Source organism: Sphingomonas azotifigens NBRC 15497, from assembly GCF_002091475.1.
In the GTDB taxonomy this organism is placed as follows: domain Bacteria; phylum Pseudomonadota; class Alphaproteobacteria; order Sphingomonadales; family Sphingomonadaceae; genus Sphingomonas; species Sphingomonas azotifigens.
In genome coordinates this window covers 112219-157630 of sequence record NZ_BCTR01000027.1, presented here as the reverse complement: position 1 = coordinate 157630, position 45412 = coordinate 112219, and the positions used below count along the sequence as shown (strand labels likewise).

Annotated in this window: 38 protein-coding genes (1 of these 38 cut by a window edge); 26 read left to right on the top strand and 12 right to left on the bottom strand. The window is 65.3% G+C overall.

Annotation, left to right across the window (positions count from 1 at the left end):
* Positions 1–23 precede the first annotated feature (23 nt).
* Both bktB and SAZ01S_RS11310 read right to left on the bottom strand, forming a co-directional pair.
* Complete coding sequence (gene bktB, locus SAZ01S_RS11315; protein ID WP_084582372.1) at positions 24–1214, bottom strand: beta-ketothiolase BktB; 1191 nt, start codon at positions 1212–1214, stop codon at positions 24–26.
* A gap of 97 nt (positions 1215–1311) precedes the next feature.
* Complete coding sequence (locus SAZ01S_RS11310; RefSeq protein WP_084582371.1) at positions 1312–3414, bottom strand: malate synthase G; 2103 nt, start codon at positions 3412–3414, stop codon at positions 1312–1314.
* 97 nt (positions 3415–3511) lie between these two features.
* On the opposite strand from SAZ01S_RS11310, the gene SAZ01S_RS11305 reads away from it, so the two are divergent.
* Together SAZ01S_RS11305 and SAZ01S_RS11300 are read left to right on the top strand one after the other, a co-directional pair.
* Positions 3512–4381, top strand: a complete 870-nt coding sequence (locus SAZ01S_RS11305; RefSeq protein WP_084582370.1) for a LysR family transcriptional regulator — start codon at positions 3512–3514, stop codon at positions 4379–4381.
* A gap of 219 nt (positions 4382–4600) precedes the next feature.
* A complete protein-coding gene (locus SAZ01S_RS11300; protein WP_084582369.1) occupies positions 4601–5368 on the top strand; it encodes an SDR family oxidoreductase in 768 nt (255 codons plus the stop codon).
* A gap of 21 nt (positions 5369–5389) precedes the next feature.
* Here SAZ01S_RS11300 and SAZ01S_RS11295 read toward each other — a convergent pair whose 3' ends face one another.
* Genes SAZ01S_RS11295 through SAZ01S_RS11280 form a run of 4 tightly spaced genes read right to left on the bottom strand, consistent with a single transcriptional unit; the run spans position 5390 to position 9771 of the window.
* The gene (locus SAZ01S_RS11295; RefSeq protein WP_084582368.1) at positions 5390–5818 is read right to left on the bottom strand and encodes a GlcG/HbpS family heme-binding protein; all 429 of its coding nucleotides are present in this window, start codon (positions 5816–5818) and stop codon (positions 5390–5392) included.
* Entirely contained in the window at positions 5815–7128 is a 1314-nt protein-coding gene (gene glcF, locus SAZ01S_RS11290) for a glycolate oxidase subunit GlcF (protein ID WP_084582367.1), read from the bottom strand. Before glcF ends, SAZ01S_RS11295 begins: the two co-directional genes overlap by 4 nt.
* Positions 7118–8278 carry an FAD-binding protein gene (locus tag SAZ01S_RS11285; protein ID WP_084582366.1) on the bottom strand — a complete coding sequence of 387 codons (1161 nt, stop codon included), beginning with the start codon at positions 8276–8278 and terminating at the stop codon, positions 7118–7120. Before SAZ01S_RS11285 ends, glcF begins: the two co-directional genes overlap by 11 nt.
* Positions 8278–9771 (bottom strand): FAD-linked oxidase C-terminal domain-containing protein, encoded by a 1494-nt coding sequence (locus SAZ01S_RS11280; RefSeq protein WP_084582365.1) that lies wholly within the window; start codon positions 9769–9771, stop codon positions 8278–8280. Before SAZ01S_RS11280 ends, SAZ01S_RS11285 begins: the two co-directional genes overlap by 1 nt.
* Before the next feature lie 176 nt (positions 9772–9947).
* Here SAZ01S_RS11280 and SAZ01S_RS11275 point away from each other — a divergent pair, with 176 nt between their 5' ends.
* The 11 genes from SAZ01S_RS11275 (at position 9948) to SAZ01S_RS11225 (ending at position 22475) form a co-directional block, all read left to right on the top strand.
* Entirely contained in the window at positions 9948–12209 is a 2262-nt protein-coding gene (locus SAZ01S_RS11275) for a 3-hydroxyacyl-CoA dehydrogenase NAD-binding domain-containing protein (protein WP_245824774.1), read from the top strand.
* A 1-nt stretch (position 12210) separates the two neighbouring features.
* Positions 12211–14358: an acetate--CoA ligase family protein gene (locus SAZ01S_RS11270; RefSeq protein ID WP_167693148.1), complete on the top strand. Its 2148-nt coding sequence runs from the start codon at positions 12211–12213 to the stop codon at positions 14356–14358.
* Positions 14355–15137 carry an enoyl-CoA hydratase/isomerase family protein gene (locus SAZ01S_RS11265; RefSeq protein WP_084582362.1) on the top strand — a complete coding sequence of 261 codons (783 nt, stop codon included), beginning with the start codon at positions 14355–14357 and terminating at the stop codon, positions 15135–15137. The genes SAZ01S_RS11270 and SAZ01S_RS11265 overlap by 4 nt, the downstream gene beginning before the upstream one ends.
* Positions 15079–16338, top strand: coding sequence for a glycerol dehydrogenase (locus tag SAZ01S_RS11260; RefSeq protein WP_084582361.1), 1260 nt, complete (start codon positions 15079–15081; stop codon positions 16336–16338). Before SAZ01S_RS11265 ends, SAZ01S_RS11260 begins: the two co-directional genes overlap by 59 nt.
* Positions 16335–17198: a MaoC/PaaZ C-terminal domain-containing protein gene (locus SAZ01S_RS11255; protein ID WP_218018064.1), complete on the top strand. Its 864-nt coding sequence runs from the start codon at positions 16335–16337 to the stop codon at positions 17196–17198. Before SAZ01S_RS11260 ends, SAZ01S_RS11255 begins: the two co-directional genes overlap by 4 nt.
* A 31-nt stretch (positions 17199–17229) precedes the next feature.
* Complete coding sequence (locus SAZ01S_RS11250) at positions 17230–17607, top strand: Zn-ribbon domain-containing OB-fold protein (RefSeq protein WP_064310752.1); 378 nt, start codon at positions 17230–17232, stop codon at positions 17605–17607.
* Positions 17604–18761 (top strand): thiolase family protein, encoded by a 1158-nt coding sequence (locus SAZ01S_RS11245; RefSeq protein ID WP_084582360.1) that lies wholly within the window; start codon positions 17604–17606, stop codon positions 18759–18761. The genes SAZ01S_RS11250 and SAZ01S_RS11245 overlap by 4 nt, the downstream gene beginning before the upstream one ends.
* Before the next feature lie 11 nt (positions 18762–18772).
* Positions 18773–19543 carry an enoyl-CoA hydratase/isomerase family protein gene (locus SAZ01S_RS11240; protein ID WP_084582359.1) on the top strand — a complete coding sequence of 257 codons (771 nt, stop codon included), beginning with the start codon at positions 18773–18775 and terminating at the stop codon, positions 19541–19543.
* A 56-nt stretch (positions 19544–19599) separates the two neighbouring features.
* Positions 19600–20397 carry an enoyl-CoA hydratase/isomerase family protein gene (locus SAZ01S_RS11235; protein WP_064310755.1) on the top strand — a complete coding sequence of 266 codons (798 nt, stop codon included), beginning with the start codon at positions 19600–19602 and terminating at the stop codon, positions 20395–20397.
* Between the two features lie 12 nt (positions 20398–20409).
* Positions 20410–21165, top strand: coding sequence for an SDR family NAD(P)-dependent oxidoreductase (locus tag SAZ01S_RS11230; protein ID WP_084582358.1), 756 nt, complete (start codon positions 20410–20412; stop codon positions 21163–21165).
* Positions 21166–21236: 71 nt separating this feature from the next.
* Positions 21237–22475: a cytochrome P450 gene (locus SAZ01S_RS11225; RefSeq protein WP_084582357.1), complete on the top strand. Its 1239-nt coding sequence runs from the start codon at positions 21237–21239 to the stop codon at positions 22473–22475.
* A 140-nt stretch (positions 22476–22615) separates the two neighbouring features.
* Here the strand turns inward: SAZ01S_RS11225 and SAZ01S_RS11220 are convergent, their stop codons facing one another.
* Positions 22616–23518, bottom strand: a complete 903-nt coding sequence (locus SAZ01S_RS11220) for an acyl-CoA thioesterase (protein WP_084582356.1) — start codon at positions 23516–23518, stop codon at positions 22616–22618.
* Between the two features lie 107 nt (positions 23519–23625).
* Between SAZ01S_RS11220 and SAZ01S_RS11215 the strand changes: the two genes are divergently transcribed.
* Positions 23626–24432 (top strand): crotonase/enoyl-CoA hydratase family protein, encoded by an 807-nt coding sequence (locus SAZ01S_RS11215; protein ID WP_064310888.1) that lies wholly within the window; start codon positions 23626–23628, stop codon positions 24430–24432.
* 102 nt (positions 24433–24534) lie between these two features.
* Here the strand turns inward: SAZ01S_RS11215 and ribB are convergent, their stop codons facing one another.
* The gene (gene ribB / locus SAZ01S_RS11210) at positions 24535–25641 is read right to left on the bottom strand and encodes a 3,4-dihydroxy-2-butanone-4-phosphate synthase (protein WP_139810042.1); all 1107 of its coding nucleotides are present in this window, start codon (positions 25639–25641) and stop codon (positions 24535–24537) included.
* A 102-nt stretch (positions 25642–25743) separates the two neighbouring features.
* Here ribB and SAZ01S_RS11205 point away from each other — a divergent pair, with 102 nt between their 5' ends.
* The 3 genes from SAZ01S_RS11205 to SAZ01S_RS11195 all read left to right on the top strand — a co-directional run bounded on the left by SAZ01S_RS11205 (position 25744) and on the right by SAZ01S_RS11195 (position 28788).
* The gene (locus SAZ01S_RS11205) at positions 25744–26550 is read left to right on the top strand and encodes an IclR family transcriptional regulator (protein WP_084445133.1); all 807 of its coding nucleotides are present in this window, start codon (positions 25744–25746) and stop codon (positions 26548–26550) included.
* Positions 26551–26683: 133 nt separating this feature from the next.
* Positions 26684–27823, top strand: a complete 1140-nt coding sequence (locus SAZ01S_RS11200) for an acyl-CoA dehydrogenase family protein (RefSeq protein ID WP_084582354.1) — start codon at positions 26684–26686, stop codon at positions 27821–27823.
* Entirely contained in the window at positions 27820–28788 is a 969-nt protein-coding gene (locus SAZ01S_RS11195; RefSeq protein ID WP_084582353.1) for an acyl-CoA dehydrogenase family protein, read from the top strand. Before SAZ01S_RS11200 ends, SAZ01S_RS11195 begins: the two co-directional genes overlap by 4 nt.
* 95 nt (positions 28789–28883) lie before the next feature.
* Here SAZ01S_RS11195 and SAZ01S_RS11190 read toward each other — a convergent pair whose 3' ends face one another.
* On the bottom strand, positions 28884–30443 hold the full coding sequence (locus tag SAZ01S_RS11190) for a class I adenylate-forming enzyme family protein (protein WP_084582352.1): 1560 nt from the start codon (positions 30441–30443) through the stop codon (positions 28884–28886).
* A gap of 424 nt (positions 30444–30867) precedes the next feature.
* Here SAZ01S_RS11190 and SAZ01S_RS11185 point away from each other — a divergent pair, with 424 nt between their 5' ends.
* From SAZ01S_RS11185 to SAZ01S_RS11165, 5 genes are all read left to right on the top strand, one after another.
* Positions 30868–31953 (top strand): amidohydrolase family protein, encoded by a 1086-nt coding sequence (locus SAZ01S_RS11185; protein WP_084582351.1) that lies wholly within the window; start codon positions 30868–30870, stop codon positions 31951–31953.
* Positions 31954–32041: 88 nt separating this feature from the next.
* Positions 32042–32710, top strand: a complete 669-nt coding sequence (locus tag SAZ01S_RS11180; protein ID WP_139810041.1) for a phenylacetate--CoA ligase family protein — start codon at positions 32042–32044, stop codon at positions 32708–32710.
* Between the two features lie 146 nt (positions 32711–32856).
* On the top strand, positions 32857–34404 hold the full coding sequence (locus tag SAZ01S_RS11175) for an AMP-binding protein (RefSeq protein ID WP_084582349.1): 1548 nt from the start codon (positions 32857–32859) through the stop codon (positions 34402–34404).
* A 40-nt stretch (positions 34405–34444) separates the two neighbouring features.
* On the top strand, positions 34445–35752 hold the full coding sequence (locus SAZ01S_RS11170) for a phenylacetate--CoA ligase family protein (RefSeq protein ID WP_084582348.1): 1308 nt from the start codon (positions 34445–34447) through the stop codon (positions 35750–35752).
* Positions 35753–35866: 114 nt separating this feature from the next.
* Positions 35867–36682 (top strand): enoyl-CoA hydratase-related protein, encoded by an 816-nt coding sequence (locus SAZ01S_RS11165; protein WP_084582347.1) that lies wholly within the window; start codon positions 35867–35869, stop codon positions 36680–36682.
* A 37-nt stretch (positions 36683–36719) separates the two neighbouring features.
* Here the strand turns inward: SAZ01S_RS11165 and SAZ01S_RS11160 are convergent, their stop codons facing one another.
* Positions 36720–37769, bottom strand: a complete 1050-nt coding sequence (locus SAZ01S_RS11160) for an NAD(P)H-dependent amine dehydrogenase family protein (RefSeq protein WP_064310769.1) — start codon at positions 37767–37769, stop codon at positions 36720–36722.
* Positions 37770–37843: 74 nt separating this feature from the next.
* The gene (locus tag SAZ01S_RS11155; RefSeq protein ID WP_084582345.1) at positions 37844–39463 is read right to left on the bottom strand and encodes a GMC family oxidoreductase; all 1620 of its coding nucleotides are present in this window, start codon (positions 39461–39463) and stop codon (positions 37844–37846) included.
* A 168-nt stretch (positions 39464–39631) separates the two neighbouring features.
* Here SAZ01S_RS11155 and SAZ01S_RS11150 point away from each other — a divergent pair, with 168 nt between their 5' ends.
* The gene (locus tag SAZ01S_RS11150; protein ID WP_084582344.1) at positions 39632–40396 is read left to right on the top strand and encodes an SDR family NAD(P)-dependent oxidoreductase; all 765 of its coding nucleotides are present in this window, start codon (positions 39632–39634) and stop codon (positions 40394–40396) included.
* Positions 40332–41240 carry an SDR family NAD(P)-dependent oxidoreductase gene (locus SAZ01S_RS11145; RefSeq protein ID WP_245824772.1) on the top strand — a complete coding sequence of 303 codons (909 nt, stop codon included), beginning with the start codon at positions 40332–40334 and terminating at the stop codon, positions 41238–41240. Before SAZ01S_RS11150 ends, SAZ01S_RS11145 begins: the two co-directional genes overlap by 65 nt.
* Before the next feature lie 13 nt (positions 41241–41253).
* On the opposite strand, the gene SAZ01S_RS11140 is transcribed toward SAZ01S_RS11145, so the two are convergent.
* Positions 41254–42354, bottom strand: coding sequence for an NAD(P)H-dependent amine dehydrogenase family protein (locus tag SAZ01S_RS11140; RefSeq protein WP_064310773.1), 1101 nt, complete (start codon positions 42352–42354; stop codon positions 41254–41256).
* Positions 42355–42557: 203 nt separating this feature from the next.
* Here SAZ01S_RS11140 and SAZ01S_RS11135 point away from each other — a divergent pair, with 203 nt between their 5' ends.
* Positions 42558–43571 (top strand): zinc-dependent alcohol dehydrogenase, encoded by a 1014-nt coding sequence (locus SAZ01S_RS11135; RefSeq protein WP_167693146.1) that lies wholly within the window; start codon positions 42558–42560, stop codon positions 43569–43571.
* Positions 43572–43976: 405 nt separating this feature from the next.
* Positions 43977–45412, top strand: the 5' portion of a protein-coding gene (locus SAZ01S_RS11130; protein ID WP_084582341.1) for an aldehyde dehydrogenase family protein. The gene runs 34 nt beyond the window's last position; the window shows 1436 of its 1470 coding nt (coding positions 1–1436); it begins with the start codon at positions 43977–43979; its stop codon lies off the right edge, out of view.

The following is a 45412-nucleotide window of genomic DNA, read 5'->3' as shown; positions in this document are numbered from 1 at the left end:
GCGCTTGACCGGTACCAGGACCTTCATGCGTGCGCCTCCATGCGTTCGATGACCATGGCGATGCCCTGGCCGCCACCGATGCACATCGTGACGAGGCCATAGCGCCCGCCGGTCCGCTGCAGCTCGTACAGTGCCTTCACCAAGATGATCGCGCCGGTAGCGCCGATCGGGTGGCCGAGCGCGATGCCGCTGCCGTTGGGATTGACCTTGGCCGGATCGAAGCCCAGTTGCGCCGCGACGGCACAGGCTTGGGCAGCAAAGGCTTCGTTGGCCTCGATCACGTCGATCTGATCAAGCGTCACGCCCGCGCGGCGCAGCGCGATCGGCACCGCTTCGACGGGGCCGATCCCCATGATCTGCGGGTCGACGCCGGCATGACCCCAACCGAGGATCCGGGCCATCGGCTGCAATCCGCGCGCCTCGGCCGCGCGCGCAGAAGCCAGTACCAGCGCCGCGGCACCGTCGTTTAGGCCCGAGGCATTGCCCGCCGTCACCGATCCGTCGCGTCGAAAGGCCGGACGCAGCGCCGCAAGGCTTTCCGCCGTCGTCTCGGCGCGGACATGCTCGTCGGTGGCAAAGGCGGTGATACCCTTGCGGGTCTTTACCTCGACCGGGACGATCTGCGCCGCGAACCGGCCCTCGGCGATGGCGCGGGCCGCGCGGGCATGACTTTCGGCGGCGAGCGCGTCCTGGGCTTCACGTGAGACGTCGAAGCGCTCGGCGACGTTCTCCGCCGTGACGCCCATATGAACGGCGTCGAACGGGTCGGACAGCGCCCCCACCATCATGTCGAGCAGGGCAGTATCGCCCATCTTGGTGCCCCAGCGGACACCCGTGGCAAGATAGGGTGCGCGACTCATGCTCTCCGCGCCGCCGGCCACGGCCACGCCGATTTCGCCAAGCGCGATCATCTGCGCCGCCGAAATCACCGCCTGCAGGCCCGAACCGCAGAGCCGGTTGAGAGTCAGCGCCGGGGCCCCGTGCGGAATGCCGGCACGCACCGCTGCCACGCGCGCCATATACGCGTCGGAAGGTAGCGTCGGGATCACCTGCCCCATGACGACATGCTCGATATCGGCAGGCGTCAGTGCGGCACGGCGGATCGCCTCGCCGATGACCGTCGCGCCCAGATCGGCGGGGGCCACGTCCTTCAGACCGCCGCCAAAGTCGCCAATCGCGGTCCGGGTGCCCGCCAAAATGAAGATCTCTTCCATCCTCTACCCTCCTCACGCGCAGACCTGCCGCGTATTGCTTCACCGGTGGATCGGGCGCCTTCCGCTCCGATGGCAGGCCTCGCCCCTTCGGGACCTGTCAGCCCCCTGCCTTTGCCTTCGATCGGAAAGCGTGGAGCAGCGGCTCGGTATAGCCATTGGGCTGTTTCTCCCCCTCGAACACCAGCGCCCGTGCCGCCTGGAAGGCGAGGCTCGCCGCCGGATCGCTCGCCATCGGCCGGTAGAGCGGGTCGCCGGCGTTCTGCGCATCGACCTTCGCCGCCATGCGCAGCAGCGCCTCGTCCACCTGCCCCGGCGTGATCACACCATGGCGCAGCCAGTTGGCGAGATGCTGGCTGGAGATACGCAGCGTCGCGCGGTCCTCCATCAGGCCGACATCATGGATGTCCGGCACCTTCGAGCAGCCGACACCCTGGTCGATCCAGCGCACGACATAGCCGAGAATGCCCTGGGCATTGTTGTCGATCTCGTCGCGGATCGCCTCTTCCGACCAATTCTCTCCCTGGGCGCGCGGGATCGTCAGCAGCGCGTCGAGCGGCGCGATCGGCTCGGCCGCACGCTCGGCCTGGCGCGCGAACACGTCGATCTGGTGATAGTGCGTGGCGTGGAGCGTCGCCGCGGTGGGCGAAGGCACCCAGGCCGTGGTCGCCCCCGATTGCGGATGGCCGATCTTCTGCGCGAGCATGTCGGCCATGCGATCGGGCATCGCCCACATCCCCTTGCCGATCTGCGCCTTGCCGGAGAGCCCGCAGGCCAGGCCGATCTGGACGTTGCGATTCTCATAGGCCTGGATCCAGGCGCTCGTCTTCATGTCCCCTTTCCGCAGCATCGCGCCGGCCTGCATCGACGTGTGGATCTCGTCGCCGGTGCGATCGAGGAAGCCGGTGTTGATGAAGACGATCCGTTCTTTCACCGCCTGGATGCACGCCGCCAGATTGGCGCTGGTGCGGCGCTCCTCATCCATCACGCCGATCTTGAGCGTGTGGCGGGCGAGCCCGAGCAGATCCTCGATCGCGTCGAACAGATCATTGGCGAAGGCGACTTCCTCCGGACCATGCATCTTCGGCTTGACGATATAGATCGATCCGGCACGGCTGTTGCGCAGCGGGCCGCTACCCTGCAGGTCGTGCAGCGCGATCGCGGCGGAGACGATGCCGTCGAGAATGCCTTCCGGCGCCTCGCCGCCATCGGGCAGCAGCACCGCCGGCGTCGTCATCAGATGGCCGACATTGCGGATCAGCAGCAGCGAACGCCCGGGCAGGGTAAAGGCGGTGCCGTCGGGCGCGACATAGGCGCGATCGGGGGCAAGGCGACGCGTGACGGTCTTGCCGCCCTTGTCGAAGGTTTCCTCCAGATCGCCGCGCATCAGCCCCAGCCAATTGGCATAGGCAAGCACCTTGTCCTCGGCATCGACCGCCGCGACCGAATCCTCGAAATCACAGATCGTGGAGGTCGCCGATTCCAGGATCACGTCGGCAATGCCGGCCGGGTCGCTCTTCCCGATGGGATGGGCGGGATCGATCACCACTTCGATGTGCAGGCCGTGATGAACAAACAGAATATTGTTCCCTGCTCGGCCAACCAGTTGCGCCGGATCGGCCAGCGACAGTGCAGTGCCGTCCCATTCCGCCCAACGCCCCCATGCAAGCGGCACCGCGCGATCCAGAAACGCCTTGGCCCAGCCGATCACCTGCGCACCGCGGGCCGGATCATAGCCCGGACCGGATGCGCTGCCGGGAAGCGCGTCGGTACCGTAGAGCGCATCGTAGAGACTGCCCCAGCGGGCATTGGCGGCGTTGAGCAGGAAGCGCGCATTGAGCACCGGCACGACCAGTTGCGGCCCGGCAATTATTGCCAGTTCGGGATCGACATTGCGGGGATCGACGCGGAACGGCGCCGGCGTGGGCAGCAGATAGCCGATGTCGCGAAGGAAGGCGGCATAGGCGGCCGGGTCATGCGACTGGCCCGCATGGCTGCGATGCCAGGTGTCAATGGCGGTCTGAAGCGCATCGCGGCGGGCAAGCAGCGCCCGGTTGGCCGGCACGAAGCGATCGAACAACGCGGCAGCGCCCTGCCAGAACTGATCGGCGGAAATGCCCGTGCCGGCCAGCACCCGCCCATCGACAAAGTCCGCCAGCGCGGCGGCAACCTTCAAACCCGCCTTGTCCCGATACGCGACCATGCCGACACCTCCCATCCGTGTTGGAGCGATTCTAGCGCACCGACGATACCCGCGGTAGAATGATATAATTCACATCACCCTTTCCTGTGGGTTTCAAATGTTCGATCCCGATTACGATCTGTTCCTCGATATTCTGGATGCCGGATCGATCTCGGCGGCGGCGCGGCGGCGCGGCCTTTCCACCCCCGCCCTTTCGAAACGGCTTGCCCGACTGGAGCAGCGGCTCGGCGCCCGGTTGCTCAACCGGACCACCCGACGGCTGGTGCTTACCGCAGCGGGGAAGGATCTGCTCGACACGCTTTCGCCGATACGCGCCGCGCTCACCGTTGCCGAAAACCGGATTGCGGGCCGCCACAGCTTGGTGCGCGGGCCGTTGCGGGTCACCGCGCCCACATCCTTCGGCCGAATGCACGTCGTGCCGACGCTGCCCAGCTTCCTTGCCACCCATTCCCAGGTCACGCTGTCGATCGACCTCTCCGACGACTTCGTCGATTTGCTGGATGGCCGTCACGACCTCGCGATCCGGATCGCTCGCGAGGTTGGCCCCGGCCTGGTGGGGCATCGCCTCGGTACCAGCCAACGGGTATTATGTGCCTCCCCCGCCTATCTCGAACTGGCTGGGGAGCCGCACACGCTGGCAGAACTGACCCGGCATCGGCTGCTCGCCACCGACAGCCAGTTGCCATGGCGACTGCAAGGCCCGGAGGGGCCCGTTACCCTGGCGGGTCAGAGCTTCGTTGACACCAACTCGAGCGAAGTGGTCCGCGAACTTGCGATCGGCGGCTGCGGGGTCGCGCTTCGGTCGCTATGGGACGTCCGCCACGCACTCAGCGACGGATCGCTGCGACGGCTGCTGCCCAGCTATGCCGGATCGGAAGACGTCGGCGTTTTCGCGGCCCATGCGCCCGATCCTCCTGCTCGGGTCAGCGCGCTGGTAGAACACCTCCAGCAAATGCTGGCGCTGTAGCGCGCCGGCGCATACCAAGACGCTGGGGGCGGTGCCGCCCGATACTGCGACGCGCGCAGAGGCGATTCTCCAAACAGGCCCCTGAAATCAATCAATCGATAGATTGTATTGCACAGCTCGGCTCTTATGCTCTACCGTCCCTATAGGGGACGGGCGATCTCCGAAATCGCGCCGCCAGCCGACGCACGATGCTCTTCATAGCTGCAGGATATTTCCGTGATGAACAGGACAGCGGTGGTAACCGGCGCGAATAGCGGTTTGGGAGAAGCAACCTGCGCGGCACTGGAAGCGGATGGAGACCGCGTTCTGCGCGTCGATCTATCCGGATGTGATGTCAATGCGGATCTGGCGCAGGAGGAAGGGCGAAAGGAAGTCATCCGCAGGCTGTTCGAACTTGCTCCGAGCGGGATAGATGCGGTGGTGACATGGGCCGGAGGCGGCGGTCCGACCCTGGACCTTCTCCGGGTCAATTATTTCGGGACAGTCGTCATCGTGGAAGGGCTGCACCCGCTGCTCGCGATGTCGAAAGCACCCCGCGTGGTGGTAACCACGTCCCGCATGTCGCTCGAGCCAAGCGATGCCGCGCTGGTGGAGTTGCTTTTGTCAGGCGACGAGACCGAACTCGTCGCCCGCTATGGTGACGAAACCACACTGCAACAATATTATATTGCCGCCAAGACCGCAGTAGCGCGGTGGATGCGCCGCGCCGCCATCCATCCCCGGTGGAACGACGCGGGGATCCGGATCAATGCGATCGCCCCCGGCCTGATCGAAACCCCGCGCACCCAAAAGGGCCTGGCAGCGCCCGCGATAGCAACATGGTTGCAGGCCATGCATCCGCAAGCGGAGCAGACACTCTCCAAGGCGACGGAAATCGGCGTTCTGGCGCGCTTCCTCGCTTCCGAAGAAAACAGCCTGCTGATCGGACAATGCATCTTCGCCGACCGGGGAACCGAAGCGATCCTGCGCGGCGACGCGATCTGGTAGCGCGCAGGATCGTCGGCCGCGTCAGCCTTGCGCGCGCAAGGCGGCCGCTTCGATGCCGGCGAGCGCGCAGGCCTCGTCCCTGTCGGACAAGTCCCCCGAAATGCCCACGGCGCCGATCGTGTGTCCCGCCCCGTCGACCAGGAGAACGCCGCCCGCGGCAGGAACGACGCCGCTGGGGGCGATCGGCCCCAGCGAGGCGAGGAACGTCGGCCGCTCCCCCGCCATGTCGCCGATCTTCCGCGACGACATGCCGAGGAACAACGCCCCCGCCGCCTTGCCGAGCGCCAACTGAAAGCGCCCCGTCGAGGCGCCATCCTGCCGCTGATAGGCGATCACATGGCCACCGGCGTCCAGGACAACGACGCCCAGGGGTTTCAGCGCAAGTTCGCGCGCCTTGGCGAAGGCGCCCGCAATGATCGTGGTCGCCTGATCAAGGGATATATGGCTCATCGGTCTTTCCCGTTCTGGTTCATCGCATCGAGCGCGGGCGGCACCGGACCGCCTGTCGCCCAGTCGAGCAGTTCGATTGTATGGACGACCGGGGTTTTGGTCCGGGTTCCGATCTGCATCGCGCAGCCGATGTTCCCGGCGGCGATGACCGGCGCGCCGAGCCGTTCGAGTTGGGCGACCTTCCGCGCGCCCAACTGGCCGGCGATCTCGGCCTGCAGGATATTGTAGGTGCCGGCCGAGCCGCAGCACAGATGCGCTTCGGTCGGTGTCACGACGGTGAAGCCGGCTTGCGTCAGCAGCGCCTTGGGGGCGTCCGTGACTTTCTGGCCGTGCTGCAGCGAGCAGGCGGCGTGATAGGCAACCGCCATGTCGCGTGGCTGTGCCGGCGGCAGGCCGATCTCGGCCAAGAACTCCGTGACGTCGCGCGCCAGTGCGGAGACCCGCTCGGCCTTCGCCGCATAGGCTGCGTCGTTGCGCAGCATGAAGCCATAATCCTTGATCGTCGTGCCGCAGCCCGAGGTGGTCACGATGATCGCGCGCAGCCCGCCTGCCTCGATCTCGCGCGTCCAGGCGTCGACATTCCTGCGTGCCGCGTCGAGGGCTGCCGCCTCCCGTCCCATGTGATGGACAAGCGCGCCGCAGCAGACCTCGCCCGATGCGAAGGTCACGTCATAGCCGCACCGGTTGAGAAGCCGTACCGTTGCCGCGCGAATCTCGGGGCGGAGCGAGGGTTCGGCACAGCCCTGGAGCAGGGCGACACGCCCCCGCGCGCGCGGCACCGGCGAGGACCGCGCCAACGAGGCGGGCGGTGTCGTTCGCGGGGCCAGATCGAGCATCGCTACCATGGGTGCGAAGGCGTTGAAGCGCGCAAGAACGGAGCGAAGCGGCCTTGCCAAGACCGCGAGCCGCAACGCAGCGCGGAAGCGGCGCGGACTGGGCAGAACGAGTGCCAGCAGGCTTCGATAGAGCCGCTGCGACAAGGGGCGTCGATAGCGCGCCTCGATATAGGCCCGCGCATGATCCACCAGGTGCATATAGTGCACCCCCGAGGGGCAGGTCGTCATGCACGACAGGCAGGACAGGCAGCGATCGATGTGCTTGACGACCTTTTCGGTGGGCTCCCGCTCGTTTTCGAGCATATCCTTCATCAGGTAGATGCGCCCGCGCGGCGAATCCAGCTCATCGCCCAGCAGCGTGTAGGTCGGGCAGGTCGCGGTGCAGAAGCCGCAATGCACGCATTTGCGGACGATCGATTCGGATACGCGCATCGCTGGATCGGCGAGGCTCGTCGGCGAGAAGTTAGTCTGCATGCGCCGGCTCCTCGTCCAGGAAACGCCCGGTCTCGAACACGCCGTCGGGATCGAACGCCCGGCGAACCCGCGCTTCCAGCGCCGCGACGCCCGGCGCGCGCGGATGCTGCGCGGGGATCGTCGCCCGCACGGCATCGGGCGCTCGAAGCAACAGCGCCTCTCCGCCCGCCGCGCGTGCGATCGAGCGGACCGGCACGACAGGATCGTCCAAGCTCGCCCAGATCCGCCCCCCGCCCCAGTCCAGCGCGACGCGCCGCGCATGGGAGGCAAGTCTCGCCGCAACCTCCGGTGCACGCCGCGGACCGACATGGATGCACCAAAGCATCGCGCCATCGAGATCGGATCCCGTCCCGGCCTGCCGCCACAACGCATTCGCCATGTCTTCTTCCAATCGCTGCAGGGGACCGAATTCACGCAGCATTTGCGAAAGCAGGGCGCAGCGCGCGACGACCGAAGGCTCGAAGCCGGCGACGCGGAAAAGCGTCGGGCCATCGGGGTGGCGGGCGGCAGCCGAGACTTCCGCATGGCTGCCCAGCGCGCGCATCATCGCCGTGCACGAAGCCGCAGGGCCGAGCCCATCCAATCGCAAGGTCGCCGACACCCTTGGGCGGGGCAGGACCTTGAGCGTCAGTTCGGTCAGCGCGACGAGGCGCCCCCAGCTTCCCGTGACGAGCTTGGAAAGATCGAAGCCGGTGACGTTCTTCACCACCTTGCCGCCCGCGACGAAGACCTCTGATCGTCCGGATACCGCCGTGAACCCCAGAAGATGATCGCGCGCGCTACCGGCAGTCACCCGCCCCGATCCCGCCACCCCGGCAGCGATCACGCCACCGATGGTCGCGGCACCGGCAGGCGCGCCGAACAACGGCCCGTGGTCGAACGGTTCGAACGCCAGCATCTGCCGCTCCGCAGCGACCAGTGCCTCCACCTCGGCCAACGGGGTTCCAGCCCGAACCGTGAGCACCAGTTCGGCGGGATCATAAGCGACCACCCCCGACAATCCGGTGGTGCGAACGATGCGCGCCTCGCGCGGCGCACCGATCCGCGCCTTGCTGCCGCCGCCACGGATCTCGACGCGCACGCCGTCGCGCTTCGCGTCGGCGATCGCGTCGCACAGTTGCTCGGCGCTGTCGGGCTGAACCTGATTCATCAGAACCGCGGAATGTCGGGAAAGGCGTGCCGGCCGCCATGAACATGAACGCGGCCGAGTTCGGCGCAGCGATGGAGGCGCGGAAAGACCTTGCCGGGGTTGAGCAGAAGCTGCGGATCGAAGGCACACTTCAGCCGCTGTTGCTGCTGGAGGTCGATCTCGCTGAACATCGCGGGCATCAGATCGCGCTTTTCCACGCCCACCCCATGTTCGCCCGTCAGGACCCCGCCCATTTCGACGCAGAGGCGCAGAATGTCGTTTCCGAAGGCCTCGGCCTTGGCCAGTTCGCCGGGTCGATTGGCATCGTACAAGATCAGCGGGTGTAGATTGCCGTCGCCAGCATGGAACACGTTGGCGACACCCAGGCCATAATGCGCGGAGAGTTCCTCCATGCGACGCAGGACGTCGGGCAAGCGGCGGCGCGGAATCGTGCCGTCCATGCAGTAATAATCCGGCGCCAGTCGCCCCACCGCCGGAAAGGCCGCCTTGCGCCCCGCCCAGAATGCGAGCCGCTCCACCTCGCTGTTGGAGATCCGACGGGTGACAGCGCCGTTCTCGTCGGCAATGCGGTCGATCTCGACGATCAGATGGTCGCATTCCGCTGCGGGACCGTCCACTTCGACGATCAGCAAGGCGCCGACGTCGAGCGGATAGCCGACGTTGACGAACGCTTCCGCCGCATGAATCGCCGGCTTGTCCATCATTTCCATGCCCGCGGGGATGATGCCCTCGGCGATAACCTGCGCCACGCACGCGCCGGCCTGTTCGGCATCGGGAAACCCCAGCAGGATCGCCCGCGCCCGTTCCGGCTTGGGCAGAATGCGGACGGTGACTTCGGTGACGACGCCCAACAGCCCTTCCGATCCGACGACAACCCCCAGAAGATCCAGGCCTGCGGGGTCGAGATGGCGCCCGCCCAGGCGTACGATCTCGCCGTCCATCAGCACCAGCTCGACGCCCAGCACGTTGTTGGTCGTGAGGCCATATTTCAGGCAGTGCACACCTCCCGAATTCTCGGCGACATTACCGCCGATCGAGCAGGCGATCTGACTGGACGGATCGGGTGCGTAATAGAATCCGGCGCCCTCCACCGCTTGTGTTATCGCAAGGTTGGTCACCCCCGGCTGGACGACTGCGATGCGCTCGTCATAGTCGATGTCGAGCACCTTCTTGAACTTGCCCATGCCGAGCAGCACCGCGTCGGCGAGCGGCAAGGCACCTCCCGACAGGGACGTGCCGGACCCGCGCGGTACCACCTTTACGCCTTGCGCATGGCACCAGCGCAAAATCGCCGAAACCTGCTCGACGGAGTCCGGCAGCACCACTACCAGCGGCGGTTGCCGATAGGCGGTCAGGCCATCGGATTCATAGGGCCGCAGCGCGTCGGGATCGTCGATCACGCCATCCCCGGGGACGATGGCGCGCAGCGCCGCCGCGATCGCGTCCCGATTCTTCAAGGCCGTTGCGTCTGGTACCGGCATCACGATCGACATCAGGCGCCTCCGCTCCCCGGCGACGACACGCCTACCGAGCCGAGGCCGGGGAGATGCGTACAGCCTTCTACCCTATCGTCGATCGCCCGCACGTTGATTTTCCCCTCCGGCGCCCAGGCGCCCTGATCCACGATGCGAGATCTAATTGCATTTTCTGCCGTTCGATAGATATAAAAGTGCATGTTCGTCGCTTCCGCCGAAGGAACAGGCCAGTTTCTTGGCGGCAACGGCGGCGAAGCGAAGCCGGTGTGACGCATGCATCACATCCGTGTCGCGGGAGCCCATCGCAGTTGGGGCGCCGTTCTAAAGATGCCGGGACGCGTATCGCGCGCACCCCGGCAACAGAGCAGGGAGAGACGATGGCTACGGTCCAATATGATGTCGAAGGCTCGGTAGCCATACTGTCGGTCGACTATCCCCCCGTGAATGCCCTGAGCGCAGCGGTACGGGTCGATCTGGGCCAGGCGCTGGAACGCGCGGCCGCAGACCCGGCCGTCGACGCCATCGTCCTCCTCGGGAGCGGCAGGACGTTCGTCGCCGGCGCGGACATCACCGAACTGGGTACCGACAAGTCGCAGGTCCGGCCCAAGCTTACCGACATCCAGGCCAGCCTCGATTCGTTTCGCAAGCCCGTGGTCGCGGCGATCCACGGCACCGCCCTCGGTGGCGGCCTCGAACTGGCGCTGGCCGCCACCGCACGCGTCGCCGTCGCGGGCGCGAAGGTCGGGCTGCCCGAGGTCAATCTCGGGATTCTGCCCGGGGCAGGCGGAACGCAGCGCCTGCCGCGGCTCACCGGGGTCGAAGCGGCCATCGAGATCATCACCACCGGCAAGCAGTTGACGGCGGAGCAGGCGCTCGAACTCGGCATTCTCGATGCCGTTGTCGATGATCTTCGCGCCGGTGCCGTCGCGTTCGCGCGCGCCATGGTGGCGTCAGGCCGCCCCCCCCTTCCCGTCATCGCGCGGGACGACAAGGTGACGGGCATCGGGGCCGAACTGTTCGCCGACGCACGCAACAAGGTGGCCAAAAAGGCCCGCGGCAAGATCGCCCCGCTGGTGGCGATCGATTGCATCGAAGCGGCCTGCACCATGCCCGCCGGTGACGCACTGGCGCTGGAAACGCGCAAGTTCCAGGAACTGTTCGCAAGCGATCAGCGCAAAGCGCTGATGTACTATTTCTTCGCGGAGCGCGAAGCGCGCAAGGTTCCCGGCATCGACGCGCAACCGAAACCGGTGCGCACCGCCGCCGTGATCGGCGCCGGCACGATGGGCGCCGGGATCGCCATGGTCTTCGCCAATGCCGGTATCGACGTCTGGCTTGCCGATATCAGCGATGTCGCGATCCAGAAGGGAATGGCGACGATCCGTCGTACCTATGAGACCTCGGTCGGTCGGGGCTCCCTCGCGCCATCGGCGATGGAACGCGCCTTGTCGCGCATCCGCTCGACGACCGATTATGCGACCTTCGCGCATGCCGATCTGGTCGTCGAGGCCGCGTTCGAGCGGATGGACATCAAACGGGAGATCTTCGCGAAGCTCGATGTGGTGATGCGTCCCGGCGCGATCCTCGCCACCAACACCTCGTCGCTGAACATCGACGACATCGCCGCCGCCACCACCCGTCCGCAGGACGTTGTCGGCGTGCATTTCTTCTCTCCGGCCAATGTCATGAAGCTGCAGGAGAATATCCGCGGCGCGGCGACGTCGGACGAAACGATCGCCACGGTCATGGCGCTGGGCAAGACGCTCGGCAAGAACGTCGTGCTCGCCGGCAACTGCGACGGCTTCATCGGCAACCGGATGCTGCAATATTACACCGGCGAGGCCGAATTCCTGATGGAACAAGGCGCGACGCCCGAACAGATCGATCGGGTGGCGGAACGGTTCGGCATGCCGATGGGCCCTATCTCGATGCGGGACATGAGCGGCCTCGACGTTGGCGTTCTGGTGCGCAAGGCGCGCTTGGCGTCGCTGCCCGCAGGCGAGCGCTTTTCCCCGATCCTCGAACGGCTGGTGGAACAAGGGCGCCTTGGCATGAAGGCAGGCAAGGGCTTCTATCGCTACGAAGGACGCGACAAGCAGCTCGACCCGGAAACCGACGCGATCATCGCGGCCGTTTCGAAGGACTTCGGTATCACGCGGCGCCCCTTCTCCGATGACGAAATCGAATTTCGGCTGTTCGCCCCGCTGGTCAATGAAGGCGCGAAGGAACTGGAGGACGGCACAGCCTTGCGCGCCAGCGACATCGATGTTGCCTGGGTCAATGGCTATGGCTTCCCCGCCCACAAGGGCGGACCGATGTACTGGGGTGAGCAGGTCGGCCTGGAACGCATCTATGCGGCCGCGCTCGAGGCGGCACGGCGCAACGGCCCGCGCTGGGGACCGGGCAAGCTTCTCGAACGGCTGGCACGCGAAGGCCGGGGCTGGAAGGACGCGTAGCATGGCCGCCCGGCAAAGCCTCACGCCCTTGCTCCACCCGCGATCGGTGGCGGTCATCGGCGCATCCGGCGACGTGACCCGGATCGGCGGGCGGGCGCTGCGTCATCTCGTGCAGGTGGGATTCGAGGGCGGCATCTTCCCGGTGAACCCGACCAGAATCGAGGTCCAGGGACTGAAAGCGTGGGCGCGTATCGAGGACATACCCGCGACGCCGGATTGTGCGATCATCGCGCTGCCCACCGGGGCGGTGCTTCCCGCCATCCAGGCCTGCGCCCGCAAGGGAGTGCGCGCGGCGGTGATCTTCAGCTCCGGCTTTGCCGAACTGGGTGCCGAAGGCGAACGGCTCCAACAGCAGATCGTCGCCGATGCCCGTGCCCATGGGATGCGCCTGCTCGGCCCCAATTGCCTGGGCGCCTATAATCTTCATGCGCGCAGCTTCCTTTCCTTCTCCGGGATCTTCGACGATGTGGCGGGGACGGCAGGCCGCCTCGGGCTCGTCAGCCAGAGCGGTGGCTATGCGGGGGAAGTCGTCAAGTCCGCCGGCGATGTCGGGCTGGCGTTCGGCGTCTGGATCACGACCGGCAACGAGGCCGATATCGGCCTGGGCGAAGCACTGGGATATCTCGCGACCAGCAAGGACGTCGACGTCGTGGTCGGCTATATCGAGGGCGTTCGCGATCCGGCCGCCTTTTACGAGGCGCTCGCCGCAGCGCATGCGCGCCGCAAGCCGGTCATCGTCCTCAAGGTCGGCAGAACCGATCAGGGTGCGCGGGCGGCCGCGTCGCACACTGCCTCGCTTGTCGGTTCGGACGCAGTCTACGACGCGGTATTCGCACGTTTCGGCGTGTACCGCGCCCGCACGACAGAAGAGATGCTCGACGTGGCCTATGCCGCAAGCCGCGGACGGTTCCCTCACGGCAAGCGTCTCGCCATTCTCACCAACTCCGGCGGGATCGGCGTTCAGGCGGCGGACTTCGCTGCGGACGAGCAGTTGGAGGTAGCGGCGGTTTCCCCCGAGGTGCAGCGCGAACTGGTGGCGATTTCGCCCAATGGCGCGCCGTTCAATCCGATCGATCTGACCGGCCAGGTTGCCAACGACCCTCCGATGTTCGCGCGCGCGATCGACGCCGTGCTGGGATCAGGCGAGTTCGACATGGCCTATTGCAATGTCGGCCTGATCGCCGGTCTCCCGTTCATTGAAAAGCCCTTGCTGCACGGGCTGACGGAAGCTGCGCAGCGCTTTGCGGACCTTCCCATAGCTGTTTCGGTGACCGCCCCCGACGCGATCGTGAATGCCTATCAAGAGGCCGGCTATCTTTGCTATCGGGAGCCTGCCCGGGCCATCAAGGCATTGGCGGCACTCGCGCAGTTCCACGCCGCATGGGCCACGCCCCTGCCCCCGCGAAGCGCGCAGGGGCGCAGCCCCCGCATCGAAGCCGGCGCACGTTTCTCCGAAGCCGATGGCAAGGCATTGCTGGCTGCCATCGGCATTGCATCGCCCACCGAATATCTGGTCGCCGATGCAGCCGGCGCGCACGACGCCGCGCGCAGGATCAACGGCCCGGTCGCCATCAAGGTCGTATCGGCCGACATCCTGCACAAAAGCGACGTCGGCGGCGTTGCCCTCAATGTCGCGCCGGGTTCCGCTGCGGACTGCGTTGCCGCCATGCAGGCGACCGTGAGTGTGAAGTCGACAGGTCGGATCGAAGGCTATCTCGTCTCGCCGATGATCACCGAGGGGGTCGAATGTTTCGTCGGCACGCACAATGATCCGCTGTTTGGCCCGACGGTGACGTTCGGGCTGGGGGGTGTGGCGGTCGAGCTCCTGAAGGACGTGACGACCCGGCTCGCACCGGTAAGCGCGGCAGAAGCCACGGAAATGATCCGGGGAACCAGGAGCTTCCCGCTTCTCGACGGATTCCGGGGACGGCGGCGCGCCGACATTCCGGCGCTGGCCCGAGCGATCAGCGCCGTCTCGCACCTTGCTGCCGTCAATGCCGATAGCGTGCGGACGATCGAGATAAACCCGCTTCGCGTACTGGACGAGGGTAAGGGGGCAATCGCGCTCGATGCCGTGATCGAGACCCGCCCCCGCCATCCCACGCAACCGCCCCAGGACATATCCTCGCAGGGAGAGCAACGAGCATGACTGATCTAGTGCTACGCGAGACCCGCGAGGATGTCGCCGTCCTCACGATGAACGACCCGACCCGGCTGAATCCGCTGTCGGACGCGATGCGCGCGGCATTGCTGGAGGCGTTCGAAACCGCAGCGTTCGACGACGCCGTCCGCACCATCGTGCTCGCCGGGGCGGGCGGCAATTTCACCGCGGGCGCAGACATTCGACAGCTCATCGTCCCCGGCGGTCCGGACCCGGCCCGCTCGCGACGACGGTTGACGCCGCTGCATCGCCTCATCGAGCTGATTGCCGGTGGACCGAAGCCCGTCATCGCCGCCGTCGAAGGTGCCGCCTTCGGGGCGGGCTTGTCCATCGCCGCCGCGACCGACTTCGTCATCGCCGGCGAAGACGTTCGGTTCGGGGCCGCTTTCGGCAAGATAGGGCTCACGGCGGACTGTGGCCTGATCTGGTCGCTCCCGCAGCGCATCGGCCGAACCCTTGCCCGCGACCTCATGTTCACCGGGCGGCCGGTCAAGGGTCCGGAGGCGCTCGCGATCGGCCTGATCGACCAACTCGTTCCCCCCGGCACCACGCTCGAAGCAGCGTTGGCGAAGGCCGCCGCCTATCGCGGCGTCGCGCCGCTGGCGATCGCAGCGATGAAGTCGGCCTTTGTGCAGGGCCCGGGACCCCTGAGTGACGCCCTTGCGCTCGAACGGCAGCAACAGCCGATGTTGAGCATGACGCAGGATCATGCCGAAGGCCTGGCCGCCTTCACCGAGAAGCGCGCGGCAGGGTTCACAGGGCGTTGATGCCTTGCCGGCAACCCCAATCCGGTCCGCGCCCGTGATACGGATCTTCGCCGCAACGCCCTTCTATCTGCAGGGAGTGGGCGCATTGGCGCATGTCGGGGCAGTCGCGGCCCGTCATGGTCGCAAACCCGGCCTCATCATCGATGCACGGGTGCGACCGCTTGTCGGGGACGCGATCCGGGCCAGCTTCGCGGTCCCGCCACGCGACGTGGCGTTCGCGGGGGAAGTTACCGATGGCAACATCGCGTTTCTGTCCCAGGAAATGGCGGGATCCGATGTCATTATCGGCGTCGGCGGAGGTAAGGCGCTCGATGCCGCAAAGGGCGTTGCCCTGCGGATCGGCTCGCCTTTCCTCTCGGTGCCGACGATCGCCTCCAACGACGGACCCGCCAGTCGCGGCATCGCGATATACGACGACACGCATCAGCTCGTGCGCGTGGACCAGCTGCCGAGCAACCCCGTCGCCGTGATCGTCGACAGCGCGATCATTGCGCGTGCGCCCCCGCATTTTCTCAGGGCAGGTATCGGCGACGCCATCGCCAAGACCTTCGAGGCGCAGGCATGCGCGCGAACAGCGACGCGTACCAAGCAGGGCACGACCGCGACGCACGCCGCTCTTGCCATCGCCGATGCCGCCTACCGCCTGCTTCGAACGCATGCCGAGGCTGCGTTGGCGTCGGTGGCTCGCGGGGAGCACAGCGAGGCATTGGAGGCCACGATCGAGGCTTGCATCCTTTTGAGCGCGCTGGGTTTTGAAAATGGCGGCCTGTCCATCGCGCATTCGGTAACCCGGGGGCTCCTGCGCCTGGACGGCGCCAAGGAACGGCTGCACGGCGAACATGTCGCGTACGGCGTTCTGGTGCAGCTTGTTGTGGAACGCCGCCCGAACGCCACGCTTGTCGAGATGGCGGCATTCCTCACCCGTATCGGCTTGCCTGTTTCGCTCGCGGACCTCGGCGTGCGTGCCGTGACGCCGGAACTGATCGAAACGACGGCGGCGGTCATTCTGTCCAGCCCCCATGTCCGGGCGACGGACCGCCACCTCACGCAAGGAGACATTGCGGCGGCCATTCGCTTCGTCGAGACCCTGCCGGCACGCGCGCCGCGCGCCCCGGAATCCGGCGTCACATACGTAATTTCGCACGGTGCCGGTTGGACGCCTCCTCGCGTCTGCCCTACGCCTGGTGCCAGGAGTGGATGATGGCAATCAATTATGATGCCCTGATGCGGCAGGCGTTTCCTGACCTTGTCCGCAGCTATAGCTGGCGCGATACGATCCTGTATGCGCTGGGACTGGGCATCGGCACCGACCCGCTCGATCCCGCGGAACTCGCGTTCGTCTTCGAGCAGCGGCTTCAGGCGATGCCGACCATGGCCGTCGTGCTGGGGCACCCCGGCTTCTGGTACGATCGACCCGAAATAGGCATCGATCTGCGCAGCGTCCTGCACGGCGAGCAGTCGTTGACAATTCACACCCCCCTTCCGCCGGAAGGAGTCGTGATTGCGCGCAACTCGGTCGATGAAGTCATCGACAAGGGCGAGGGCCGCGGCGCCATTTTGCGCGTGCGCCGAGATCTCATCGACCAAGCCAGCGGCGCGCTGCAATCGACGCAAGTCATGTCGATCTTCTGTCGTGCCGATGGCGGGTTCGGCGGCCCGTCGATGGGCAAGCCGCAGCCGGAAAGCGTGATCCCCGATCACCCGCCAGATCTGTCGATCCTCCGGCCGACCCTTCCGCAGTCGGCGCTGATCTATCGCCTGTCGTCGGACCTCAATCCGCTGCATGCCGATCCTGATGTCGCCAGAGCGGCCGGTTTCGAGCGCCCGATTCTGCACGGTCTGGCGACCATGGGCATTGCCGCCTACGCGCTGATTGCCGGGTGCCGCGCAGGAGATGCGGCGGCACTGCGCGATCTGCGCTGTCGCTTCTCCGCGCCGCTTTTTCCCGGCGAAACCGTGCGCACCGATATCTGGAATCTGGACGACGCGTTCGTCTTCCGGTGCACGGCCGTCGAACGCGACAAGCTGGTGCTGGATCGCGGCAGGGCCGTTTTCGCGTGATCGCCGCCCTTCGCAACAATGGAGAGCCAACGTGACCCCGTCACCACCGGCCGCAACCTATTTCCGCTACCTCGCCGAAGGACACTTCAAGATCCAGCGGTCGCCGAGCACCGGCGAATGGGTGTTCTACCCCCGGACGATCGCGCCGCGCACAGGCGCCACCGATCTGGAATGGGTTGTGCCCAGCGGCATGGGCACGGTCTACGCCACGACCGTAAAGCGCATGAAGCCCCCGATCCCGAACATCAACATCGCGATCGTCGAACTAGACGAAGGGCCGCGGATGATGACGCATGTCGAGGGGATTGCCCCAGAGGATGTCGCGATCGGCATGCGCGTGCGCGCCAAAATCGCGAACGGCCCGGACGACGCGCCCATCCTGGTGTTCGAGCCGGAGAGCCGGACATGAACGCGGCGAGGAACCTGCGCGGCAAGACCGCCTTTGTCGGGACCGCGACCTTCGGCTGCGGCGAAGCACCGGGCTATTCCGCGCTCGAAATCGCTGCGGAAGCGGGGCGGCTCGCCGTCGCGGATGCCGGTTTGCAGCTTGCCGATATCGACGGGCTGTTCATCTGCCTGCCGAACGATTTCCTCTCCGGGCTGACCATCGCCGAATATTACGGCATCCGCCCGAAGATGACGAACAACAGCCGGACGGGCGGCTCGGCCTTTCTGGGCCATGCCGAATGGGCGATGCTCGCGCTCGATGCTGGACTGATCGATTATGCGCTGATCTGTTACGGGTCCAATCAGAGGACCGGCGCGGGGAAGCTGGTCAGCGCCCAGGCCCCCTCGCCCTTCGAGCATCCCTATCGCCCGAACAACCCGGCCGCCTCCTATGCCCTCGCAGCATCGCGCCACATGTTTGAATATGGCACCACCCCGGAGCAACTGGCATCGGTTGCGGTCGCCGCCCGGCAATGGGCCAACCTGAATCCGGAAGCATTTCGACGCGGTCCCCTTTCGATCGAGGACGTGCTGGCGACACGGATGGTCGCCGATCCGCTCCACGTCGCGGAATGCTGCCTCGTCACCGATGGCGGTGCAGCCGTGGTGCTGACCCGCGCGGACCGGGCGAAGGACCTCGCAAAGACGCCGATCGCCCTGCTCGGCACGGCATCGGCGACCTGGCACAGCGAAATCGCCCAGCTGGCCGATCTGACCGTCACCGCCGCCAGCGAATCCGGTGCCCGCGCTTTCGCGCAAGCGGGCGTGACGCCTGCGGACATCGACGTCGCCAATCTCTATGACGCCTTCGCGATCAACACGATCCTGTTCCTCGAAGATCTCGGCTTCTGTCCGAAAGGCGAAGGCGGCCGGTTCGTGGAGAGCGGGGCGATCCGTCCCGGCGGATCGTTGCCGGTCAACACCAATGGCGGCGGCCTGTCGTTCTGCCATCCCGGCATGTACGGCCTCTTCACGCTGGTGGAGTCGGTTCGCCAGCTGCGCGGAGAAGCCGGCGAACGCCAGGTCCGAAATGCCCGCCTCGCCCTCGCACACGGCAACGGAGGCACGCTGTCCAGCCAGGCGACGTGCATCCTCGGCCTGCCCGAAACGATCTGAGGAAGCCGCCGATGTCCATCCGCTCGCAGAACGACGGCTCGGTAGTCACGGTGACCATCGATCGCCCGGCGAAGAAGAATGCACTCGATCTCGGCATGCGGATCGACCTGGCCCGCGCGTTCGAACAGATCAAGGCGGACTCCTCCCTCCGCGCCGTCGTTCTCGCCGGCGCCGGCAGCGACTTCTGCGCAGGCGCGGATGTGCGCGAAATGGGCGGCGCCAACATTGCCGAGTCGATGGCGCGGGTCGAGATATTGCACCGCATGGTTCGGAGTGTCGTCCGCACCGACATTCCCGTGATCGCAGCGATACGGGGCGTTTGCGTCGGCGTCGGCTGGTCGCTGGCACTCGCATGCGATTATGTGATCGCCGCGCCGGACGCGCGCTTTCAGTTCGCCTTCCGCCAAATCGGGCTCGCCCCCGATGGCGGCGCGGTGCATCTCCTGTCGCAAAATCTCGGACCGATCCGCGCCAAGGCTCTGGTCTATTCGGGCCAGATGGTCACCGGCGAGCAAGCTGCCACGCTGGGCTTGGTCAGCGAACTCGCGCCGGCAGAGGACGTCGTCGCGCGCGCGCAGCGGCTCGCAGCGGAACTGGCAAGCGCGCCCACCCTCTCGCTTCGCATGTCGAAACGCCAGTTCACCGCAGCCGAAAATCAGACGTACGAGGAGGCGCTGGCGGCAGAGGTACTGATGCAGCCGCTCCTCGTGCGATCGGAGGATTTCCGAGAAGGGACTGCCGCTTTCAAGGAGAAGCGCAAGCCCAAGTTCATCGGTGCCTAGGATAGCCGAAACCAAGGCTTCCTTCCGTAAAAGTTCGAGACTGAAAGGCTCAGACCATGGATTTTTCGACCTACCCCGACTTGTTCAAGTTCGAACTCGCAGATGGCGTGCTCACGGTAACGCTCAACAACCCGGCGCAGATGAATGCGATTTCCACCGTGATGGACGACGAACTGCCGCGGATCTTCTTCGAGGCCGATCGCGACAAGCGCGTCGAGATCATCGTCCTGACCGGCGAGGGCCGTGCGTTCTCCGCCGGCGGCGACCTTGAGGGCATGAAGAAGAATCTCGACGGGATCGACAACTTCCTTGCCGGCTACCGCAACGGCAAGCGCTTCATGCAGCTGATGCTCGACACCGAGAAGCCGATCATCGCCAAGGTGAACGGGGACGCCGTCGGCATGGGTTGCACCCTCGCCCTTTGCGCCGACATCGTCGTCGCCAGCGATGGCGCGCGCTTCGGCGATCCGCATGTGCGCGTCGGCCTCGCCGCCGGCGACGGCGGGGCCGTGTTCTGGCCGCATAATTCGGGTTCGGCGAACGCGAAATATTTCCTGATGACGGGCGATCTGATTTCCGCCACCGAGGCGAAGGAAATCGGGCTGATCGCCAAGGTCGTGCCGCAGGACGGGCTGGACGCCGAGGTCGCGCGGATCATCGGCAGGCTGAAAAGCAACTCCTCGGTTGCCGTCCGCTTCTCCAAATCGATCCTCAACATCCCGCTGCGCCAGGCGCTCGCCAGCTCGGTCGACGCGGGCTTCGCGCTGGAAAGCATTTCGAGCCAGCTCCCGGACCATCGGGAAGCGGTCCACGCCTTTGTCGAAAAGCGGAAGCCCGATTTCAGCCGGAAGTGAGGCGTGGCAGACATGTCGGCGAGCGCGGGCAAGATTGCCGTGGTGACCGGCGCGGCGCAGGGGATCGGTCGTGCGATCGCCCTGCGGCTCGCCGCGGACGGCGCCGATATCGCCTTGCTCGATCTGGATGGGCCGGCAGTGCGATCGGTCGCTCAAGAAATCGAGACGCTCGGACGACGCGCGCTTCCACTGGAGACCGACATGCTCGATCGGGCCGCCATCGCTGGCGCGTTCGCGACCATCGCGTCAACGCTCGGACCTGCGGATATCTTGGTCAACAATGTCGGCCAGAGTGCGCGGGAACGCGCCGCCCCCTTCTGGGAGGCGCGTGCAGAGACCGCAGATTTTCTACTGCGCATCTGCCTCCACACGGCGATGGACGCATCGCGCGAGGCCGTTCCGGCGATGCGCAGTAGAAATACCGGGAGGATCATCAACATCTCCTCCGACTCGGCCTTTGTCGGCAGCAAATCATCGGCCGCATATGCGGCGGCAAAGGCCGGCCTGATCGGATTCACCCGCTCCTTGTCGCGCGAATTGGCGGGGAACCGGATTACCGTGAACGCTATTGCGCCCGGCTATATTCGCACGCGGGCAATGGAGCTGCTTCCCGCAGCGTTCGTGCACAAGGCAATCGAAGAAACGCCGCTCGGGATGCTGGGCGAGCCGAGTGACATCGCCCACGCCGTCGCCTTCTTCGCAAGCGATGCAGCACGCTATGTCACCGGGCAGACGCTGATCGTGAATGGCGGGCGCTGGATGAATTGACCGGCAGGAAAGGGGCTTGGTGCACTGATTGATTTCGCAATCGCCGTGGAAGCAACGCAGGAGATCGTCCGATGACGCGCTATGATCCCTTCACCGATCAATCGCCCTTCCCGTGGAAGCTGGTCGAGCAGGATCGCGCGATGTGCCCGGTTCACGCAGCGCAAGGCCCGCAGAATTTCGACTATCACCGAGTCAACACCTACGACCTCGTCCGCGAGGTAAGCCGGCGGTTCGACGCATTCTCGAACAAACTCGGGGTTCAGCCCTTGGGGGCCTATCCGGAAGAAGAGCAGGTGCTGGAGTTCGCCGATCCGCCGGAGCATACGCTGCACCGCCAGTTGATCGGAAAAGCCTTCTCCGTCGCGCGGGTGAACGAGAAGCTGGATCGCATTCAGCAGATCGCGGACGACCTGGTGGACGCAATCGCCCGGCGCGGGAACCGCTTCCGCCTCCGCTATGATTTCGGCCGTCTCCTCCCGGCGCAGGTAATTGCCGAGATCCTGGGTGTTCCGATCCACGACCAGGCGCAATTCATCGCCTGGTCCGAAATCATGGAGGCAGCGTCGAACGAGATCGAGCCGTCCCCGGAATCGATCGCCGCCAATACGGCCTTTCTAGACTATGCTCGGACGCAATTGTCGCAACGGCTGGCGCAGCCGCGCGATGATCTTTTGAGCTCGATCGTACACGCGGAAATCGACGGCGCACGCCTTACGCTGACGCAGGGCGCTGCGATGGTCCGGCTGCTGCTGGCGGCGGGCAACGGCACCACGTCGATCGCCATCTCGAACCTGATCTTCCTTCTGGAGACCAATCCCGACGCAAAGAAGCGCCTGCTCGACAACATGGAGATGCTGCTCGACTCGGCCGTCGAGGAAGGGCTGCGCTTCGATTGTCCGGTGCAGGGCAATTTGCGGGGCGTCACGCACGATACCGAGATCGGCGGCCACCGGGTTATTGCGGGGGACCGGGTATACGCCTTCTACGCTTCCGCCAATCACGACCCGGCCCGGTATGATCGTCCCGACGAATTCGTGATCGATCGCGACTGGAGCAAGGAAGCGCGCCATTTCGCGTTCGGCTATGGCATCCATTTCTGCCTTGGCGCGGAACTGGCACGCGCCGAGACGAAACTGGCCGTCCGTACGCTCTACGAAAGGCTGCCGAACCTGCGCCTGCGCCCCGGTTTCACGCCCGAGCAAGTGCCAAGCATCACCTTTCGTACCTGGCGTGAAGTGGAGATGGAGTTTGACGGCGTCGCCGCCCCGCGCCTCAGCGCGCCGCATGTCGCAAATGCCGATACGACGTAGACCATCCGGCAGCCACGGCACCGCTCGCCTTCATGCGGCGGCCCCGGCGCGCGCGGTCGCCGGAAGTGCATCGGCGCCGGCGAGGGGCGCATCGCCATGCTGGGGCGGACCGACGAACACCGGGGGCGTGGCTGCAACCATCAGGACTGGGACGGATGGTCATCCGCCGGCCGCCGCCGGATCAGTGCTTCCTGGGTCACCGACGCGAGAACGGCGCCCTCTTCGTCGAACAGCGTTCCGCGATTGAACCCCAAGCCTCCCCCGGCAAACGGACTTTCAACGGCGTAGAGCAGCCGATCGATTCGCTGCGGCGGACGGTGAAACCAGATCGCATGGTTGAGCGACACCGAGGCCAAGCTGCCGTCGTGTAGCTGGGGGGCGTGCATGATCCGGCCGGCGAAATTGGCGCAGGCGTCCGTCACATAGGCCAGGGTGGCATAATAGCCGATCGCGTCTCCGTCGCCCGGCGGCGGCACAGGGCGCAGCCAGGCGGTACTTTTCGGGCTGCCGCCGGGCTTGCCAAGTCCCTCCTCGGGGTCGGCAAAATAGATCTCCGCCGCGACCCTGTTGGCCACGCGCCGCACGATCAACGGGTCGAGCTCGTCCGCCCGATCGAGCACACATTGGCGATGCGATCGCAGCGCCGCGAGGGGCGGCATCGACGGCGCGGGGGTTGCGTGCGCCGGCTGGCCCGCTTCCCATTCATGAAAACTGACCTCCGCACGAAAGGCTTCCTGGCCGGCCTGCCATGCGCTCACCCGCCGATGGGCAAAGCCGCGGCCGTCCCGGGTCCGCTCGACACGATACAGAACCGGCGCCGACGCGCGGGCGCCGCGAAGAAAGAAGGCGGAGAGCATATGCGGCATGCGGCCAGGCGCACTCAGCATGGCCGCCTTCACGGCCAAGGCCAGATACTGGCCACCGAAAACCTCACCACCCGCGTTCGAGTCGTTGGAGACGGAGTGCCACGCATCGGCACCGGCCGGGCGGAGCTGGAGCAGTTCGGTCAGGTCGGCCGACGCCTCCCCCGTCTGATGCTTCATCGCCAGATCTCAAGCTGAGACGCGGCGTAGACAGCAACCGCCGCTCGGTTTATCGATCGATCATTAGATAGTTTATCGGGTTGTCGAGGGCAAGGGGAGAGATGCGCATGAGCGGCGCACCGGAGTTTCTGTATGAACAAAGCGGTCCCATCGTCACGCTGACGCTGAACATGCCGGACCTGCGCAATCCGGTGTCGGAGCCGGCAATCGTGGCTGGACTGGTATCGGCGGTCGACCGGATCAACGGCGACGGCAGCGTCCGCGTCGCCATCCTGACAGGCGCGGGATCAGCCTTCTCGTCCGGCGGCAATTTGAAAGCGATGGCAGCGCCCGACGGCAACGCGAACGCGGCGCCGATCGACAACCGCAAATGGTATGTCGATGGCATCCAGCGCGTCCCGCTGGCCCTGGAACGGCTCGAGGTTCCGATCATCGCCGCGGTGAACGGGCCGGCGATTGGCGCCGGCTGCGACCTTGCCTGCATGTGCGACATTCGCATTGCCGGACGCAGTGCAGCCTTTGCCGAAAGCTTCGTCAAGGTAGGCCTGGTCCCGGGAGACGGGGGCGCATGGCTGTTGCCGCGCGCGATCGGCCAATCGCGCGCGCGCGAAATGGCATTTACCGGCGACATGATTTCCGCGGAGAAGGCGCTTGCCTGGGGACTGGTGTCCGAGGTGGTGGAGGATGCCGACCTGCTCGACGCGGCAATGGCATTGGCAAAGCGGATTGCCGTGAACCCGCCCCAGGCGGTCCGCCTGACGAAACGTCTGATGACCTTCGCCCAGGACAGCACGCTCGAACGGGTGCTGGACATTTCCGCGGCGATGCAGCCACTCGCGCACGCTACGGCGGACCATCGCGAGGCGCTGGACGCCTTTATCGACAAGCGGAAGCCGCAGTTCACGGGGCGTTGAAGGGCCGCGCTCCACAGGCAGGCCTGGAGATTTCGGGATCGGGGAGACGAGACGGCGGCACCGCCTTCCCCAAGCCACATCCTCGCGAGCGGCGCCCCTGCATCACTGCTCCGGGGGCGAAAACAGCATCTCGCCGACGATGTTGAGGCCATAGCCGCCCAGGCTGCCAATGGATCGGCCCGAAGGATTGCGCAGCAGGATCATGTCGTGAATGCCCAGGTCTGCCAGCACCTGCGCACCGAGACCGTAGCTGCGGCGATCCATCGGGTTGACATCCGGGCCCGCCGAAACGTGGGTCTTGGCCGGCGGCAAGAGCACCAGGATGACGCCGGTGCCATGTTCGGTGATCCGCCTGATCGCCTTCGGGATTAGCCCCTGGCGGGGGCCGGGCACCCCGAGCAGATCGTAGAAGGCGGACGCGACATGGACGCGCACCAGGGTTGCTCCCTCGGACAGCACTGCGCCTTTTTGCATGACATAGGCGCGCGTCCCGTCGATCTTGCTCTCGTACACCGCCATCGTCCAGCGGTCACCGAACTCGGAAACGAACTCGGACTGCGCGACGCGTTCGATGAGGCGATCGAACCGCATTCTGTGCGCAATCAAATCGCGGATCGTGCCGATCTTGAGATTGTGCTCGCGGGCGAAAGCGACGAGGTCCGGCCCGCGCGCCATCGTCCCATCCTCTTTCATGATCTCGCAGATCACGCCGGACGGATTGAGGCCCGCCAGGCGCGCCACGTCGACGGCCGCCTCGGTATGGCCGGCGCGCACCAGCACGCCGCCGTCACGCGCGACGAGCGGAAACACGTGCCCGGGCGTGACAAGGGTTTCGGGGCCGCCCGCCGCGTTGATCGCAACGGCGATGGTTCTGGCACGGTCCGCGGCGGAAATACCGGTCGTCACCCCTTCGCGCGCTTCGATCGAGACGGTGAACGCCGTCTCATGGGGCGACTTGTTCTCCTTGGTCATCATCGGCAGCTGGAGTTGCGATACCCTCTCGCGCGAAAGCGCAAGGCAGATGAGGCCCCGCCCGTGGGTCGCCATGAAATTGATGGCATCCGGCGTCGCCATCTGCGCCGGAATCACCAGATCACCTTCATTCTCGCGATCCTCATCGTCCATGAGGATGAACATGCGGCCGTTGCGCGCTTCGTTGATGATCGCTTCCGCGGACGACTTCGCCGCGTGGACTTCGCTTTCCGACATCCTGCCTCCTGGCCTGCGGGTCGACATGGCAGCGCCTGCAGCCTCCCCTCGAGCCTTGATATTTATCAAACAACTGATAGGTTGAAAACAGGAGAGAGAAATATGCGCGTCAGCCAGCTTTCACGGTCGTTGGGTGAAACGAACGTCATTTCCAGCGACGAGCATGAGAGCGATCCCGTCGTCAAATCGGCGGGACGCGTGCTCAAAATACTGGAACTGTTCGACATCCTTCGGCGCGAGGCGCCCGTTTCGGAAGTCTCCAGCCTGTTGCACATGCCGCAATCGAGTACCTCCATCTTGCTGCGCAGCATGGTGGTCCTCGGCTATCTCCAGTTCAATCCGGAAAGCCGGATGTTCAAGCCGACGACGCGAGTCGCACTGCTGGGGAGCTGGATCAACGGTCCGATGATCAGCGACGGCCGCCTCATGCAACTGATGGAGCGGATCAATGCACGCACCAGCATGTCGGTGGTGCTCGCTGCACGGAACCGGGTGTGGTCGGAATATATCCATGTGGTCCAGTCGCCCAACCCGGTACGCCTGTTCATGGTCAAGGGTTCCAGGCGTCCGCTGGTCCGCTCCGGGACGGGTCTGGCCCTGCTGGCCGGCCTCTCGGACCCCGAGATCAAGCGGATCGTCATCCGCACCAACGACGAGGCGGGTCGCAACGGTCAGCAGGTCGGCATCTCGACGCTGATGGAACAGGTTGTGCAGACGCGACAGAACGGCTGGGCCTTCACCTTCGACACGATCACGAAAGGCGGCGGGATGATCGCGATGCGCCTGCCGATGCTCGAAAACAACGAAGAACTGGTCCTCGGCCTGGCGGGGCGGACCCAGCAGCTCAAGGACAATCTCGAGGAGTATCTCACGGTGATGCGCGAGGAAATCGCACGCAAGCTCGCCTGAACGGCCGTCCTTTCCGGGCGGCCCACCCCATCACGATCGTAGCACCGCGTGGTTTGCAGCCGCTGGCTCCCATCCTCGTCTCGTCACCAGTCTCCCACCCCGCAGAAAAAGTCGAACGCAACGGAGACGCCATTTGCAGACGTTTCATCCCCAACCCATCGCCTGGCCGGACAATGCCGCGTCGATCCGTGCGCAGGTTCGATCGATCATCGCCGCCCATCCGCGGCACCCGGATCCCGCCAAACGCGCGAACAGCTGGGCCGTGGCCGATCCGGCGTTCAGCGCAAGGCTGGGCGCCGAAGGTCTGATCGGCATGACGTGGCCGAAGGAATATGGCGGCCATGCGCGGTCCAACCTCGAGCGCTACGTGGTGCTGGAGGAACTGCTGGCCGCAGGCGCACCGGTCGGTGCGCATTGGATCGCCGACCGGCAGACCGGTGGAATGCTGCTGCGCTACGGCCATGAAACCGAAAAGCAGCGCTGGCTCCCCGGCATGGCGCGCGGCGCAATCTTCGCCTGTATCGGCCTTTCGGAGCCGAACGCCGGCTCCGACCTCGCCTCGGTCCGGACCCAGGCGCGCAAGCGCGGCGACCGATGGATCATCGACGGGCAGAAGGTCTGGACGACCGGCGCGCATTTCTCGCACCTGATGATCGCGCTCGTGCGTACCGCGGAAGGCTCGCAGCGCAACGAAGGGCTGAGCCAATTCGTCATCCCGATGGATGCGCCGGGCGTGAGCATCAAGCCGATCATCGATCTCACCGGCGGCCATGATTTCAACGAGGTGTTTTTCGACGGCGTCGAGCTGCCCGAGACGGCATTGGCCGGGATCGAGGGCGAAGGCTGGAAGCAGGCGACGGCGGAACTGTCGCTGGAGCGATCGGGGCCCGAACGCTATCTCTCCTCCACCGCCCTGTTCCTCGAACTGCTGCGGCATGTGGGCGAGAGCCCGGACCCCGCCGTCCGGCAACTTGTCGGGCGCCTCGCCGCAGACATGTGGACGCTGCGCATGATGTCGGCAACGGTGGCCGCGAAGCTCGCCGATGGCGAGGATCCGGCGCTGGAAGCCACCATCGTCAAGGATCTCGGCAACAGCTTCGAACAGGCCATGCCGGGCCTGGTCCAGGCGACGATCGATATCGATCCGGCGAGCACCACGGCCCTCACCCGGGTGCTGGAGCATCTGCTGCAGGTCGCCCCCTCCTTCTCGCTGCGCGGCGGCACGCGCGAGATTCTGAAAGGCATCATCGCGCGGGGACTGGGATTGAGATGAACGAACAGCAGAACATGTTGAGCGACATGGCCAATGGCGTGTTCGCCGAGCTTCGCGACACGCCCGCAGCCGAAGCATGGGCCAGGATCGAGGCGCTCGGCCTGCCATCGTTGCTGATCCGCGAGGCCGATGGCGGGTTCGGTGGAAGCTGGCAAGATGCGCTCGTCGTCTTTCGTCTCGCCGGCCACCACGCCCTGTCCACGCCGCTCGTCGAAGCCATTCTGGCTGCCGGTGCGGGAACGCATCTCGGCTTTGCCGGCCGGGGAACGATCGCGTCGCGCAGCGAAGGACGCTTGGAGAACGGGCGATTTACCGGCACGCTGGCAGGTGTCGTGGCAGGGCCGCGCGCGGACTTCGTCGTCGCCCCGCTGGGAGACCGGTCGGTGGTCGTCGACCTCTCCCAGGCACGATTCGTGGAGGAGACGCACTTCTCGGGTGCCAGCCGCACGGTGATCGGCATCGACGGAGCACGCGCCGCGGCGAGCGAGCTACGCATCTTCGCCCTCGGTGCATTCGCGCGCTCCGCGCAGATTGCCGGTGCGCTCGATGCAGCGCTCGTGATGGCGGTGCACTATGTCAACGAACGCTGGCAATTCGGCAAGACGCTGGCGAAGTTTCAGGCCGTCCAGCAAAATCTGGCGACGTTCGCATGCGAGGCGGCCGCCGCAAATTGTGCGGCGATGGGTGCGGCACAGGCGCTCGATCGCGGCGACGGCGCGTTCGAAGTTGCCGCCGCGAAGCTCCGCGCAAACCAGGCGGCGGGCATCGGCACCGCGATTGCGCACCAGGCGCATGGCGCCATCGGCTTCACGCACGAATTTGGCCTGCACCCGCTTACCCGCCGCTTGTGGTCGTGGCGTTCGGAATTCGGCGGCGACGCCTATTGGGCAAATCTGCTGGGGGCAGGCATCCTGGCGCGCGGCGCGGACCATTTCTGGGCCGATCTCGCGGCGCGTACCGACTGAAAACCCGTTTTGGAAATGCGCCGCAGCGCAATGAGCGGCACCGGCGTCCGGCCGGAACGTTCCGCCGGACGCCGAATGGCAGGCCCTGCCCGACTTTATGCCAGGCCGTGTTCCTTGCGGATTTCCACCTTGTTGATCTTGCCGCTCGCCAGCTTGGGAAGGTCAGCAACGAAGACGATCGATTTTGGGCATTTGTAGCCGGCGATCAGGGTCCGGCAATGCGCGATCAGTTCGGCCTCGGTCACGCTTGCCCCTTCGCGCAATTCGATCACCGCACGCACCGCTTCACCCCATTTTTCGTGCGGCACCCCGATGACGGCGGCGTTCGCCACGGCCGAATGCTGGTAGAGCGCCTCTTCCACCTCGCGCGAATAGATGTTCTCGCCGCCGGACGAGATCATGTCTTTCTTGCGGTCGACGAGGTAGAGATAGCCGTCCTCGTCGAACTTTCCCACGTCGCCGGTGTGCAGCCATCCGTCGCGTAGCGCTTCGATCGTCGCGCTCGAATTGTTCCAATAGCCGCGCATCATGATCGGCCCCCGCAGCAGGATTTCGCCCGGTGCACCCACGGGGCAATCGACGCCCGCCTCGTCCACCGTGCGGATCTCGACGCCCGGGAACGGAATGCCGATCGACTGGAGCCTGCGCAGGTCGCGCTCGTCGCCGTCGGGGCGATGCGCCTCGATGGGCAACACCGTCCCCGATCCCTCGGTCTGGCCATACATCTGGAGGAACACCGGCCCGAGCAAGGCGAGGCCGCGCCGCAACAGCGCAACCGGCATCGCCGCCGCCGAATAGAGGATCATGCGCAGGCTGCTGAGATCGAACGCCTCGATCTTCGGATGATCGAGCAGCATCTGGATCATCGTTGGCGCCATGTGGGTGATGGTGATCTTTTCATCCTGGATGGTCTGCAGGATCCGCTCCGGGTTGAAGTCGCGGTGCAGGAAGACGGTTCCCGCGCGCCAGCTCTGGCCGAGCGAGACGTCTTTCGCCCCCACATGGAACATCGGCATCATCAACAGCATCCGGTCCTCCGGACCGGCAGCCATGAGCGTGTTGTTGGTGTTGGCGACACTCACTTTGGTACCGTGCGTCAGCATCACGCCCTTGGGGCGACCGGTCGTGCCGCTGGTGTAGATGATATAGCAGATGTCGCTGGCGCGCGGTTGATAGGAAACCGCGGCATTCCCCGATTCCATCACATCGTCATAGCTTTCCGCCCATTCCGGCGCGGTGCCGATGCACACGAAATGCTCGACGCTGGTGAGCGCGGGCCGCAGCCCATCGATCATGGATGTGAATTCTTCTTCGAACACCAGGATCTTCGGCGCGCTGTCGCGGACGATATACTCGACCTCCGGCGCCGCGAAGCGAAAGCTGACCGTAGCGGTGATGTACCCCCCCACCTCGCCCGCCGCATAGACTTCGCAGATCTCCAGCCGGTTGCGGCTCATGACGGCGACTCGCTCGTGCGGCAGCAGACCGCGCGCCGCCCAGGCAGAAGCAAGACGCCGCGCGCGGGCATGATATTCCGCATGAGTCAGCGTGCGCCCTTCGAAATTCCAGGCGACCCGTTCCCCATAATGCCGGGCGTTTGCCTGCAAGATGCTCGAAAGCGTGAATGTCTCTACGTTATTCAAGTTTGCCTCCATCAGGGCACGGGAAGGTTGCACGCCGCTTCGCCGGGCATCCGCGCAGGGAACATCCGCAGCCACGCGCTCGGTTTGAACTGGACGAGGAGCAGCGGCCCGGCCGCCGGGCGTTAGGCAGCGGCGGGCCGAGCCGGATCGGTCGATGGTCCGAGCTCCAGCCCGCACAGATCCTCACGTTCAGCCCTCACCCAATGCAGCCAAAGCCGTGGCACTCAGCGCGCCTGAGCCGCTGCTTTCGTGGCGGACACCTCGCGGGTTTCGCGCGATCCGTCCACGGAAGCTCGCAATAATTCTATCGGTCGTCAATTAGATTATTTGATGGCCGTGCAGGCGCAGCGCGCGCCGCCGGCAGCGCCCTTGACTCGAAAATTGCCATTCTTCATATCGGACGATAGATAGATTTTGCGGCTAGCGGGAGAGTGTGATGAAGCCGTTCGTATTGAGTTGCGACTCGCATGTGGTCGAGCCGAAGGACCTTTGGGCCGAACGGCTCCCTGCGAGCCTGCGCGACAGGGCGTTCCGTTCGCGCAAGGACGAGAAGAACTTCTTCGTCGAAGCGAACGGCATGACGCTGCTGAAGATGCAGGTTGCCGACGGGGTTTCCGGCAACGAGAAGATCGGCAGGTACGAAATCGACCTCCGCATCAAGGACATGATCCGCGATGGCGTCGATGCCGAAGTCATCTATCCCACCACCGGTTTGCTTACGCCCCGGCTCAACGATCGCGACCTGGAGCTGGCATCCTGCGAGGTGTACAATGATTGGGTGCTGAAGCATTTCGAGGCACATCCCGATATCTTCGTTCCGGCGGCGATCCTGCCGGTTTGCTCGATCGAAGACGCGGTTGCCGAGCTCAAGCGCTGCGTCTCCCTAGGCTATCGGACCGCGATGATCCCCGGTCGACTGCCCACAGAGGTGCCGAAATACAATTCGGATGCATGGGACGCGCTGTGGGAGGTGGCGGCTTCGGCGAAACTCCCGATGATCCTGCATTCGGGAACCGGCGGCGAAACCACGATGGAGCGCGGTTTCGGTGCCGCCCTCATCAACTATATGCTTTCGGGGCGTGGCCCCATCGACTCCGTCGCCTATCTCGTCGCGAGCGGCGCGCTGGACCGCTTCCCGGATCTCACGGTGGCGACCATGGAATGTGGGTCGTCCTATCTCAATTATCTCGCGGAAATACTCGACGAGATCTATCCGGCGCACATTCATTACGTGCGCCCCAAGCTCAGCCGGAAGCCGAGCGAAATCATTGCCCAGCAGGTCAAGGCGGCGTTCTCGCACGATCGCTCTGCCGTCGAAAACCGTCATGTGCTGGGCCACCAGACGCTGATGTTCGCCACGGACTATCCGCATCTGGAAGGTTCCTTCCCCTATTCTCGTGAAGTCATTGCGGAAAACTTCCGAGACATCGCCATCAGCGAGCAGGAAAAGGCCGATATTCTCGGCCTGACGGCGGCCAAGCTGTTCGGGATTGCCAACCCGAAGGTTCTGACGGACGCATGAGGCTCGGCGCGGCGTGCGCATGGGAGGACATCTCCCGTGCGCACGCCACGTCCAATAAATTGATACGGTTGCGAGAGGAGCAGCGCTGATGGCAGCGAGATCACTGGCCGGGATTCCGGGCAATACGGATATCATGATCGTGGGGTGCCTGCGCACGCCGCACCTGGTGACGGAATATCCCGTCAGCTACCGCGACGTCGACGCGGACGCGCGCTTCGGTGCGGCCATGTTCGGCAAGATGGGGGTGGTGCCCGGCTCGATGGTGATGTGCACCTCCGGCTCGTCCGAATATGCCCATTTCTGGCCCTACCAGCTTGCCGTCGAATCGCTCGAAGCGTGCGTGGCGATCGGCGAGAACTTCATCTTCGACGCCGGGCGTGCGGAGATGTTCATGCGCCGCTTCCCCATCAAGGTCGCCTTCGGCATCTCCGATGCGATCTTGGACGGCATGGCCGCGCTCAACCTCGACACGCGCAAGGCGTTCGCGCCGGCCGAGATGATCTGCGCGCGTGACGGCGCCGCGGATCGCTTGGCGGCGCTCGGCTTCGCACCGTGGCGGATGGTCAGCCTGGGGATCGCGTTCGGGTTCGTTTCTCCGGAGGGCGAGACTTTCTACGATCGCGACGAATGGCTGATCGAGGAAGCCAATGGCGAGTTGCTGATCACTGCCTTGCAGAACCGGGCCAGCCCGGTCGTGCGGCTTCGCACGGGGGTGAAGGGATCGGTAAGCGCCAGCCACGATTTCACGCTCCACTAAGGCGTCGGCGCGAATGGCGGTGCGGCGGGAACCAAGATGGTCCTTCCGGATGCGGCAATCAGGCCGCGTTGCCGAAGGAACCGCACCGCACCGGCAGAACCATGAGCTTCGCGTACGATCGTCCGTCGGACTCCTCGGAGACACGCATGTCTGATGCAATTCACAGCCTGTCGCTCTACACCGTCCTGGAAGAGCATGTCCGCTCCTATCCCGGAAAGGTCGCCCTGTCCTGCGGCGATCAGCGCTACACCTTTGCCGAGACGCTCGGCCGGGTCGATCGGTATATCGACGCGCTCGCGGGCGCCGGCGTCGGACGCGGCGATCGCATCCTGTGGCTGGGGCAGAACTCGCACCGCATTCTGGAGACCCTCATCGCCGCCTCGCAGCTCGGGGCGATGCTGTGTCCGGCCAACTGGCGGCAGAGCAAGAGCGAACTGGCCGATCTGATCGACGACCTCGAGCCCTCCATCGTGCTCTGGCAGGAAGAGGAAGTCGGCGACGAGATCCGCGCCGCCCGTGCGCTGGCGCGCTACGCCGGCGGGTTATGGCTGCAGCATGATGGGCAGGGCGAAGACTCCTACGAGCATTTCGTCGCCTCCGGATCCGAGGGCGGACAGGGCGAGCGCGAGGTCGATACGCGCGACACCGCCCTCATCATCTACACGGCGGCGTTCGAAGGGCGCCCGAACGGCGCGATGCTCAGCCAGAACACGATCCTCCTCGAGAATCTCGTCCTGGCGCCCACCCAGAAACTGTCGAACGAGACCGTCTTCCTGGCGGTGGGACCGCTGTTCCATCTGGGCACGCTGATGTTCTGCCTCGCGGTGTTCCACATGGGCGGCACCAACGTCTTCGTTCGGCGCACGGATGCGCGCTCGATCGCGGAGGCGATCCACGCGGACCGCTGCACCCGCACCTGGCTGGTCAGCAAGACGATGGACGAGATCGTCGCCCTCAATCGCGATCGCACGCTCGATCTCAGCAGCCTGCGCTCCATCCCGTACACCGAAGAGTGGAACCGCATGGTCACCGTCGAACCGGCGGAGACGCATGTGCCGGGCTATGGCCAGACCGAAGTCATGGGGCTGGCGGTGCTGCCGCAATATGGCCGCCATGCGATCGGCATCTTCGGTCGCCCCGCGCCCTTCTGCCAGATGCGCATCGTCGATGCGGACGATAACGACGTCGCCCCCGGCGACGTCGGCGAGATCGTCTTCCGCGGGCCCACGGTGATGAACGGCTATTGGCGGCGCCCGGAGATCAATGCGCGTCGTCATCGCTCCGGCTGGCACCACACCAACGACCTCGGCAAGCGCGAGGCCGATGGCAGCCTGACCTTCATCGGCCCGAAGACGCAGATGATCAAATCGGGTGTGGAGAACATCTATCCCGCCGAAGTCGAGGCGTGCATTCGCCGGCACCCGGCGGTCGCCGACTGCGCGATCATCGGCATCCCGGACGAGCGCTGGATCCAGGCAGTCAAGGCGATCGTCGTGCTGAAGCCCGGTGCCGCGGCAAGCCCGAGCGAGATCATCGAACACTGCCGCCAGAATATCGCCTCCTACAAGAAGCCATCTTCGGTGGAATTCAGCGACTCCATCCCGCGGCTGGCCACCGGCGGCGCCGACTACAAGCAGCTCGACGCGCGGTACGGCGGGGGCAACTACCCCGGCGGCGGTACCCGCACGTCGTAGAATGACAGTTCAAGGCAACAGACAGAAAGCGCGCAAAGCCATGGATGAGGATCGCCTGTACTTCGACCCCGAGATTGAAACGATGCCGCGCGCTGAAATCGAGGCGCGGCAGTTTCCGGCACTCAAGGAAATCATCGAGATCGCCTATGAAAAGGCGGGTCTGGTGCGCCAGAAATGGGATGCGGCAGGTATTACGCCTGCCGACATCCAATCGCTGGCCGATTTCTCGCGCCTCGTGCCCTTCATCACCAAGGACGATATCCGCGCATATCGCGAGGCGACCGGCGATCCCTTCGGCGGCGTGCTGTGCGTCGATCGATCGGCCCTGCGCTCGATCACCGGCAGTTCCGGCACCACCGGCGATCCCACCATCCTGGCCCGGATGGACCTGCACGGCACGCAGATGGACTCGCGCTTCGATCGCGGCTTCTGGGATCTGGGAATCCGTCCGGGCGACTGGGGGGTGACGATGAACCCCACCATCCGCGGTTCCACGATCGCGCCGTTCCTGCATTTCGGCATCACGCCGATCTGCCTCGACCATAATCCGTCCGAGATCGGCCGGCTGGTCGAGATCAGCCGCAAATACCGGCCGACGCTGCTGTCGGCGCTGTCGACCGTCCTCCTGATGGGCCTGGAGCAGTTCGAAATCGATACCGGTGTCGATCTCGCCGAAGCCTTTTCCTCCTACAAGGCGGTGATCTGGGGCGGCGAGCCGCTCGGGCCACGCGGCCGGATGTTGACCGAGCGCTGGAACCTGAAAATCTACGAAGTGCTGTCGCTCGGCGATGCCACCATCACGCTCCAGTCGGCCAATCAGTCCGGCGCCTATGCCTGGGAAGACGAAGTGTTCGTCGAGCATGTCGACCCCGTCACCGGCGAGCCGGTTCCCGATGGAAGCCTGGGCGAGCTGGTCGCAACGCCGCTGCAGAACCGGGTCGACCCGCTGATCCGCTTCAAGAGCGAAGATCTGGTGACGCTCACCCGCACGCCTTGCCCTTCGGGCCGAACGCACGCGCGGTTCCAGATCAAGGGCCGTGCCGGCGACCAGATCGTCGTCAGTGGCAACACCCTGCTCCCGATCAGCATCTGGCCGACGATCGAATCGCAGCTCGAAACCAAGGCAGGGCTGTTCCAGATCGTTCGCCCGCCGCAGCCTGAAGATTTCCTGCGCCTGCGCGTAGGCTATGCCGGCAAACCCGACCTGGAATCGCTCGAACGGCGGCTGAAGGCGGAAATCCGAAACCAGCTCGGCGTCGATTCCAAGCTCGAACTCGTGCCGAACGACGATCTGCTCAAGCTCGGCCCCCCGCACAAGATCCCGCGCATCATCAAGCTCCAGGTCTAGTCCGGCGGCAACGGGACATCGAAAGAGACGGCCGACGGCACCTGCACAGGTCGTCGGCCGTGTTGCAGGCGGCGCCGTCCCCCGCGCCGAACAGCCAGGTCAGGAGATGAGAGGATGGCCGACGCTTTGATCGACGTGCGCATGGACGAGGCCGTTGCGGGCATCTTGATCGTCACGATCGACAATCCGCCGGCAAATCCGCTCACGCTCGACATGTTCCGCGCGCTGCGGGACCTTTTCGCGAACGTGCGCGACGACTTCCCGGCCGCGCGATGCGTGATCCTGACAGGGCGCGGCAGGATTTTCTGTGCGGGTGCGGACACACGCGAACTCGCCGCGCGCACCACCGAGATGCAGTTGGCGCGTTCGGAAGTGTCGCGCGCCTGTTTCGATGCCATCCGGCGGTGCGCGCTCCCCGTCATCGGCGCAGTCAATGGCGGCGCCGTCGGTGCCGGCGTGGTGCTCGCCGCGAGCTGCGATATCGTGCTTGCGTCGGAAACCGCCCATTTCTCGCTTACCGAAGTGCTGATCGGAGCGCTGGGCGGCACGCGCCACACCGCGCGCCTGGTTCCCAGCAAACTGGTCCGCTTCATGGCGCTCACCGGGCAGCGGGTTTCCGCACAAACCCTCGAGCGCGTCGGCGGCATTCTGGCCGTCACGTCGCCGGATGCATTGATGCCGCGCGCACGGGAGATCGGAACCCAGATCGCCACCCTCAGTCCGTACGGGGTTCAGCTGATGAAGGAATCGATCAACCTGACCGAGGAACTGCCGCTGTCCGAGGGCTATCGCATCGAACAGCTCTACACCACGCTGGCGTCGAACCTGCCCGACGCGCAGGAGGCTGCCGCCGCGACGCGCGAGAAGCGCAAGCCCAATTGGTCGGGACAGACGCTGTCGCTCAACCGCAAGAAATCGCCCGACGCCTGAGGGGCGCCGGGCGCAGCGGCGATCAACGTGCGCCTCGTCAGCGCACGATGTTCTTCGAATAGAAATGCCCGAGGTCGAGTTGGCCATAGATGCCGGGCTCGGCCGCGCAAACCGCCCCGATCGCGTTGATCGGGTGCAGGGCCGTGACCGAACAGCCATCATAGAGGTTGAGCGACATCTCGGTATGGAACGTCGGATCGCCGGCGATGGTGATTTGATATCCGCCTTCGCCGCCCGGCAATGGCTGTTCCCAGTCCGGGCCTGCCTTGGGGTTCAACCGCTCCACCTTCTTGTAGATGATCAGCGGCCTGCCCTTGTAGATGCCTTTCATCGTCCAGCGGACGGCCGCGGTGAGCCCGGCCTTGATCGTGCCGAACGCCGCCCGCGCATCCTCCTCCAGCGCGGCAGTCTCCCATTCGGAGGTGATTTCGTCCAGCTCGACACCGAGATAGTCGGCGATCGCCCGCAAGGTGCTTTCGTGCCAGCCACGCCCCGCATCGTCGGTGTACATCGGCGGCAGATAGTCGAGCGGCTGGTTGAAGCCATATTCGCGCAAGGAATCGACACCGCCATACTCGGTGATGTCAGCCAGTTCGACGAAGGTGATGCACTCGATCTTCCCAGCCCCGGACAGCAGCGAGAAAAGATGCCCGATCGACATATAGCCGGGATCGGTGCCGCCGCAGAAGATGGCCGACCGCCCCTTCTCGCAAGCCCGGCGAATGGGATCGACGAATCGGCTCCGGCCGAACTGGGGGGCGTGGAGATCCATCAGCGAGGGGGTCACCACGTTGGTTCCCGCTTCCAGGAACGGAATCACGTCCGCCATGCATTCCTGTTCCCGTTTCGCCGAATTGCCCTGGTAGACAAGGCAATCCGCTTTGAGGGCGAGGAGCTCGGCGACATCGCCGGTGGCAATCACGCCGGTCTTCTCGCGCCCGGCGATGTCGCCGGCGTCGCGGCCGATCTTTTCCGGATGCCAGGCGTGCAGCCCGACCAGTTCATATTCCGGATGGCCGATGAGGCCGCGAAGCCCCGGCATTCCGATCGGCCCGGTGCCCCAGACGATGACACGCTTCTTACCCACTGTTTCTCTCTCCTAAGCGACTCTGCGGTCGGATGATCCTGATCCCCGAAGCGGGGGCGTTCGGCCGTCGCGCATCAGCGATGCTTGCGGTCTTCCAGAATGAGATCGGCCGCGTGCCACGCAAAGGCCATGGCCGGGCCGTTGGTGTTGCCGGAAACCTGTGTCGGCATGGCAGAACAATCGATCACGCGCAGGCCCTCCACCCGACGGACCCGAAGCCGGTCGTCCAGAACCGCATCGTCGTCCGTGCCCATCCGGCAGGTGCCGGTGGCGTGAATGCCAGGCTCGGACGCGCGGCGGATATACTCCAGCATCTCGCTGTCGCTCGCAAAGTCGATCCCCGGAACCGTTTCGACGGCCTGGTAGCGTTGCAAGGCACGGGTCGATGCAAAGCGCCGCGCGAACTTCATCACGTCGATGGCCGGCTGGTGGTCGCGGGGATCGCCCAGCACATTGGCATCGATCACAGGTGCGGCGTCCGGATCGGGCGAGACGATTTCGATCGTGCCCGCGCTGTGCGGGCGCATGAAATAGCCGCCGATCATCATGCCATGCTCGCGTTCCAGCGCAGTTTCGGTGAACGACTTGCTGCCGTCCACGGAAAAAGCCCCCATGAAGAGCTGCCCGTCCGGCCGATCGAGCTCTGGCCGGGTGCGGAAGAAGGCGCCCGCCTCGAAAGCACCATCTGCCAGCGGGCCAGTGCCGAACAATTGCTGACGCACGACATTGGCGGCCAGACGCCAGCCGGAAAATTGCCGATTGAGGCTGTCACGGTTGACGCGCAGCTGGATTCCCGTCGTCCCGCGATGATCGCGCAGGTTGCGCCCGACCTCGCGGTGTTCGACGGCTACCTCCACCCCGGCCCGTCGCAACACCTCGCCGGGCCCGATGCCCGAACGCTGGAGCAGCAGCGGCGAATTGAGCACGCCGCCGCTCAGGATCACCTCGCGCGCCTGTACTATGGTCTCGCGCCCGTCCCGCCGCACGACCACGCCGGTCACCCGATTTCCCTCGAGGTGTAACCGGTCGACCGGACTGTCGGTGAAGATGCTCAGGTTGCGGCGCGTGCGGACCGGATCGAGAAAAGCGCTGGCCGCGCTGTTCCGCCGCCCCTTGTGGATCGTGCGGAAATAATAGCCGGCGCCTTCGTGATCGTCTCGATTCAGATCCTTGCGCCGACGCAGTCCCAGTTCACCGGCGGCGGCGATGAACGCCTCGGCGAGCGGCGCCTTGCCGCGATAGGCGGAGATGTCGAGCGGGCCGCCCGCGCCCCGCATGTCATCGGCGCCCAGCGCGTGGTTCTCCATCGCCCTGTACGCCGCGAGCATGTCGGCCCAGCTCCACGCCCTCAGGCCCATGGCGTTCCAGCCATCATAGTCCTGCGGCTGCCCGCGCACATAGACCATGCCGTTGACGGAGCTGGAGCCCCCGAGCGTACGCCCCCGAATCCAGGTTTCCACCCGGTTGCTGCCGCCGCCGACGTTCGCCTCGTATCGCCAGAGCAGGTCCGGCTGCGCATAGATCTTGAGGAAGGCGCGGGGCATGTGAATTGCCGGGTGCGAATCCTTCGGACCGGCTTCGAGGAGAGCCACCTGCGCGGCAGGATTTTCAGACAGCCTATGGGCGAGCACGCAGCCCGCAGATCCTGCGCCTACGATGACGTAATCGTATATCAAGCGGCCTCTCCAGCGCATGCTCTTTTTTGCGTGCGGCATGGTGGAGGCAAGCTACGATTTGAGTCAAGTTTTCTAATTGACGACCGGCAGATTTTTACCCATTGAATCGACAACCGACGGAGACCCAGGACGGGGCTGCACGCCCCGTCGGCAAGGCTCCGATCGAACAAAACCGAGGAGAGGGACGTGCGTCTGGAAGGCAAGGCCGCGATCGTGACCGGTGCCGCACGCGGCCTCGGCGCCAGCATCGCGGCGGATCTCGTCCGGGAAGGCGCCCGGGTCATGCTCTGCGACATTCTGGTCGAGCAGGGCCAGGCGGTTGCCCGGGAGATCGGCGAAGGCGCGGTCTTTCGCGCGCTCGACGTGACGAAAGCCGATCAATGGGCGGAGGCGGTGACGGCGGCCGAGGCGCGCTTGGGCACGGTCGACATCCTCGTCAACAATGCGGCGATGATCGAGCAGGTCCCGTATGACGACGTGACCGAGGAACTGTTTCGCGCGATCTTCGAGGTCAATGCGCTGGGGACGTTCCTGGGCATGAAGGCGGTGGTCCCGGCGATGCGTCGCGCGGGTGCGGGATCGATCGTCAACATCTCGTCCACGGCGGGGATCCATTCCTCGGGCGGGCTTGCCTATACCGGTTCGAAGTTCGCCATCACCGGCCTCACCAAGACGGGTGCGCACATGCTGGGGCCGGAGCGGATCCGGATCAATTCGGTCCATCCCGGCTGGATGCGGACGCCCCAGACGGAGGCAGCCCCGCTCGACTGGGTGGCCAGCCTGCAACCGCTGCGCGCGGTGATGGATACGCGCGAAGTCGCGAAACTGGTGTCCTTCCTGGCATCGGACGATGCTTCGATGATCACCGGCAGCGCTTATGTGATCGATGCCGGCGCGCTCCTCATGGGCGCGCGCGACATCGTCGATCGCATGCACGAGCATATGGCCTGACCGCGAACGCGGCTGGCCGTCGACCTACCCGATCAAGAGGGACACCAAGATGAACATAGACCTGACCGGCAAGACCGCACTTGTTACCGCATCGACCAGCGGGATCGGCCTCGCCATCGCCCGCGGCCTGGCCGGCGCGGGTGCCGCCGTCATCGTGAACGGCAGGCGTTCCGATGTCACCGACGGGGCGGTGCGCGAGCTGGGCGCACAATTTCCCGGCGCTTCGGTACGCGGCATTTCCGCGGACCTCGGAACGCGGGAAGGGGTCGACCAGTTGATCGCGTCCGTCGACTCGATCGATATCCTGGTCAACAATCTCGGCATCTACGAGATGGCAGATTTCTTCACCGTGCCTGACGAACAGTGGATGCGCTATTTCGAGACGAACGTCATGTCGGGCGTTCGGCTGGCACGCCACTATATGCCCGGCATGCTGCAGCGCGACTGGGGGCGCCTCATCTTCATTTCCAGCGAATCGGGCGTCACCGTCCCGGATAACCGCATCCATTACGGCGTGACCAAGGCGGCGATGTTGGCCGTCGCCCGGGGCCTTGCCGAAATCGCGCGCAATTCCGGCGTGACGTCGAACTCCATTCTGGTCGGCATCACGATGACCGAGCATGTGGAGCGCTCGATCGCCGAAGCAGCGGCAACGCAGGGGGTGACGACCGCGGAAGTTCACCGCCAGATCGCCACCCAATATCGCCCCTCGCAATTGCTCGGGCGGCTGGCGAGCTCGGAAGAAGTCGCCAACATGGTGGTCTACACCGCTTCCCAACAGGCTTCGGCAACCACCGGCGCGGCGCTGCGGGTAGAAGGCGGCGGCATTCCGACGATCTTCTGACGCTGGGGGCGGTTCACGCCGTCATGCGGTGGACCCCGATCGCCAGCGGCAAATCCATGAAGCTGCGAACGCCCGCGGGCGCCTCGCATACGCCGATGATCGAGTTGGCCAGATGGCCGCCGACGGCCCAGCCGGCGTCGGCCATCGGGTTCCGGCCGAACGCACCGAGTTCGAGCTCCATCTTCATCGACGGCGCGCCATGGATTTCGACCTGATAGCCCTCCCGCTGGCCGGATCCGAAGCGGGGCCAGTCCGGCGCAACCTGGTCATCGACGCGGGTGATGTGCTCCGCGACGATGCGGGTCCGCCCGTCTCGGATGCCCGAGGCGCGGATCCGCTCGGCCGCGATCGTTCCTGCCTCGATGCGGCCCGTCGCGATGTCGAACCCGGTCGAGGCCATGGCGAATTCGACGTCGATGTCGATCCTGTCGAGGTTCGTCTGGATGGCATCGGCGACCATCGCGACCGATCCGCCCAATGCGCGCGCAAAACTGCCCGACAAGGCGGACGGATCGAACCTCTCCGGCCGCTGTCCGAACCCGAGCAGGCCCATGATCATGTCGCGGTCGCCGTAATTTGCGTAGTTCATGATCTCGCGCACCGAAATCTGGTCGATCCGGGCGGAGATCTGCGTCAGCGCGAGCACCAGCCGATCCGGCATGAAACCGGGCGAGACGCCGGTGTAGAGAAAGCTTGCATTCCCCGCAGCACACGCCCCCTCCAGCCGCGCCATGGTCTCCGGTCCGAGGTACGGAGGGTAGACAAGCGAATTGGGGGCCGACGCCACGACGTTCTTGCCGCTCGCCAGAAGGGCGCACACAAGCGCAAACAGCGCACCGGAATGGCTATCCGCCTCCAGCACATCGCCTGCCGGCGAATCCCAGGGCAGGAATGCCACGCAATCCGCTTCCGTCGAAAGAAGCGAGTCGCGATCGCGTGTCGCCAAGACGCCGGTTTCGGGGAGGCGACAGAATGCACCGGCATCCCGCCCTTCATTTTGGGGGCTGTGGACGCCAAGACCGACAAGGTGGAGGCGAGGATGCGTAAGGATCGCGCGCAGCGCGAATTTTCCGGTCGCACCGGCACCGAACTGTATGACTTTGTAGGTCTTCATCGCCCACTCCCCTCTCCTGCCGCGCGCGTCGCGTCGGCCGGACGGTAGCTATGCACAAAATCAACCGGTCGGTAGACTGAAAATATCTTGTGGAGCTGTTGGGTGCGGATTACGATGCGGCGATGGCGGCCCGCAAAGGACCAGCCAAAGCCCAAAGGGCGCTGTTAGGCCCAAGCCCGAAGGGCGCCGTTAGGAGAGTGTGCATGAAGGCGGTCCGCGTCCATCAGCCAGGCCAATATTCCATCGACGAGGTGCCGATGCCCGTCGCTGGCCCCAAGGACGTTGTCGTCAAAATGCGGGCGTGCGGTATTTGCGGCAGCGACATCCATTTCGTGCAACGGGGCTCTTTGCGCCCCGATGGCAGTCCGATGCCACTGGGCCATGAAGCGACCGGAGTCGTCGAAAGCGTGGGCAGCGCGGTCACGAATATCCCGGTGGGATCCCGGGTGTTCATCAATCCGATGGCGACCAACGGCGCGATTATCGGCACCGGAGCCGACGAAGGCGCCTTCGCCAGCCACATCCTGATCCGCAACGCGGTCATGGGCGAAAGCATCCTCGCGGTTCCTGACGATCTCAGCATGGAACGCGCAGCCCTTGCAGAGCCGCTTGCAGTCGGTCTTCACACCGTGAACCGCGGCAATCCGACGCCCGACAGCAAGGTTGCCGTGTTCGGCTGCGGGCCGATCGGTCTCGCCGCGATCATCTGGCTGGTGCGCCGCGGCGTGCGCCACATCGTGGCGATCGACGTTGCGGAGGAACGGCTAGAACACGCGCGCCGCATGGGCGTGCATGCCACCGTCAATCCATCGAAAGAGGACTTGGCACAGCGGCTCCGCGAAGAGCATGGCGCAGGCGCACCGGTGATGGGCCAACCCACCGTCGGCACCGATATCTTCTATGATCTCGCTGCCGGCAAGGGACTGATTGATCAGATCACCGCCATGGCGAAGTTCCGTTCGCGGCTGGTGATCGGCGCCATCTACATCCAGCCGGTGGAAGTGAATTTTCGCGGGCTGATCATGCGTGAAATGGAGATCACCACCGCGGGCGTTTACCAGCAGGAGCTGCGCGACGCCCTGAACGAGCTGCCGGCGTTCGATCCCGCCGTTCTCGATGCCTATGTCACCAGCACCTTTCCTTTTGACGATTTCGACACGGCGTTCGCCGTCGCGAAGCAAGTGACGAGCGCCAAGGTAATGCTGACCTTCGCCTGAAGCGTTTTCCCTGCTCACCGGAGCGCAGATCATGGGTGAGAGCCTCCAGCCGTTGCAGGCGCGGCTACGCGCGAACCGTGCCGAAATTCCCGCCATGGTGGAGGAGATGCTGCGGGCCTTCTCGGTCGTATCGAGCTCTCGAACGGCGCTTGAGGACATAGAGATCGCCCAATCGGCACCTCGCATTCGGCTACGGCCTGCACCACTGCCTCGGCGCGCCGCTTGCCTGGCGCGAATTGCGGATAGCGATGCACCGCTGGTTCGACCTCGTTCCTTCGTTCCACCAGAGGGGCGATCCGAGCGCCGGTCTGCCGTGCTGGGTGGGGAATATGCTCTCGGTGGAAGCGCTGAACCTCGCCGGGTGACGACGCGAACGTGCGACCACACAGCCTCAAGGAGAAACGCGTGAGCCTGCCAGATCGACACCATGCGGCAGCGGTCCATATTCCTGCGCTGCACCATATCGTCGATGGTGCTGCCCTATGGGGTGGATCCCAGGGCGTTCACCGACACATCAATCCATCGACGGGGGAGGTGCAAGCCGACATTCCGCTGGCAGGCGCCGACGAAGTGGATGCCGCCGTTGCCGCCGCGAAACGGGCATTTGCAGGCTGGCGCGCGAAGCCGCCGCTTGAGCGGCGCCAGATACTGGAACGCCTGGCGACACTCCTCGGCGACCATGCCGACGAGCTGGCCGTGCTTTCTAGCCTCGAGTTCGGCGGTGCGGTTTCCTTCACCCGCCACATCAGTCTGATTTCCCAGAAGTTCACCAGCTATTATGCCGGGTGGGCCGACAAGCTGGAAGGACAGATCGCGTCACTGGACGAGGCCGGCTTCGTCTACAGCATTCCCGAGCCGCTTGGCGTGATCGCAGTCATCGTGACCTGGAACGGCCCTATCATCTCGTTGGGAATGAAGGTGATCCCGGCGCTGGCAGCCGGCAACACGGTCGTTCTCAAACCAGCCGAAATCGCCCCCTTCACCGCGCAGAAGTTCCTGGCGCTGGCGACAAGGGCGGGTGTCCCTGCCGGCGTGATCAATCTTGTCCATGGCGGTGCGGCCGCGGGAACGGCGCTGACCGGCCATCCAGATGTCTCCAAGATCACCTTCACGGGAGGCGCCGCGACGGCGCAACGCATCCTCGAAGGCGCAGCCCGCAACCTTACGCCGTCGGTACTCGAACTCGGCGGCAAATCCGCGAACCTCATCTTCGCCGATGCCGATCTCGACGCGGCGTGCCGCCATACCAGCCTGGCAGGGCTGGCGAATGCCGGCCAAGGCTGCGCGCTTCCCACCCGCGTGCTGATCGAACGATCGATCTACAAGGACTTTCTCGAGCGGCTGACAGCCACGGTATCGGCCATGCCGGTGGGCGATCCGTTGCTGGAAGACACGGTGGTTGGCCCTGTGATCAGCGAGGCGTCGAGCCAGCGCATCCTGAACATCGTGTCGGAAGCCGCGGCATCGGGCAGCGGCCGCGTGACGACGGGCGGTGAGCGCCTCGGCGGCGAACTGGGCGACGGCTGGTTCGTCGCGCCAACGGTGCTGGCCGATGTCGATCCCAACAGCGCCGTCGCGCAGAAGGAAATCTTCGGCCCGGTCATCTCGGTCATGTGTTTCGACGACGAAAGCGAGGCGGTCGCGCTTGCCAACAGCACCCGCTACGGACTGTCGGCCTATGTCCAGACGACGGACGAGCGGCGGATCCGACGACTGGTTCGCCAGTTGCGGTGCGGCACTGTCGGCGTCAACGGCGGCGATCCGCTGACCTACAACGCACCCTTTGGCGGGATAGGCCTTAGCGGATATGGCAAGGAAGGCGGCCGGGCAGGCATCGACGA

Coding starts and splice junctions, on each gene's coding strand:
- bktB (WP_084582372.1), bottom strand. CDS start 1,214: ATGGAAGAGATCTTCATTTTGGCGGGCACCCGGACCGCGATTGGCGAC.
- SAZ01S_RS11310 (WP_084582371.1), bottom strand. CDS start 3,414: ATGGTCGCGTATCGGGACAAGGCGGGTTTGAAGGTTGCCGCCGCGCTG.
- SAZ01S_RS11305 (WP_084582370.1), top strand. CDS start 3,512: ATGTTCGATCCCGATTACGATCTGTTCCTCGATATTCTGGATGCCGGA.
- SAZ01S_RS11300 (WP_084582369.1), top strand. CDS start 4,601: ATGAACAGGACAGCGGTGGTAACCGGCGCGAATAGCGGTTTGGGAGAA.
- SAZ01S_RS11295 (WP_084582368.1), bottom strand. CDS start 5,818: ATGAGCCATATATCCCTTGATCAGGCGACCACGATCATTGCGGGCGCC.
- glcF (WP_084582367.1), bottom strand. CDS start 7,128: ATGCAGACTAACTTCTCGCCGACGAGCCTCGCCGATCCAGCGATGCGC.
- SAZ01S_RS11285 (WP_084582366.1), bottom strand. CDS start 8,278: ATGAATCAGGTTCAGCCCGACAGCGCCGAGCAACTGTGCGACGCGATC.
- SAZ01S_RS11280 (WP_084582365.1), bottom strand. CDS start 9,771: ATGTCGATCGTGATGCCGGTACCAGACGCAACGGCCTTGAAGAATCGG.
- SAZ01S_RS11270 (WP_167693148.1), top strand. CDS start 12,211: ATGGCCGCCCGGCAAAGCCTCACGCCCTTGCTCCACCCGCGATCGGTG.
- SAZ01S_RS11265 (WP_084582362.1), top strand. CDS start 14,355: ATGACTGATCTAGTGCTACGCGAGACCCGCGAGGATGTCGCCGTCCTC.
- SAZ01S_RS11260 (WP_084582361.1), top strand. CDS start 15,079: ATGCCGAAGGCCTGGCCGCCTTCACCGAGAAGCGCGCGGCAGGGTTCA.
- SAZ01S_RS11255 (WP_218018064.1), top strand. CDS start 16,335: ATGATGGCAATCAATTATGATGCCCTGATGCGGCAGGCGTTTCCTGAC.
- SAZ01S_RS11245 (WP_084582360.1), top strand. CDS start 17,604: ATGAACGCGGCGAGGAACCTGCGCGGCAAGACCGCCTTTGTCGGGACC.
- SAZ01S_RS11240 (WP_084582359.1), top strand. CDS start 18,773: ATGTCCATCCGCTCGCAGAACGACGGCTCGGTAGTCACGGTGACCATC.
- SAZ01S_RS11235 (WP_064310755.1), top strand. CDS start 19,600: ATGGATTTTTCGACCTACCCCGACTTGTTCAAGTTCGAACTCGCAGAT.
- SAZ01S_RS11230 (WP_084582358.1), top strand. CDS start 20,410: ATGTCGGCGAGCGCGGGCAAGATTGCCGTGGTGACCGGCGCGGCGCAG.
- SAZ01S_RS11225 (WP_084582357.1), top strand. CDS start 21,237: ATGACGCGCTATGATCCCTTCACCGATCAATCGCCCTTCCCGTGGAAG.
- SAZ01S_RS11220 (WP_084582356.1), bottom strand. CDS start 23,518: ATGAAGCATCAGACGGGGGAGGCGTCGGCCGACCTGACCGAACTGCTC.
- SAZ01S_RS11215 (WP_064310888.1), top strand. CDS start 23,626: ATGAGCGGCGCACCGGAGTTTCTGTATGAACAAAGCGGTCCCATCGTC.
- ribB (WP_139810042.1), bottom strand. CDS start 25,641: ATGTCGGAAAGCGAAGTCCACGCGGCGAAGTCGTCCGCGGAAGCGATC.
- SAZ01S_RS11205 (WP_084445133.1), top strand. CDS start 25,744: ATGCGCGTCAGCCAGCTTTCACGGTCGTTGGGTGAAACGAACGTCATT.
- SAZ01S_RS11195 (WP_084582353.1), top strand. CDS start 27,820: ATGAACGAACAGCAGAACATGTTGAGCGACATGGCCAATGGCGTGTTC.
- SAZ01S_RS11190 (WP_084582352.1), bottom strand. CDS start 30,443: ATGGAGGCAAACTTGAATAACGTAGAGACATTCACGCTTTCGAGCATC.
- SAZ01S_RS11185 (WP_084582351.1), top strand. CDS start 30,868: ATGAAGCCGTTCGTATTGAGTTGCGACTCGCATGTGGTCGAGCCGAAG.
- SAZ01S_RS11180 (WP_139810041.1), top strand. CDS start 32,042: ATGGCAGCGAGATCACTGGCCGGGATTCCGGGCAATACGGATATCATG.
- SAZ01S_RS11175 (WP_084582349.1), top strand. CDS start 32,857: ATGTCTGATGCAATTCACAGCCTGTCGCTCTACACCGTCCTGGAAGAG.
- SAZ01S_RS11170 (WP_084582348.1), top strand. CDS start 34,445: ATGGATGAGGATCGCCTGTACTTCGACCCCGAGATTGAAACGATGCCG.
- SAZ01S_RS11165 (WP_084582347.1), top strand. CDS start 35,867: ATGGCCGACGCTTTGATCGACGTGCGCATGGACGAGGCCGTTGCGGGC.
- SAZ01S_RS11155 (WP_084582345.1), bottom strand. CDS start 39,463: ATGCGCTGGAGAGGCCGCTTGATATACGATTACGTCATCGTAGGCGCA.
- SAZ01S_RS11145 (WP_245824772.1), top strand. CDS start 40,332: ATGCCGGCGCGCTCCTCATGGGCGCGCGCGACATCGTCGATCGCATGC.
- SAZ01S_RS11140 (WP_064310773.1), bottom strand. CDS start 42,354: ATGAAGACCTACAAAGTCATACAGTTCGGTGCCGGTGCGACCGGAAAA.
- SAZ01S_RS11135 (WP_167693146.1), top strand. CDS start 42,558: ATGAAGGCGGTCCGCGTCCATCAGCCAGGCCAATATTCCATCGACGAG.